Origin of the sequence: Longicatena sp. 210702-DFI.1.196, from assembly GCF_020563125.1 — a bacterium.
In the GTDB taxonomy this organism is placed as follows: Bacteria; Bacillota_I; Bacilli_A; order Erysipelotrichales; family Erysipelotrichaceae; genus Longicatena; species Longicatena caecimuris.
In genome coordinates, this window is record NZ_JAJCPX010000012.1 from 1 (window position 1) to 57,671 (window position 57,671).

At 37.9% G+C, this 57,671-nt stretch carries 44 protein-coding genes, 1 pseudogene and 3 riboswitches (1 of these 48 running past the window's edge); of the genes and pseudogenes, 38 read left to right on the top strand and 7 right to left on the bottom strand.

Annotation, left to right across the window (positions count from 1 at the left end; translation table 11 throughout):
• Positions 1 to 244: 244 nt before the first annotated feature.
• The 5 genes from LI241_RS06930 (at position 245) to LI241_RS06950 (ending at position 5,129) form a co-directional block, all read left to right on the top strand.
• Positions 245 to 1,090: a putative manganese transporter gene (locus LI241_RS06930; protein WP_008687548.1), complete on the top strand. Its 846-nt coding sequence runs from the start codon at positions 245 to 247 to the stop codon at positions 1,088 to 1,090.
• Positions 1,091 to 1,171: 81 nt separating this feature from the next.
• Positions 1,172 to 2,674, top strand: coding sequence for a tetratricopeptide repeat protein (locus LI241_RS06935; protein WP_227151115.1), 1,503 nt, complete (start codon positions 1,172 to 1,174; stop codon positions 2,672 to 2,674).
• Positions 2,675 to 2,697: 23 nt separating this feature from the next.
• Positions 2,698 to 3,249: an SOS response-associated peptidase gene (locus tag LI241_RS06940; RefSeq protein WP_008687552.1), complete on the top strand. Its 552-nt coding sequence runs from the start codon at positions 2,698 to 2,700 to the stop codon at positions 3,247 to 3,249.
• Positions 3,249 to 3,980, top strand: coding sequence for an ABC transporter permease (locus tag LI241_RS06945; RefSeq protein ID WP_008687557.1), 732 nt, complete (start codon positions 3,249 to 3,251; stop codon positions 3,978 to 3,980). The genes LI241_RS06940 and LI241_RS06945 overlap by 1 nt, the downstream gene beginning before the upstream one ends.
• A 291-nt stretch (positions 3,981 to 4,271) precedes the next feature.
• Positions 4,272 to 5,129, top strand: a complete 858-nt coding sequence (locus tag LI241_RS06950) for a GNAT family N-acetyltransferase (protein WP_008687559.1) — start codon at positions 4,272 to 4,274, stop codon at positions 5,127 to 5,129.
• A 140-nt stretch (positions 5,130 to 5,269) separates the two neighbouring features.
• On the opposite strand, the gene LI241_RS06955 is transcribed toward LI241_RS06950, so the two are convergent.
• Positions 5,270 to 5,890, bottom strand: coding sequence for an ECF transporter S component (locus LI241_RS06955; RefSeq protein ID WP_008687560.1), 621 nt, complete (start codon positions 5,888 to 5,890; stop codon positions 5,270 to 5,272).
• Between the two features lie 105 nt (positions 5,891 to 5,995).
• Positions 5,996 to 6,113: riboswitch (FMN riboswitch) on the bottom strand.
• Between the two features lie 217 nt (positions 6,114 to 6,330).
• Between LI241_RS06955 and LI241_RS06960 the strand changes: the two genes are divergently transcribed.
• The gene (locus LI241_RS06960) at positions 6,331 to 6,723 is read left to right on the top strand and encodes a hypothetical protein (RefSeq protein ID WP_008687565.1); all 393 of its coding nucleotides are present in this window, start codon (positions 6,331 to 6,333) and stop codon (positions 6,721 to 6,723) included.
• A 171-nt stretch (positions 6,724 to 6,894) separates the two neighbouring features.
• Here the strand turns inward: LI241_RS06960 and typA are convergent, their stop codons facing one another.
• Positions 6,895 to 8,733, bottom strand: coding sequence for a translational GTPase TypA (gene typA, locus LI241_RS06965; protein WP_008687568.1), 1,839 nt, complete (start codon positions 8,731 to 8,733; stop codon positions 6,895 to 6,897).
• 117 nt (positions 8,734 to 8,850) lie between these two features.
• On the opposite strand from typA, the gene LI241_RS06970 reads away from it, so the two are divergent.
• The 3 genes from LI241_RS06970 (at position 8,851) to LI241_RS06980 (ending at position 11,898) form a co-directional block, all read left to right on the top strand.
• A complete protein-coding gene (locus LI241_RS06970) occupies positions 8,851 to 10,164 on the top strand; it encodes a polysaccharide deacetylase family protein (protein WP_008687570.1) in 1,314 nt (437 codons plus the stop codon).
• 188 nt (positions 10,165 to 10,352) lie between these two features.
• The gene (locus tag LI241_RS06975) at positions 10,353 to 11,108 is read left to right on the top strand and encodes an esterase family protein (protein ID WP_008687572.1); all 756 of its coding nucleotides are present in this window, start codon (positions 10,353 to 10,355) and stop codon (positions 11,106 to 11,108) included.
• 460 nt (positions 11,109 to 11,568) lie between these two features.
• On the top strand, positions 11,569 to 11,898 hold the full coding sequence (locus tag LI241_RS06980; RefSeq protein ID WP_008687573.1) for a winged helix-turn-helix transcriptional regulator: 330 nt from the start codon (positions 11,569 to 11,571) through the stop codon (positions 11,896 to 11,898).
• Between the two features lie 187 nt (positions 11,899 to 12,085).
• Here LI241_RS06980 and LI241_RS06985 read toward each other — a convergent pair whose 3' ends face one another.
• Positions 12,086 to 12,427 carry a helix-turn-helix domain-containing protein gene (locus tag LI241_RS06985; protein WP_008687575.1) on the bottom strand — a complete coding sequence of 114 codons (342 nt, stop codon included), beginning with the start codon at positions 12,425 to 12,427 and terminating at the stop codon, positions 12,086 to 12,088.
• Positions 12,428 to 12,788: 361 nt separating this feature from the next.
• Here LI241_RS06985 and LI241_RS06990 point away from each other — a divergent pair, with 361 nt between their 5' ends.
• From LI241_RS06990 to LI241_RS07015, 6 genes are all read left to right on the top strand, one after another.
• On the top strand, positions 12,789 to 13,322 hold the full coding sequence (locus LI241_RS06990; protein ID WP_008687576.1) for a helix-turn-helix domain-containing protein: 534 nt from the start codon (positions 12,789 to 12,791) through the stop codon (positions 13,320 to 13,322).
• Between the two features lie 20 nt (positions 13,323 to 13,342).
• The gene (locus LI241_RS06995) at positions 13,343 to 14,920 is read left to right on the top strand and encodes an ABC transporter ATP-binding protein (RefSeq protein ID WP_026006733.1); all 1,578 of its coding nucleotides are present in this window, start codon (positions 13,343 to 13,345) and stop codon (positions 14,918 to 14,920) included.
• A gap of 3 nt (positions 14,921 to 14,923) precedes the next feature.
• Positions 14,924 to 15,778, top strand: coding sequence for an ABC transporter permease (locus LI241_RS07000; protein WP_008687578.1), 855 nt, complete (start codon positions 14,924 to 14,926; stop codon positions 15,776 to 15,778).
• A complete protein-coding gene (locus LI241_RS07005; protein ID WP_008687579.1) occupies positions 15,775 to 17,670 on the top strand; it encodes an extracellular solute-binding protein in 1,896 nt (631 codons plus the stop codon). The genes LI241_RS07000 and LI241_RS07005 overlap by 4 nt, the downstream gene beginning before the upstream one ends.
• Before the next feature lie 146 nt (positions 17,671 to 17,816).
• Positions 17,817 to 17,896: riboswitch (ZMP/ZTP riboswitch) on the top strand.
• Between the two features lie 52 nt (positions 17,897 to 17,948).
• Positions 17,949 to 19,121, top strand: a complete 1,173-nt coding sequence (locus LI241_RS07010; RefSeq protein ID WP_008687580.1) for a phosphoribosylaminoimidazolecarboxamide formyltransferase — start codon at positions 17,949 to 17,951, stop codon at positions 19,119 to 19,121.
• A 177-nt stretch (positions 19,122 to 19,298) separates the two neighbouring features.
• The gene (locus LI241_RS07015) at positions 19,299 to 22,469 is read left to right on the top strand and encodes a CHAP domain-containing protein (RefSeq protein WP_008687581.1); all 3,171 of its coding nucleotides are present in this window, start codon (positions 19,299 to 19,301) and stop codon (positions 22,467 to 22,469) included.
• A 31-nt stretch (positions 22,470 to 22,500) separates the two neighbouring features.
• On the opposite strand, the gene LI241_RS07020 is transcribed toward LI241_RS07015, so the two are convergent.
• Positions 22,501 to 23,379 (bottom strand): LysR family transcriptional regulator, encoded by an 879-nt coding sequence (locus LI241_RS07020; protein WP_008687582.1) that lies wholly within the window; start codon positions 23,377 to 23,379, stop codon positions 22,501 to 22,503.
• A gap of 97 nt (positions 23,380 to 23,476) precedes the next feature.
• Between LI241_RS07020 and LI241_RS07025 the strand changes: the two genes are divergently transcribed.
• Both LI241_RS07025 and LI241_RS07030 read left to right on the top strand, forming a co-directional pair.
• Positions 23,477 to 24,040 (top strand): chromate transporter, encoded by a 564-nt coding sequence (locus LI241_RS07025; protein WP_008687583.1) that lies wholly within the window; start codon positions 23,477 to 23,479, stop codon positions 24,038 to 24,040.
• Positions 24,037 to 24,588: a chromate transporter gene (locus LI241_RS07030; protein WP_008687584.1), complete on the top strand. Its 552-nt coding sequence runs from the start codon at positions 24,037 to 24,039 to the stop codon at positions 24,586 to 24,588. The genes LI241_RS07025 and LI241_RS07030 overlap by 4 nt, the downstream gene beginning before the upstream one ends.
• Before the next feature lie 220 nt (positions 24,589 to 24,808).
• On the opposite strand, the gene LI241_RS07035 is transcribed toward LI241_RS07030, so the two are convergent.
• The 3 genes and pseudogenes from LI241_RS07035 to LI241_RS07045 form a co-directional block, all read right to left on the bottom strand.
• Positions 24,809 to 26,098, bottom strand: a complete 1,290-nt coding sequence (locus tag LI241_RS07035; RefSeq protein WP_008687585.1) for an amidohydrolase family protein — start codon at positions 26,096 to 26,098, stop codon at positions 24,809 to 24,811.
• Complete coding sequence (locus LI241_RS07040; protein ID WP_008687587.1) at positions 26,099 to 26,545, bottom strand: membrane protein; 447 nt, start codon at positions 26,543 to 26,545, stop codon at positions 26,099 to 26,101.
• A 1-nt stretch (position 26,546) separates the two neighbouring features.
• Positions 26,547 to 27,425 (bottom strand): annotated as a pseudogene (locus LI241_RS07045) (DUF3100 domain-containing protein).
• An 85-nt stretch (positions 27,426 to 27,510) separates the two neighbouring features.
• On the opposite strand from LI241_RS07045, the gene LI241_RS07050 reads away from it, so the two are divergent.
• The 21 genes from LI241_RS07050 to LI241_RS07150 form a co-directional block, all read left to right on the top strand.
• A complete protein-coding gene (locus tag LI241_RS07050) occupies positions 27,511 to 28,083 on the top strand; it encodes a Crp/Fnr family transcriptional regulator (RefSeq protein WP_008687590.1) in 573 nt (190 codons plus the stop codon).
• A complete protein-coding gene (locus LI241_RS07055; RefSeq protein WP_213540096.1) occupies positions 28,056 to 28,226 on the top strand; it encodes a hypothetical protein in 171 nt (56 codons plus the stop codon). The genes LI241_RS07050 and LI241_RS07055 overlap by 28 nt, the downstream gene beginning before the upstream one ends.
• 67 nt (positions 28,227 to 28,293) lie before the next feature.
• On the top strand, positions 28,294 to 29,724 hold the full coding sequence (gene pepD / locus LI241_RS07060; protein ID WP_008687591.1) for a beta-Ala-His dipeptidase: 1,431 nt from the start codon (positions 28,294 to 28,296) through the stop codon (positions 29,722 to 29,724).
• Positions 29,725 to 30,134: 410 nt separating this feature from the next.
• Positions 30,135 to 31,532, top strand: a complete 1,398-nt coding sequence (murF, locus tag LI241_RS07065) for a UDP-N-acetylmuramoyl-tripeptide--D-alanyl-D-alanine ligase (protein WP_008687592.1) — start codon at positions 30,135 to 30,137, stop codon at positions 31,530 to 31,532.
• A complete protein-coding gene (locus LI241_RS07070) occupies positions 31,529 to 32,593 on the top strand; it encodes a D-alanine--D-alanine ligase family protein (RefSeq protein WP_008687593.1) in 1,065 nt (354 codons plus the stop codon). The genes murF and LI241_RS07070 overlap by 4 nt, the downstream gene beginning before the upstream one ends.
• An 18-nt stretch (positions 32,594 to 32,611) precedes the next feature.
• Positions 32,612 to 33,760 (top strand): alanine racemase, encoded by a 1,149-nt coding sequence (gene alr, locus LI241_RS07075; RefSeq protein WP_008687594.1) that lies wholly within the window; start codon positions 32,612 to 32,614, stop codon positions 33,758 to 33,760.
• A gap of 70 nt (positions 33,761 to 33,830) precedes the next feature.
• A complete protein-coding gene (locus tag LI241_RS07080) occupies positions 33,831 to 34,871 on the top strand; it encodes an acyltransferase (protein WP_008687596.1) in 1,041 nt (346 codons plus the stop codon).
• Positions 34,872 to 34,921: 50 nt separating this feature from the next.
• Positions 34,922 to 36,514, top strand: coding sequence for an NAD(P)/FAD-dependent oxidoreductase (locus tag LI241_RS07085; protein WP_008687598.1), 1,593 nt, complete (start codon positions 34,922 to 34,924; stop codon positions 36,512 to 36,514).
• A 126-nt stretch (positions 36,515 to 36,640) separates the two neighbouring features.
• Positions 36,641 to 37,933 (top strand): immunoglobulin-like domain-containing protein, encoded by a 1,293-nt coding sequence (locus LI241_RS07090; RefSeq protein ID WP_008687600.1) that lies wholly within the window; start codon positions 36,641 to 36,643, stop codon positions 37,931 to 37,933.
• Positions 37,934 to 38,265: 332 nt separating this feature from the next.
• The gene (locus LI241_RS07095) at positions 38,266 to 46,842 is read left to right on the top strand and encodes a Cna B-type domain-containing protein (protein ID WP_017144689.1); all 8,577 of its coding nucleotides are present in this window, start codon (positions 38,266 to 38,268) and stop codon (positions 46,840 to 46,842) included.
• A gap of 48 nt (positions 46,843 to 46,890) precedes the next feature.
• Positions 46,891 to 48,492, top strand: coding sequence for a SpaH/EbpB family LPXTG-anchored major pilin (locus LI241_RS07100; protein ID WP_008687603.1), 1,602 nt, complete (start codon positions 46,891 to 46,893; stop codon positions 48,490 to 48,492).
• A gap of 110 nt (positions 48,493 to 48,602) precedes the next feature.
• Positions 48,603 to 49,457, top strand: coding sequence for a class C sortase (locus LI241_RS07105; RefSeq protein ID WP_008687605.1), 855 nt, complete (start codon positions 48,603 to 48,605; stop codon positions 49,455 to 49,457).
• Positions 49,441 to 50,172: a pilin N-terminal domain-containing protein gene (locus LI241_RS07110; protein ID WP_008687608.1), complete on the top strand. Its 732-nt coding sequence runs from the start codon at positions 49,441 to 49,443 to the stop codon at positions 50,170 to 50,172. Before LI241_RS07105 ends, LI241_RS07110 begins: the two co-directional genes overlap by 17 nt.
• A 64-nt stretch (positions 50,173 to 50,236) precedes the next feature.
• Positions 50,237 to 50,408: riboswitch (Lysine riboswitch) on the top strand.
• A gap of 60 nt (positions 50,409 to 50,468) precedes the next feature.
• Positions 50,469 to 51,314, top strand: a complete 846-nt coding sequence (locus LI241_RS07115; protein WP_008687610.1) for a transporter substrate-binding domain-containing protein — start codon at positions 50,469 to 50,471, stop codon at positions 51,312 to 51,314.
• Positions 51,315 to 51,329: 15 nt separating this feature from the next.
• Entirely contained in the window at positions 51,330 to 52,097 is a 768-nt protein-coding gene (locus LI241_RS07120; RefSeq protein ID WP_008687612.1) for an amino acid ABC transporter permease, read from the top strand.
• Positions 52,094 to 52,840, top strand: coding sequence for an amino acid ABC transporter ATP-binding protein (locus tag LI241_RS07125; protein ID WP_008687616.1), 747 nt, complete (start codon positions 52,094 to 52,096; stop codon positions 52,838 to 52,840). Before LI241_RS07120 ends, LI241_RS07125 begins: the two co-directional genes overlap by 4 nt.
• Before the next feature lie 530 nt (positions 52,841 to 53,370).
• Positions 53,371 to 54,228, top strand: a complete 858-nt coding sequence (locus LI241_RS07130; RefSeq protein ID WP_008687618.1) for an inositol monophosphatase family protein — start codon at positions 53,371 to 53,373, stop codon at positions 54,226 to 54,228.
• Positions 54,229 to 54,306: 78 nt separating this feature from the next.
• On the top strand, positions 54,307 to 54,771 hold the full coding sequence (locus LI241_RS07135) for a hypothetical protein (protein ID WP_008687620.1): 465 nt from the start codon (positions 54,307 to 54,309) through the stop codon (positions 54,769 to 54,771).
• A 174-nt stretch (positions 54,772 to 54,945) separates the two neighbouring features.
• Positions 54,946 to 56,025, top strand: a complete 1,080-nt coding sequence (locus LI241_RS07140; protein WP_008687622.1) for a glycosyltransferase family 4 protein — start codon at positions 54,946 to 54,948, stop codon at positions 56,023 to 56,025.
• A gap of 122 nt (positions 56,026 to 56,147) precedes the next feature.
• Positions 56,148 to 57,215, top strand: coding sequence for a lysylphosphatidylglycerol synthase transmembrane domain-containing protein (locus tag LI241_RS07145; RefSeq protein WP_008687624.1), 1,068 nt, complete (start codon positions 56,148 to 56,150; stop codon positions 57,213 to 57,215).
• Positions 57,206 to 57,671: the start of a RecX family transcriptional regulator gene (locus tag LI241_RS07150; protein WP_008687625.1), read on the top strand. It continues 1,511 nt past the right edge of the window; only the first 466 of its 1,977 coding nucleotides appear in the window; it begins with the start codon at positions 57,206 to 57,208; its stop codon lies off the right edge, out of view. The genes LI241_RS07145 and LI241_RS07150 overlap by 10 nt, the downstream gene beginning before the upstream one ends.

A 57,671-nucleotide genomic window follows, 5' to 3' on the forward strand; every position in this document is an offset into this window, starting at 1 on the left:
GTTGCCAGGTAGGAAGACCTGTTCTGAGAAGGACAGGTTTTTTTCTATATAGAGAAAGAAATCCAAACACATTCCTTATGTGAGCGAAACCAATGGCATCAAATTTCATGTTTTTTCAACAAAGATGCAACTTGCCTGATTCGCTGATAGGATTTAATTTAAGTAATTCATAAAGAACTCATACTACTGGTATAAATAATCGAAAAGTGGTAAAATTGCTAAGTGATGCGAAAGGAGAATCAACATGCAGGATCTTTTAACTGATGTTTTACATGATACGTTGAGTATGCTACCTTTTTTATACGCAGCTTATGTATTTATGGAATATCTTGAACATAAAAGCAATGATAAGATGCAACGTTTATTAGCTGGAACCCGACGATTTGGTCCACTGGTTGGTTCTGTGCTAGGTATTGTACCACAATGCGGTTTTTCTGTTATTGCAGGTGGTTTATATATGAATGGTTCTATCACTCTTGGTACGTTGATAGCAGTTTTTGTATCAACTAGTGATGAAGCTATTCCTATTTTAATTGCGCAACCTAATCAATTAGATGTATTGTTGCAGGTGATTGCAGTAAAACTGGTGATTGGATGCATTTCAGGGTACTTAATAGATCTATTAGTGAAACAGCATCACTTGAAGGAAAATCATCCTTTACATGACATTCATGAGCACTGTGATGAAGAACAGAAAAAACATCCATCCATCTTTGCGATTGCATTCTTACATACACTGAAAATCTTTCTCTTTATTTTCTGTGTGAATTTTATCATATCCTTCATCATTCATGAGTTTGGTGAAGAAGCATTAGCACAATTTTTAGGTGCTGGAAGTTTCTTGCAACCTTTATTTGCGTCGCTTGTCGGATTCATTCCCAATTGTGCTGCCAGCGTTATTTTATCACAACTGTTTATTGACGGTGTTGTGAGCTTTGGTGCATTAACTGCGGGACTGATTACGAGTGCTGGATTGGGATTACTAGTGTTATTTAAGATGTATGATAATAAAAAGGATATTTGCCGTATACTTGGTATATTATTTATAATTGCTCTTGTCACTGGAAGTATTTTACAAATTCTTAGTTAAGTGGTTTCTGTGAGAAATCGCTTTTCTTTTCTTTATCTTCTATTTGAGATATAATAAAGATACGAAAACAAGTGGATGGTGATGAGTTTGGATTATAAACAAGAATTTGCGGATCTACTAGCTGAAAATCGACTAGAAGATGCTCGTATTCTGCTGGAGAAATATAAAATATATGCGTTAGATGATCCTTTTTATTATGGAAATATGGGATGGCTATTAAATCATATGGAACGTTATCAAGAGGCGGAAATCTATCTGCTGAAAGGTATTCATCAGTTTGGGGAAGATGGATGGATGCATTCACAGCTAGGCTTTTGTTATGATCGGCAAGGAAGAATCAAAGAAGGCATGGAGGAGTTATTGACAGCTTTAGAGCTTGGATTTGATGAAGCATGGATTCATGGCGAGATTGGATGGTGCTTCAAAGAAGCTCATGAATATGAGCAGACTGTGAATTGCTTTGAAGATGCATTATTGGACGATCCTAATAATACATGGCTTTTAGCTCAAGCTGCATCTTGTTATCTATCACTTGATAAAAAGGAGCAGGCATTGGAGTATTATTTAAAAAGCTATCAATTAGATCCAGATAGTGACGCTTGTTTTGATTTAGCAAATTTCTATCATCAAAAAGAAGATTATGAGAGTGAAATTCAATATTTGGAAAAAATCCATGAGAAAGAACATGAACCATGGAAGGAATTTCAGATTGCGAATGCGTACATATCTTTACATCGTGCAAAGGATGCTCTAGAACATTTAAAAAAAGCGGAAGCTGCCGGGAAAGATGATACGAGCTTACATGCCCTAATGGGAGATGCCTATCGTTTATTAGATGATATGGAGCATGCAAATGCACATTATGATCGTGCATTATCTTACTACGAAAAGGCCATTCATCGAGAGAAAGAGCATTATTGGATTTATCAGGAAATGATTTGGATAGCGCACAAGCAGCGGGATTGGAAAAAGAAATTAGCATTTTTAAAGCGGGCTGAAAAAGAAAAGAAGGATGATATGTGGTTAATGTATCATTTTGCCCGTTGTTATAGTGATTTAGGAGATTATGAACATGCTGAAAATGCTTGTGAGTTTTGTTTATCGCATGGAGAACAAGGCATGGATATGTTTGATTTATATGCATGGAATCTGGGGCGAGATGGTAAGGAACGCAAGGCAATCGAAGTATTATCGAAACGATTGAAGCGTTTTGGTGCAGATGGCTGGGCTTATGGCGAGTTGGGTTGGAATTATTTGCAACTGCAAGAATATGAAAAAGCCCTTGAATATTTTGTAAAGGCTAGAAAAAAAGAACCTAAGAATGCGATGCATCCTTCGATGTCCGGATGGTGTCATTACCAATTAGATGAGTTAGAAGATGCAATTTGTGACTTTACAACAGCGATGCAGTTGGGAAGAAAGGATGGTTGGATTTTCGCTAGCATGGCAGAAGTATTGGCGAAAGCGGATAGGAAGGAAGAGGCTATCCAATACTATGAACAGGCGTTAGCACAGGAATATGGTGAAGATTGGATACCAGAAGAAGTCGCAAAATTGAAAAAGGAAGAAGTTGCTGTAAGCTAATGGTTAGATAGGAGGTGATGATCATGTGTGGACGTTATTACTTTGCCTTTGAGGATAGTGTACCTTTTCAACGTTTGCAATATAAGGTAGAACAAAAGGCTTTATTTGAATATGCTCGGGAAGAAGTGTTTCCATCACAAAAAGCACTGGTATTAACACGTGGAGAAAATGATTATGATGTGGATGTTATGAAATGGGGCATGGAAGGGTATCAAGGAAAACGTTTGATCAATGCCCGTAAGGAAGGAATAGAGCAGAAAAAAACATTTGCGCCTTATTTAAAGAAACGCTGTTTGATACCTTGCAATGGGTTTTATGAGTGGGTAAAGACAGGAAATGGGAAGCAGAAGATTTATATTCGTAAACAAGACATGCCGTTATTCTACTTGGCAGGAATATATAACGAAAAAAAAGAATTCGTGATTGTAACAGGAGAAGCCTCAGATGCGATGGCGCAGATTCATAATAGAACACCTATTATTTTGCGTGAGGAACAAATCATTTCTTATTTACAAGAGGAACTAGCATTTCAGGTTGATAATGAAGACTTATTGTTTATCAAGGAGAAGAAGTAATGAAACGCCATCAAAGATATCGCACAATAGCTGCCGCAACAATTCTTTTACTTTTTTGGCAAGTCTTTGCCATGGTAAAGGATAATGATATGCTGGTTCCATATCCATGGCAAGTGGTACAACGTATGAGTACCCAAGTTTTTTCTGTTTCTTTCTATACAACGTTAGAGGTTACTTTGCTGCGTGGTTTTGCAGGACTGATTATAGCATTTCTTTTTGCGTTGTTTTGTGCATATTTAAGTTATCGTTCTCATATCTTCCGTGATTTATTTTATCCATTCCTTTTATTAACAAGAAGTGTTCCTAATATTTCTTATATCTTAATTGTCTTAATTATCTTTGCCCGCAGTATTGCAGTGATATTGATTTTATTTCTTATTCTGTTTCCGGTAATATACAGTAATCTATTTAGTGCCCTTTTGCATATGGATAAAGATTTAATGGAAGTCATGAAACTTTATCCGGAAAAGGAAAGTTATGAAATTCGACGTGTATACTTACCTTTATTGCGTCCTAGCATTGAGGCTAGTCTGTCAGCAGGGATGTCTTTAGCGTTTAAGGTCGGAGTCATGGCAGAGATTCTAGGGGGCATGCAGGAAGGAATTGGTCGAGAGTTAAATTTATGTCGTTTGAATTTCGATATGATTGGCATGTTTGCGTGGACAGGCTGGATGATTTTTTTGCTTGTACTGATGGATCGTATCTTACGTGTTTGCATCAAAGAGAGATGATACATAATACATAAACGATCTTACAGAATAGATCATGATGTTTGATGATAAAAAAGAAGTTTTTTCTTATTGCTTTAAGGTAGCAAGGTAAGGTCATTGAAGATTCATAAAAAGCATGTTATAATTATGATAATAAAGTGAGGTGATGTGCGATGAAGATAAACGATTTACTTATTTCTGAATCTGACATGCACATCCACCCTATGAAGCTTTTCTTAAACCAAGTGTAAAATAGCATGTTATTCAGAAATGGATACATGTTTTTTTATGGGTGGATGAGAAGGGAATTTCATGGAAATAAAAATTGTTTCAACAAAGGATGAACTATTTGCTGTATGTCATATGGCAGCTAGCAGTAACGCGCAAAATGAAGCATTATCTGAGGAGTTTCACCGAGGTAGTCTGAATATGGAAGATTGCCTAATTTTAAAAGAAGGGCAACGAATCTATGGCAGAATAATTCTGAATCGCTATTTGACATATCTGACACTGGAAAAAATACCTGTTGAAAGAGCGGTTGGCTTTCTTAAGGAAGCTTGTAATAGAATTCATGAGAAACATATCGTAATACATTTATATTCCGATAAAAGCAATCATGAACTTGTCAAAACTAGTCTTTTATTGTCAGATTTTGTAATTACCCAGGAAAAAGAGAGTTATATTTGTCAACCTTATGCTTATCCTATAAAAGCAGATCTTCGTGATGGCAGAGATGTTGAGGATACCTTATTTATTGAGATGATACAGGCATGTTATGAGCAGAATCAAGATCGTTCTATAAGGAAAGATGCTATACGATATGGGCGATATAAAGCAGCGGTCAAGCTATTTACAGAACTAATCGAGCAAGAACCTCTTACGTATCGGCAAATGTTGTTTGTGAATGGTACTCCTGCTGGAATCGTCTTTTTAAATACGTCTAGTGAAAAGTATCGTGGTATCGGATATTTGGCAGTGCACCCTGCTTTTCGAGCTCAGGGCTTAGGAAAAGTGTTGTTACAGGCGGCTTGCGCATTAGCAGCTAAAGAAAAGAGCGTTTCTACGATCATTGGGGATATTGATGTAAGAAACGCTTATATACGCGATATCGTACAAGCGTGTGCTTTTGAATTGAGTTGTCAGGAATTGGTATTTGAAAAGAACAGTTAGTATAAGATATAATGTATAAAGATTTTTGAAGAAGGAAAAGCAATAAATAAAAAAACGATGTTTATTTTGAAGTCAACCCCATAGTTTATAATTAACCAAATAAAGGGGATTCAAGTCACTTCAAAACATCGTTTTTTTGCTTAGGAACGTTTTAATAATGGAGCTACTTTTTTATAAGAAACAAAGACGATGGAACTCACTAAAACGCCTTTTATAATATTGAATGGAACGACACATAAAAGTACTAAGCCAAGCAATCCATGAATATTGGGGAAGATAGCAGCTCCCATTCCAATAATGATTTCCATCGTAATGGCAGGACTCATAAAATAGGCATAAGCAGGAACTAAGATAAAATAATTAACCAATGCCCCGACTAGTGTCATAATGATCGTTCCCATGATTAGGCCAATCAAAGCATTTTTCTTTGTTTTTTCATGTTGATAAAAAACGGTTGCCGGTACGACCAGGGCACAGCCAATTAGAAAATTAGCAAATTCACCAACTCCCATGGTAATCGTACCATTTAATAAAAGGTTTAAAACGACTTTTAATCCCTCAATGGCAACTGCTGCCCATGGACCCATGGCAAAACCGCCGATTAATACAACAACTTCACTAAAATCAATCTTATAAAATGGTGGAGCGATAGGCAATGGGATTTCAAACATCATCAAGACGCAGGCTAGAGCTCCTAGCATGCTGATTTTGGCGATTGTTTGCATACTCATCTGTTTTTTTGTTGAAACATAAGCTGACATGTTATTCCTCCTTTGGCTGATAGAGCCATCTTTGTCAGCCTTTTTCTGCTGTGAAAACAACAAAAAAAGGTTTTCAACAAAACCTTTAGGGAATATCAAAAAGACACTATACTTCTTTCATCCAGACTATACTGTCGCCACCGGAATTGCACACGGTTCCTGCCAGTTACGGCTTGCGGGGTTTACCGCCGATTGGGAATTTCACCCGACCCTGAAGTTTTTGTCGTTGTTATGATAGCATTGTTTTTGGGGATTGTCAATGCATATGCAATTGCGTTTATAGATGATGATATCTATCATACGTATTTGTGGTGTATTCGTAATTACAAGAAGCACAAGGTTCTTTCACAATTATGTGAAACTTTCAAATATAGAAGGAAAACTGGAGAATATAATGAAATAGTGATATAATACCCTACATGATGAAGGGAGTTTTCAACATGAAATGGTTTCAGAATTTTATGCGTGGAAGATATGGTGTTGACCAACTGTCATTCGCTATTCTTGTTTTATATTTCATTGTAACGATGATAGGAATGATCATGCAAAATAGCATGATTACGTACTTATCTACAATATTGATTATCTGGTGTTGGTTTCGCATACTTTCGCGTAAAACATATAAACGAAGTGCAGAGAATACTTTATATCTGCAGAAGACGTATCCGATTCGTATGTGGTTTCGTAAGAAAAAAAACCGTTTTCAGGATCGTAAGACACATAAGTATTATAAATGTCCTAGTTGTAAACAGGAATTACGGGTACCAAAAGGTAAGGGCGAAATTACAATTACTTGTCCAAAATGTCATACAAAATTTGATAAACGAACATAAGATGTGCAAAGGATAGCACATCTTTTTTTGAGGAAGCAAACGTATGCAAGAGCTGTTTTATCGCAAAGCTTTGATAAAAAGGATTAAGAAAAACCCCATCTGAGAAGGTATGCATCAACATTTATTGGGATAAGCAAATGCATCCTTATTTCCCGTTTGGGGTTTTTATTTTTATAAGTTTTCTTCAGCAGCCATACGATCACGATAGTATTGGCGGCGTTCATGCGGCTTTAAGCCTTTTTTACGTAGACGGATACAGTCTGGTGTGATTTCTACTAATTCATCATCATTGATCCATTCTAATGCTTCTTCTAATGTCATTTCTCTTGGCGGAGTCAAACGCATTGCTTCATCGTTGCCAGAGGAACGAATAGCGGTTAGTTTTTTATTTTTCAAAGGATTTACATCCATATCAACATTACGTGCGGATTCACCAATGATCATACCTTCATACACTTCCGTCTGTGGTGAAATAAAGAGGGTTCCGCGTTCTTGCAAATTCCATAAGGCATACGTCATGGCACCACCGGTATCGGTTGAAATCATAGCACCGTTTGCACGTTGGGTGATTTCACCTTTATATGGTGTGTAACCTTTGATACGGCGTACTAAAGTACCTTCTCCACGTGTATCGTTAATAAATTCACTGCGATAACCTAATAAGCCGCGTGTAGGTGCTTCATAAGTAATACGGACATAGCCATTTTCTTCAACCATATCCACCATTGTGCCTTTTCTTAGGTTCAATTTATTAATAATGGTTCCACTATATTCTTCCGGGGCAATAGCGACAACTTCTTCCACGGGTTCTACCGTTTTCCCATTTTCATCTTTATGCAGAATGACTTCTGGTTTTGATACAGCGACTTCATAGCCCTCACGGCGCATCTGTTCTAATAAGACAGAAATATGTAATTCTCCGCGCCCGCTGACTTTAAAGCAATCACCACTGTCTGTAGGCTCTACTTTTAAACCAACGTTTACTTCTAGTTCTTTTTCTAAACGTTCTTTTAAATTACGGGAAGTAACAAACTTACCGCTTTGTCCTGCGAATGGAGATTTATTGACAATAAAGTTCATACTTAAGGTTGGCTCTTCCACATGAATGCTTTCCAATGGCATCACATGATCTTTTTCACATAAGGTCTCACCGATGGAAATATCCGCAATACCGGCAATAACAACGATATCACCGCTATGCGCTTCTTCAACGGAAACACGGCTTAAGCCACGATATACGAAAATCTGACTTGTTGTATTGGTACGTTCATGTCCAAAGGAATCACATACCACATATTGTGTCTGTGGTTTTAATACACCTTGGTAAATACGTCCGATACCTAAACGTCCGATATATTCATCATAAGCTAAAGCAGATACTTGCATCTGTAATGGTTCATTATCCAGATCTGGATAAACATCACAATGTTTTAAAATCGTTTTGAATAATGGCTCAATAGAATCACTAGGGGTATCCAAATCATATTGAACAATACCTTGTTTCGCAATCCCATACAGGATTGGGAAGTCCAATTGTTCATCGCTGGCATTTAAGTCCAAGAACAGTTCGTATACTTCATCGACAACTTCTTGAGGACGAGCGTCTTTTTTATCAATCTTATTGATCAACAAAATCGGGCGCAAGCCCATCTCTAAGGATTTACTTAAGACAAATCGCGTTTGTGGCATAGGTCCTTCACTGGAATCAACCAGTAAGATAACAGTATCAACGGTCTTAATGATACGTTCTACTTCACTGGAAAAATCCGCATGGCCTGGCGTATCCACAATATTAATTTTTACACCGTCATGAATGACAGAGCAGTTTTTAGAATAAATCGTGATACCACGTTCTCTTTCCAAATCATTGCTATCCATGACGCAGTCGACAACTTCTTCATTACTGCGAAAGACATCACTTTGACGCAGGAAAGCATCAACTAATGTCGATTTACCGGCATCTACATGCGCGATAACCGCAATATTTATAATTTTTTCTTTTTCACTCATATATATATTCCACCTTTATGACCATGTATTATCATATACCGAAATGGGTGGAATTACAATTTTTTTCGCATTTTTATGCGGTTTTTTCCATATACTTTTATGAGCAGGTGAGAAAACATGAAACTTAGAAAAATTGTATGCCCTTTCCTATGCCTTTTGTTGTGGGGATGCTCGCAAAAAGAGATTGCGCAAAACAGCAATCCGCAACAGGAAGTGGGTAAGCGACAACAGCAGTTGGCAGTGGAAGATGCCTATGTGAAAAGTGTCCAATACCCTGAAACATCCTATCCAAAAATGAACAAAAGAATAAAAGAACTCATACATTCCTATGAATCATCCTTTATTAAACAAGCGGTAAAGATGAAAGAAACAAGGAAACCGGAATTCAATGTGAGCTATGAATCGTATGTAAAAGATAATCGTTATTTGTCAGTAAAATTATTATTTTATGAGGTATTGTATCAAAAAAACGAGACCGTTGAAACCATGGTTTATGATACAAAACAAAACACTTTTTTAACGATTGAAGATTTTTTAAGTGAAGATGCTTTGACACAGCTTTCAGCAGACGTCATACAGTATTTTCAAAAGCATGCACCAAAGGCTTGTGACCGTGATGCTTTTCGGACGCATAGTGCAGCCTTGATGGAGAATTATGCGCATTTTGTGCTAAAAAAGGATGCTATGGTTTTTTATTTTCCACCTCATACATTATTTGATACAACAGCAACATATGAGTGTCCTTATGAGAAATTAAAAGGAAAAACCGCATTAAGCAGTGAAACGATTCCTACGGTAGTACCATATGAAGATATATTAAATGAACCTGTGAAAAATATTGATCCCCAAAAACCGATGGTTGCTTTGACGTTTGATGATGGTCCTAGTAAACGCTATACTGCCGCCATATTAGATGCACTAAAACAATATCATGGCAGTGCGACTTTCTTTGTTTTAGGATCAAATGCTGCCAATGCTCCCAATTTGTTACAACGCATGGTGTTGGAAGGAAATGAGATCGGCAATCATACGTTTTCGCATAAACAGCTGACAACTTTATCCAAGGCGAATATCGAAGAGGAAATCGCAGCTACGCAAGAATCTATTTATGGAATAACGAGAACCTATCCGAATGTTATTCGTCCGCCATATGGTTCGAAAAATGATACCGTTATGCAGTGTGCGCAGGGCAAACGCATCGTCACATGGTCATTGGATACACGAGATTGGAAGGATCGCAATACGAAGGTCATTGTAGAGCGAGTAATGAAACAAGTGAAGGATGGAGATATTATATTGATGCATGACTTGTATGATACAAGTGCACAAGCGGCTATCATTTTAATTCCAAAACTGCAGGAGAAGGGATTTCAACTTGTTACGGTCAGCGAATTATATACGTATCATCCGGATAAGGTAAGAAGATCCTAACAACAGGCCAAATGCCTGTTTTCTCTTGTTTATTCTTAGGATAGGAAATGATATATAATTCCACGAATTGTTGTATTTTATGATATAATAATAAAAAGAATATGACGAAATGATATAAGTATCTATGCGTTTTTATCCATTTTAAGAAAACTGCTGCAAAATCATAATACGATGAGGAGGGATAATTTATGAAGGTAGCATACTATAAGGAATTTAGCCATGAATTGAATCGTGACATGGAGTTTAAGGTGTATGGACATGCGGGGAAGCCATGTATTGTCTTTCCGGCACAAAATGGCAGATTTTATGATTTTGAGAATTTCGGTATGATTGATGCAGCAAGCGCGTTTATTGAACAAGGGAGAATTCAATTCTTCTGTGTGGATAGTATTGATGAAGAAACTTGGTCAAATGAAGGTGGAAATCCAAGAGAGCGTATAGAGCTGCATGAACGCTGGTATCATTACATCGTGGATGAATTCGTTTTGCGTGTTCAAGAAATCAGTACCTTTGATAATGGTGGTAAAAGCTATGATAAGATGATGACATGTGGATGTAGCATGGGAGCTTTTCATGCTTTAAACACAATGTTAAGAAGACCGGATGTATTTGATAAGGTACTGGCAATGAGCGGTATTTATCATGCATCTTTCTTCTTCCATGAATATCATGATGAATTGACTTATCAAAATTCACCGAGTGATTATTTAGCTAATCTGAAGGAAGATCATCCATATATGGAATTATATCGCCAGTCTGAAGTCATCTTATGCTGTGGTCAGGGCGCCTGGGAGCAGGAGTGTGAAAATAGTCTACATCATATGGAACAGATTTATGCGGATAAGCAAATTGATGTATGGATTGATTTCTGGGGTTATGATGTTTCCCATGATTGGTATTGGTGGAAGAAGCAAATTGATTATTTCCTGCAATTTCTTGTATAGGAAAAGCATGTTTAAATTAAGAAAAAAAGCAGCTAGTGTATGCATTTCAAGAAAGAGAAAGCAAGCTGCTTTTTTGATGTTAAGCTTTAGGGATATTAACAAAAGAACCCAATGATATGCATGATGAAAAAAGACATAGAAAAAGCCGGTTAAGGGGGGACCGGCGATTTCTAAATCATTATGATTATTTAAGGGAATAGAAAATTGTATGAATTATCATTAGGGAGAATGATGAATACATACAAGCAAGGTGTTTCCCTTGCTCGTCTATAAGTATAAAAAAATACTATAGGTAAAAAATGTTTGAATTACGTGAAAATATGTGAAGTTCTAAAAGATGGGTTTTTGTAAGAATATGCTTAGTTAGTAATCGTTTTAAAAAGTTTTGTCATTTCAATAAAAAAACATTGTCAAAAATAGGAAAATAATGCTAGGATAAGCACCATAAGGAGCTGATCATATGAAGGTAATGACGTATAAGGATGCTTACACTTTAGGCATAGCTATTTTACAACGAGAAGATTTATGTGAACTTTTGCGGCAGCTAGACAGCTGTAAAAAAGAAATTGGGCGAATTGCATTGGACATGAAAGTGGAAAACCGTTTAATGATTCGTGATGGTTTGCAGGAATTAACAGCCCTTGGTTTAGTTTCTACCATTATTCATAAGAATGTAAAACCGATGCAAATTGAATATGCTTTGACAAATCGCGGTGCTAAGTTTTTGAGGGCGGTAAAAACGATTTGGGAAACCGGGGAAGAAATTCGGAAAGAATACGGAGCAATTTAAAAAAGATATCTATTTTATGAAAATGACAGTTTTTCTGTTACATGAAGCGTACGAAAAGAAGTCTTATGGCAAGAAACAACGAATCCATAAGATTTCTTCTTAACATTTCTTCATTATCCAGACAGAAACTGTCTTTTTATTATGGATAAAGTTTTACGTAAGGAAAAGCTATAAGTTCTTATATAAGTTATTCTTCCTCATGCAAAAGTGTTATCAGCTGCGCCATGCTTTTGGCAAAAACCCGTTTTTTACCATTGGGCAGTTTACGAAAATGTTGCAGCAAAGATAATTCGATGTCATCGTGAATGAGCAGCTCTTCATTACCTTTGGCATGTATTTGCAGCAGTTCATTTAAATCGAGTTCCAAAATTTCACAAATCGCTGATAAGGTTTCCAGATTTGGGAAACTGATATTCTTGCAATAACTGGAGATTGTCCGCTGATCTACATTCAAAAGATTTGCTAATTCTTTTTGTTTCATATCCTTTTGAACCATCCTTGCTTGCAAGATACCACCTATCTTTAACATACCGACACCTCTTTCATATTTATATATAGTATAAAATAGAATTGAATAAGCTTATTAAGATACCATTATAAATGGTAAAAAAACAGAATCCATTATATATGTGGAAGAATAATGTATATTCTTTAAAAAATGATGCTATCTTCTTATGAAAAGGTTGAGATAAGAAAAATAATATATTTAAATTCTATAGTTTTAAAGGTGTCTCTATAGCGAAATAGGGTGCTATGGAATTTCTTGTTTAATATATCAAACTTTTTGTTTAAAATATATTGCAATCTTAACAAAAACATGTATAATACACTTGTTTGAAATATAATACAAAAAGTTTAGTGTTACTAAACTGACAAAAAGGAGGAATGGCATGGATATCGGAGCAAAAATTAAGGCTTTGCGCATCCAAAATGATCTGACCTTAGAAGAACTGGCTTCACGCAGTGAATTAACAAAAGGTTTTTTATCACAAGTAGAGCGTAATCTGACGTCCCCTTCGGTCTCAACGCTGGAAGATATCTTAGAAGCATTGGGAACAGATCTTGCCTCATTCTTTAAGGAAAGCAAGCAAACGAAGGTCGTTTTTAGCAAACAAGATCATTTCATTGATGAGCATGAAGAATATTGTATTCATTGGATCGTACCAAATGCGCAGAAAAATGAAATGGAACCTATTCTGCTGGAACTCCATGCGGATAAAACCAGTATGGTTTTTGATCCTCATGATGGCGAAGAATTTGGTTATGTACTGGAAGGACGTATTCTTCTGGTTAATGGGGAGAAGGAGTATCCGGTTAAAAAAGGAGAAACCTTCTATATTCATGGGAAGTATCGTCATTATCTTCGTAATGTAGGGAAACATGACGCTAAAGTGCTGTGGATTACAACACCGCCGTTATTTTAAAGGAGATATGCAATATGGAAATGGAAAAGAAAAAACTGATTCAGTTTAAGAATATCGTCAAAGATTTTGACGGACAGCTTGTTTTAAAGGGAATTAACTTAGATATTTATGAAAATGAGTTTGTGACGCTGCTTGGACCAAGTGGTTGTGGAAAAACGACATTGCTACGTATTTTAGGCGGTTTTTTAGAGGCTAGTGAAGGCCATGTGATTTTCGATGGAGAGGATATTGCCCAATTGCCTCCTTATAAACGTGAGCTCAATACTGTGTTTCAAAAATATGCGTTATTTCCACACATGAATGTATATGACAATATCGCTTTTGGTTTAAAAATCAAGAAGATGAGCAAGGATGTCATTGAACAAAAAGTTTTAAAGATGTTGAAATTAATTAATCTGGAGGGCTTTGAGAAGAAAGATGTTACTTTATTATCAGGAGGACAACAACAGCGTATTGCCATTGCGCGGGCATTAGTAAATGAACCAAAAGTATTGTTATTGGATGAGCCATTAGGTGCTTTGGATCTGAAACTGCGTAAAGAGATGCAATATGAATTAAAGAAAATTCAGCAAGAAGTCGGCATTACTTTTATTTATGTCACTCATGATCAGGAAGAGGCTTTGACCATGTCAGACAAGATTGTTGTCATGAAGGATGGGGAGATTCAGCAGGTTGGTACACCTACGGATATTTACAATGAACCAGAAAATCGCTACGTGGCAAACTTTATTGGTGAAAGTAATATTATTCCTGGCGTGATGCTGGAAGATTACAAGGTGCAATTTGATGATATCGTATTTGATTGTGTCGATTTTGGTTTCAAAGAAAGAGAACAGGTGGATGTCGTCATCCGTCCGGAAGATTTGGATATCGTTAAAGAAGAAGATGGGAAAATGACAGGTATTGTAAAATCGGTATTATTTAAAGGTGTTCATTATGAAATTATGGTGGAAACCGTTCCGGGAACGAGTGTCAGTGTTAATATGCAGGTAACAAAGGAGCACGATATCACATCTAGTGATGCCAGTGAAAAAATATCTGCGAATGATTTCTATGTGGATATCGAAGATGTCAAAGATCTCAACGATGCGGAAATTATTGCGCGTGCAGATGCGCAGGCTTGGGAGACCCAAGAAGATGAATATATTTCTATTTCAAAGATTGAATATGATATCAAAGAAGAAATTGGCACTTACCCGGTAACGTTTGCTACTAGCAATGGAACCAGTGTCTCAATTGATGTTTTTGTTGTGCAGCAGCAATATGTGGAAAATCCTAAAGCGAATGAAGCCATTGCGGCATTTAATTTCTTTAAGACTGTGGATGAAATTAAGGAAAGTGCAGCTTTAGATACGGATTTAAAAACATGGGCAAATGCACAGAGTTGGAAGTTGTCTGATGAAAGTGATGTAGAGATTTCAAATGTGGAATATGACTTTGATCCTGATCATATCACAGCTGGTACGTATCAGGTTACCTTTAGTACACAGGGTCGTGAGTTTAAGATTCATACGACGGATATTGCCGAAGAAGGTGCAGAAGTGGGTCTAACATTCTTCCCGGAAGATATTCATGTCATGAGTAAGATGGGATTTTAACACATGAAGACATTTAAGCGTTTAACGATCCCATACATTGTATGGATGGTCGCTATGATCGTCATTCCGATGTTGTTGATTGTCTTATATGCGTTTACTAAACAGGGGAATGATGTTGTATCTTTACAATTCACATTTGATAATTTTAAGAAGTTTTTTACAGACCCGGACTTCTTAAAGACATTGTGGCTATCCTTACGAATTTCGTTAATTACCACAGTGTTATGTGTATGTATTGGTTATCCAGTTGCGTATGCGATTGCTCAGGCATCGCCTAAAAAACGGAACTTATTGATTTTGTTAGTGACGCTTCCAATGTGGATCAATATGTTGGTGCGTACGTATGCATGGATCGGTATCTTGGCTGATAATGGATTAATCAATCATATCCTAGCATTTTTTGGGCTAGAACCAACAAAATTATTATATACTGATTTCGCCGTTGTCTTAGGTATGGTATATAACTTTATCCCTTTTATGATTTTGCAAATCGAAAGCTCTTTAGCTAAAATGGATAAATCATTATTAGAAGCAGCAAATGATTTGGGGGCAAATCGTTTCCAGCGCTTTAAAAATATTACGTTTCCTTTATCGCTCCCTGGTGTAGTTTCTGGTATCACGCTTGTTTTCTTGCCATCTGTTTCCAGCTTTGTCATTCCCAAGCTGATGGGTGGAGGCGGTTATATGATGATTGGTAATGTCATAGAAAATCAATTCATCACGGTTGGCGAATGGAATTTCGGTAGCGCCATCAGTATGATCATGGCCGTTATCATCATGATCAGTATGTATATCACCCGTCGTCTTGATAAAGGGGATGATACCGTCAGAGCTAGAAAAGGAGGGAATGTACAGTGAACAATAAAAAGTTTTCCCGCCGCTTGATACTCGGACTCATTTTGGTATTTTTCTATTTTCCGATTTTATATATGCTGGTATTTTCCTTTAATGGCAGTCGTTCGCTTACCAGCTTTGATGGCTTTTCTTTGCAATGGTATGAGAAAATGTTCTCTGACCGCAATATGATGGAGGCTATTTACTATACATTGATCACTGCTGTGATTGCGACATTCATCTCTACGATCGTCGGTACGATTACGGCAATTGGTTTATCAAAATCCAAACGCATCGTTCGTGAGGTTGTACAGCAGATTAATGATCTTCCGATTATGAATCCAGAAATTGTTACGGCGGTAGGCTTAATGCTATTTTATGTTTCCATGCATATGGAAAAAGGCTTTTTGACGATGTTATTGGCACATATCGCTTTTTGTACACCTTATGTCATTTTATCCGTCATGCCAAAGCTGAGAAGTCTTGATCCTAATCTGGCAGAGGCTGCCATGGATCTTGGTGCAACACCAGCCAAAGCCATGTGGAAGGTCATTGTCCCTCAAATCATGCCGGGGATTGTTTCCGGTGCTTTAATAGCCTTTACCATGTCCTTTGATGACTTCATCATTTCCTACTTTGTCACAGGCAATGGGGTAAAGAATATATCAACCCTTGTATGGACGATGAGCAAACGTATCAATCCTAGCATCAATTCTTTATCTACCCTAATTGTTATAATGATTACCATTACATTGCTGTTTGTAAATTTAGTACCAATGGTGAAAGAAAAACGTCAAAAACAGGGAAGACCAATTTCTAATAAAGTTTTTGGTATCATCGCTGTATGCTTTACATTAGTCATTGGTTCGGTGTTAGTTGCTTTAAAAGGCGGTGTTGGTTCTTCTTCACCAGAAGATGCCATTGCTAAGTATGGCAGCGATACCTTAAAGGTATATAATTGGGGGGAATATTTAGATCCTGAAGTCAATGCGGCATTTGAAAAGAAATTTGGTGTAAAAATCGTTTATGATACCTTTGATTCAAATGAATTAATGTATACGAAGCTGCAAAGCGGTGAATCTTATGATGTATTAGTACCAAGTGATTACATGATTGAACGTCTGATTCAGGAGAAACAGCTGCAGCCTTTAGATAAATCTATGATTCCTAATCTGAGTAATCTAGCAAAAGGTGTCAAAGGCTTGCAATATGATCCAGATAATACTTACAGTGCGCCATATTTCTGGGGAACGGTTGGTATTGTCTATAATAAGCAGAAAGTTCATAAGACTGATTTGGAAAAAGAAGGCTTCAATATTTTCCATAATACGAAATATAAAGGTCATATCTATATGTATGACTCAGAACGTGATTCCTTTATGATGGCATTAAAAGCCTTAGGCTATTCCATGAATACAAGTGATAAAAAAGAGTTGAAAGATGCTTATGATTGGTTGGTCAAAGCAGTCGATATCATGGATCCGGAAATTGTGACGGATGAAGTTATTGATGCAATGATCAATGGCAATAAAGATATGGCATTAGTGTATAGTGGAGATGCTGCATATATCTTAAGTGAAAATGAAGATATGGACTATTATATGCCAAAGGAAGGAACGAACTTGTGGAGTGATGCCATGGTCATTCCTAAGAATGCTAAAAATCCAAAACTGGCAAATGATTATATCAATTTCCTTTTAGATTATGAAGCAAGTATGAAAAACACACTGTTTGTCGGTTATGCATCCAGCAATGAAGAGGTTTTAGATGAGGCAAGCAGTGAAGGTGGAGAATTTGATGGCAATCATGCATATCTGCCTCGTGTGGGTTATGCGAAAGATGAAATCTTTGAATATAATGCCGATGTGAAGAAAATTATTTCTGATTATTGGACAAAGGTAAAGATTGCAAAATAAAAGAGTTGTGAAATAGGCTTGCTTTATGCGCTATCCGATAGCCGTAATGCTTTAAAACATTATTGTTTATATAGGTGGCACAGGATACACAGATTGTTTGAATAAGCTAAAAAGATTGACGAATTTCTTATTGCATGATAAAGTTTTCATAGTTATATGACTGACGGAAGTGGAATGGACCACAGGGAGTATAATGTTAGATAAGCCGACCGTCTGGGCGTTTGTTGACGTCTGGAAGTGTCGGCTTTTTTCAATTCTTAACGGAAGGGAGTATTATAATGAAAGAAATGGAATTAAAGTATGGTTGTAATCCCAATCAGAAACCTGCTCGTATCTTCATGAAGGAAGGGGAACTTCCTATCACAATATTAAATGGAAATCCTGGATACATCAATTTGTTAGATGCTTTTAACAGCTGGCAATTGGTAAAGGAGTTAAAAGAAGCTACAGGATTGCCAAGTGCGGCTAGCTTTAAACATGTATCACCAGCCGGAGCTGCTGTCTATGTGGCGTTAAACGATGTTGAAAAGCAGATGTATTTTGTGGATGATGTGGAGTTAACACCAATGGCAAGTGCATACATTCGTGCCAGAGGCAGTGACCGTATGTCAAGCTATGGGGATTTTGCGGCTTTAAGTGATGAATGTGACGCTGCTTGTGCAAAGTATTTATCAAAAGAAGTCAGTGATGGTGTTATAGCACCTTCCTTTTCCAAAGAAGCATTAGCAATCTTAAAGAAAAAGAAAAAAGGGAAGTATGTTGTGATTCAGATGGATCCATCTTATGTGCCAGAAGTTATTGAACAAAAGGATGTTTTTGGTATTACTTTTGAACAAGGGCGAAACAATATTAAAATTAGTGATGCTTTATTTACAGAAATTCCTACCCAAAACAAAACGTTGAGCGCTGAGCAAAAACGTGATTTATTAGTAGCTTTGATTACATTAAAATATACACAATCTAATTCCGTATGTTATGTAAAAAATGGTCAGGCTGTGGGAATAGGAGCCGGTCAGCAATCCCGTGTGCATTGTACCCGCTTAGCAGGTAATAAGGCAGATAATTGGTATCTTCGTCAGCATGAAAAAGTATTGACCTTGCCATTTAAAGATGGCATTCGCAGAGCTGATCGTGATAATGCGATTGATGTTTATATTTCTGATGATTATGAAGATTTATTGAATGATGGCATGTGGCAAGAGATGTTTATGGCGAAACCAGAACCCTTTACAAAAGAAGAGAAAAAAGCATGGTTAGCAACCTTACAAAATGTTGCGTTAGGTTCTGATGCGTTCTTCCCATTTGGTGATAACATTGAGCGTGCGCATAAGAGTGGTGTCTCTTGTATCGCACAGGCGGGTGGCTCTATTCGTGATGATCATGTGATTATGACTTGCGATAAATATAATATCGCCATGTGTATGACACATGTGCGTCTGTTCCATCATTAAGTCATTAACCTCAAATAGGCATATGAGCTTATTTGAGGTTTTTTCTTTATATAAATGACACTGATTATGCAATTTTTGTATAAATGCTTGAGGTTGTAATCAAATAGGCTTATATTAAAGGCATACTAATGAGATAGGAATGAGTCCATTTCTTATTTTATTCATGGAGGGAAACAGATGAAAACAAGCAAAAAGACAATTAGAAAAGTATCATTTGCATTACTATCACTTTTTTTATCAATGAGCTTTATTTTTCAAGATAGCAATGTATTATCGAAACTACAGGCTGCTGCCATTTTTTATCCAAGGACATCGGCACCAAGTAAAAGTGATTACCATTATTATTCTGATAATCCTTTTTATCAATCTGGTTATGGTATGCCAAACTGTACAGCTTATGCTTGGGGTAGAGCATATGAAATTTTAGGATATAAACCAAATTTATCAAGAAGTCACGCTTATAATTGGTTTAACGATAATGTAAATAAGGGCGCGTTTAGCTATGGAAACACACCTAAAATTGGTTCAATCATTTGTTGGAATGGTGGTTATGGGCATGTAGCGGTAGTAGAAGCAGTAAATGGAAATACGATGACGATTTCTGAATCAGCCTATGGTGGATTTAACTTTAGAACAAAAACGGATAGTATTACTGAAATTCAGAAAAAAGATCCAGGTTTTCAAGGGTATATCTATTTAGGAAATTTTACTAATGAAAGTATTCCAAATGCTCCAACTCTTAATTTAAGCAATTCTGGCTATCATTACACGATGTCTTGGAATGATGTTGGAGCCAGTGAATATATCGTAAGAATTTATTGTGCAGATGAAGAAATGAAGGTTATAAATGTCGGAAGAAATTTCTCTTATACAATACCTTTATTAGGAAAGAATTATTGGGCAGGAGTTTCCGCTAAAAATAGTGCTGGTGAATCACCATTATCTAATTTGGTGGAGATGATACCTAACGCCTATAATTTGCTAGGTAAAGCGCAAAATCTTGGAGAGCATTTTTATGCGCAAATAGGCTTTTCTAATAACACATATTTGGTGAATGTAAATAACAATGCACAATTAGGAAACATTAATTCTTCTAATCAAGCTATTTATGAGTTTACCAGAACAGCGAATGAGGCATATACCATAAAAGATATGAAAACAGGATTATATTTAGATGTGTATCAGGCTGCTTCAAAAAGTGCTACGAATATGCAGTTCTATTCATACAATCCTGGACCTGCGCAGCGCTTCTTCATACGGAAATTTAATGATGGCTACTCATTACAACCAGAATGTGCTCCTTATATGGCAATGAATGCTTCAGGAGGAAACTTTGAATCTGGAACAAATATTCAGATATATCCAATAGATCTAACATCAGCACATAAGCTTTATATCAAAAAAGGTGAAATAAAAATTCCTGCTGTTGTAAAAGATTATAATGGTAGGTATGATGGCAAGCCACATAGTATAAGTATTGCAAATGTACCAAGTGGTTCTCAGGTGTATTATCGAACAAGTACAAGTAGCGCTTGGTCCTTAAAAAAACCAACGCGAACAAGTGCGGGAACGACCACAATATATTATAAAATAACAAATCCCCTTTATTTTCAAACGCTGAGCGGGGACGCAAAAATTACTATTCAAAAAAATATTCAGAAAGGTTATGCAAAAAGTTATAATGGAACGTATGATGGGAAATCTCATACAATAAGTTTCAATAATGTTGCCAGTGGCTCTAAGATATATTATCGTACGAGTACGAAAGCGAAATGGTCAACAAAGAAAGTAACCCGTACAAGTGCAGGAACGACGACAATTTATTATAAGATTGTAAATAGCAATTGCACAAATACGAAAACGGGAACTGTGAAAATTGTAATTAAAAAGGCATCACAAAAAGGCTATGCAAAAAGTTATTCAGGAACATATAATGGAAAGTCTCACACGATACGTATGAGTAATGTAGCAGCAGGTTCTAAAGTATATTATCGTACCAATAACAGGGCAAAATGGTCTACGAAAAAACCTACTCGCACAAGTGTTGGAACAACGGCGGTGTATTACAAAATAGTGAATAGTAATTGCACAAGGACAAAAACAGGTAGTGCTAAGATTACAATTAAAAAAGCAATACAAAAGGGTAAAGCAAAGGGGTATAGCGGTTCTTATAATGGAAAAGCCCATACGATAAGTTTTCATGATGTAACAGCGGGTACAAAGATATATTATCGTACAAGCACAAGAGCTAGCTGGTCAATGAAGAAACCAACGCGCACATCTATTGGAAAAACGACGGTATATTATAAACTAAGTAATGCAAATTGTACGAAAACGGTTTATGGTACATCTTCTATCACGGTAAAAACAGGTATGCAAAAACCTAGCGTAAAAAGTTATACAGGATATTATGATGGAAAAAATCATTCCATTTCGCTTAGCAATATAGCGAAAAACTCAGTGGTTTATTATCGTACTAGTACGAAAGGGAATTGGACAAAAACGAAACCATATCGTAAATCAATCGGTATTACAACCGTATATTATAAAATCACAAACAAGAATTACGCGACAGTATCTGGCAGCGCGAAAATCGCGATTGAACAAAAAGTGACAGGAATTAAATTAAATACCTCGTTAGTAACCCTTTATACCCCAAACACATATCAATTAAAAGCTTCCATAACACCAGCCAATGCAACAAATAAAAAAGTAACATGGACAACTAGCAACACTAATATTGCAAGCATCAGCTCTTCTGGAATAGTAACGGCCAAAGCAGCTGGTAGTGCAACAATCACCGCAAGAGCAAGTAATGGAAAAACAACCAAATGTACGATTCATGTTAATCAAAATAATGTCTATATAGCAGATGGCACATATGCTTTCACATCACCAGATGCGCGATATGCGTTAACAGCACCAGGTTCGCAAGCTTTTACTAAATTAAATATCCAACCCAATGGGGATTATAATGCGCAATATTGGAATCTACAAAATATTGGCGGTAATGCTTTTATCTTACGAAGTCAACTTGATAATAACAAGGTAGTTGATATCTATCATATCCACTCAGATTATATTACAGCAGCAAGTCAATATGAGACACCTCCAACATATTATGGGCATGTCGAAGGACATGCATATCTGAATCCCTATACAGATCCTATGGCGGATGAGTGGCAAGCGATGAAACTGTATGATGGAACGTATGTCATCAAATTAAAGCAATATCCAGACTTTAAGTTAACGCGTGGAGGAGATTATGATGCAAGTGGTAATTCCGTTTATTTGTATCATTGGAACGCATGGCAACAGACCTATTGGAAATTAATAAAAGTATTCTAAAACATAAATAAAGGAAGGGGCAATCCTTCCTTTATTTATGGGGGATGGTATTTGCCAATTTAATCAGCGTATGCATTGCATCATTGACATGTTTATGTTTCAGATATACGATGTGATTTCTATTCATCAGCTGAAGCTCAGCTAACTGTACTTCTTCAAGCGTATGGTTCTTTAATTTCTTTGTAACCATTTTTTCCGGAAGAAACGTGATACCAAAACCTTTCGTTGCGGCTTTCAATAAAGCGGTAGAATTGGTTGATGTCCATGCGGGATGTAAAGGAATATCATATAGCAAGAAACAGCTTTCTACAACATCGCGTATGGCACTGCCTTCTTCTCGCAGTAATAATGGAAATTTAGCGATATCCGATAGAGAAGTAATCGATTGCTTCTGCAATACTTCGGGATGAGCGACCGCTTTTATGTGATAGGTTGAAAAGGGCAGACAGATAAATGCATCTTGATCAATCATCCCCTCAACAAAAGCTATATCCAATTGCTGTTGGACTAGTTTATCTAAAATAGCCGAACTTGACGCGATTTCTACCTGCATCGACAAAGAGGGATAAGCTTTTTTTAAATCCTTCAAGATAGTGGTAAGAAAGTCATTTGCTATGGTGATGCTAGAACCAATGCGCAGGGTGTATTGGGAATGAATCTTTGCAACATGTTGCAGGACATCGTCATAGTGGGTTAATAAGGCATTTACTTTTTTTAAGAAGAGTTGCCCTTCCGGGGTCAAGATGGCTTTTTTGGGAAAGCGTTCAAAAAGGGGTGTCTGCAGCTCTTCTTCCAATTCACGAATGGCCTTTGAAACAGCTGGTTGTGTCATATACAAGGATTGAGCAGCTTTTGTGAAACTTTGCTGTTCTGCGGCTTTTTGAAAGATGCGAAAACGTCGAATATCCATAGTTACCTCCATAACCTATAGGTTATCTATCTTATAAAATAATATAATTTTATTTATGCTGCGTCAAATGGTAAACTATTATCGAAGAGGTGTTTTTATGAATAAGATGAAAAAGCTGACTTGGCTGTTTGGTATCAATATGTTTATCAGTGCCTTTACTTTTGGCGGCGGCTATGTCGTTATACCAATGATCCGGAAATATTATGTAGAGAATAAAGCGTTTTTCGATGAAGACGAATTAATGAAGATTGCAGCTATAGCACAGTCTTCTCCTGGTGCGATAGCTATTAATATGAGTGCTTTAAGTGGTTATCGAGTTGCTGGTAAAAGTGGCTTATTTGTTAGCTGTATTGCGGCAATTTTACCACCTTTATGCATTTTATCTATTGTTTCAGCAATTTATAGTGTGATTCGGGATAATACAATGGTCAATGCTGTATTAAAAGGGATGGAAGCAGGTGTTGCGGCATTGATTGTTGATTTGATTGTTGATATGTATGCAATGATCGTGAAAGAAAAGCAATTGTTTTTCATCTTAATGACTCCGGCGGTCTTTGTGTTAAATTATTTCTTTCAAATGAATGTGGCTGTTTTGATTATTTTGTGTGCCTTGATTTGTGTACTGAAAGTCCATATGGAGAGAAGGAGCGTGAGCATATGAGTTTATTACGATTATTTTTTGCTTTCTTTCAGATTGGCTTATTCAGTATAGGCGGTGGATATGCCATTATTCCTATGATCAGTGAACAGGTAGTTCAAAGTCAACATTGGTTGAGCGCACAAGAGTTTACGGATATCATTACAATTTCCCAAATGACACCGGGACCTTTAGCGGTGAATACTTCCACATTTGTTGGTATGCGTGTAGCAGGTATACCTGGTGCATTATGTGCAACGATTGGCTGTATCTGCATGGGGGTATGCATTGCCTATGGTATTTATCATATCTTTCAACGCTTTTCTTCCTCACGTGTTTTTATGGAAGTATTAAAAGGATTAAAAGCCGGTTCTTTGGGTCTGATTATGGCGGCAGCGGCAATCATTGTGTCGTTAGCTTTTTTCAAAGAGGGAAGGATTGCTATGGAGGCCATCCAAATACCAGCCGCCTTTATCTTTTTGATTATTTTATTCATTAGCCGCAAATGGAAGATGAATCCCATTGCTTTAATGATGCTTTCTGGTGTTGTCGGAATACTTTTTTATCAATAGATAGATGTGAAAGAATCCTTTGTAAGTGTTAGTAACTGCATATATCAAAGATAGATCGAATGAGAAAACGCATTTGCATAGCGTTTTTTTTAATTATAAATAAGTGCGGTGTATCAAAATAAGGTATACCTATTAAAAAAGAAGCATGAATGATAGATAAAATGTTCTTGCTTCTGTTTCCTATATTGATGTTTACGAAAATATTGAATAGATTTAATATTTATGACTTTCTTTGAAAGGCAACGGCTTTTTGGAAAATAGCTTTTTCATCGAGTGTTAATATCTTATGATCTTTCATCAGCCATTTTCCATTGACCATACTATGCAGCACATCATGCCCTTCCACACATTCTACTAAAGTGTTTGTAAGGTTGCCGCTGGGATAAAGATGAGGCTGATGGATATTAAGAAATATCAGATCGGCTAAATAGCCGGGTTTGATACAACCCAAATTTTTTTCTTGCATAAGGGCTGTCCCATTTGTAATGGCCATATGCAAGAGTTCTTTGGCGCTTAAAATATGACGATCATGGTTTGCGATGCCATGTGTCACATGAATCATACAACGAAGCTGACGCATTTCATTCCACAGGCTTAAGCCTCCATGAGCACTTCCATCACTGCCTAAGGCAAGTAAAAGACCCTGCTTTTTTAAGGTGGGATAGGGTGCCAAAGCTTTGGCACTATTACTGAAAGGGCATAGTACAACATGTGTATGATGCTTCTGCATCAGGGATATTTCTTCTTCATCTACGATGAGAGAATGGGCGCCTACAAAGCGCTCATCTAGAATCTTTAATTGATCAAGATAGGTATATGGACGCATACCGTATTTTGCAATAACAGCGTGTACCTCTTGTTCATATTCATTCATATGAACTTGCAATAAAGCATTACGGGCTTTGGCATGAGCATGTATTTCTTTAATCAAACGCTCACTAACAGATAATAACGTGCGTAGGGAATAGCTGACTTTCAAATTGCCTTTTTGATGCCACGTATCATAAAAAGCATCATTTTTAGCCAAAGCGCTCTCTACATCATCCTGTATTTGGATGGGAAGACTTGCATCGTCCATCGTACTACAGGTTAACTGTGCCCGCAAACCACTTTGTGCATAGATCTTAGCTGCGGCATCCATATGGTAGCTGCCGGCATCTAAAAACGAGGTCGTACCATTACGTATCATTTCAAGAGCAGCCAATTCAGCATTTAACTGCATGATTTCATCTGTCAGCGTACTTTCAAAAGGTAACATGATATCTTTCCATATCATTCCGGATGCATCTAAGACACATCCCTTTAACAATTGTTGCCCGGTATGCATATGAGCATCACATAAACCAGGCATTACAAGCAAGCCTTTTCCGGATAAACATTCTTCTTTTGGATAAGGAGTTAAGCAGCCATGATTTGCTATTTCATGAATACATGTGTCTTGAATACGGATATCTTGATGTTCTTTAACCTCCATCGTTTCATCCAGATAAGCAATATCTTGTAACAGCATTTAGATAGCTCCTGTGATGGACAGCATTATCTGGGCAACTACGGCTGAACCTAAAAAAGTTCCTGTCATGACCAAGAGGCCGATGATGATCATTTTCCATCCCTGGGCAGCGAATTCTTTTAACTGATCGCTAATAGAGATACCGGCAAATGCCCCTACCATTGTTAAAGGTGCCGTAAAGTTGATCTGATTAACGGATGTAATGACAAATTCCCGACAGAAAGAAAGGGGGGATGCTGCTAATAACCCTAATAGGGAACAGTAGGCTACGATGGGTAAGCGTATAGGTAATACTTTACTAATGACAACACCACATAAAGATAAAACGAATAGGATGCCAATACCTGGTAATGACTCTATGAGTCCAACTTGAAATCCGACAAAATTAGCTAAGGCAATGCCACAGCTAGCTACGATAAATAAAAAAATCCATTCTTGTATGCGCATGTTATTCGCCTCTCTTTCTGCTAATGCGTGGTGCTAAGATGTCATATAATTTTTTTGTTAAGGGAATACCAATAAAGATGGCAACATAAATTCCTGTGATTCCGCTGATGGTTTCACTGGCACTGGCTAATGCAGAAAGCTGATCTGCCATCGTCGGATAAATCGTGGATAAAGATGCGGTAGCACTTGCCATCATGATACCGGCCCCTACACCGGAAGCCATCCCTAAGGCATAGGGATGAAATTACGAAGTGGCAGCGCTCATAGAAGCCAGAAAACCAAAATAAATCGTTCCAATCATGCCACCAACGATATAGATGGATAAGCTTCCTCTGGTTTCTGGTGAATCCGGACCAAACATATCGGTAATCAATGCCAGATTACTTTCTCGATTAATTGAGTGTGTGGCTCCAATAGCTTCTCTTTTTAGACCTAACAATAGGGCAATTGGCAATGCTAAGAAGATGGTTCCTAAATTACCGATTTCTTGTAATAATAAGGCAGGTCCGGCGGAAATGACGGTTTCTAGACTGGCTCCGGCATTAACGCCTAACTTGACGATAAAAGGACATATCGCAACAATAACCAATTTACTGGCAGCTTTGACCTCTTTTCGCTTAATGAACTTTGTAACACATGGTCCTGCACATACCCCCATAAGAATTGCATAAAAGATGGGGAATAGGATAAAAGTTCCTTTCCAAATCGGTAATTTGATTACGCCAATACCATCTGCAATCACGATAAATACAAAAGCCAGCAGATATAATTTATATTCCTGCCGCAAGCGTTCTTGTAAAGAACGATATGAATACTTTTCTTTTTTCATATAAACCTTCTTCCTCTTTCTCTTTTGTTCCTTGTAATGGTAACAGATCATAATTAGGTAAAAAAAGGACAAATGGGCTATTTTCAAGGAAAATTTTTACTATTTTCATGATACAATCAATGATGAAGGTGATACTGTGACATTGGAAGAAGTATATCATATCGTGCCCCAATTAAAAGACTATCTTACGTATATGCCTGAAGAATATAAAAAGCGTCTTATCATCAAGGTACATCCAAGTGGATATATCATTCATCAAAAAGATAGTCCGCTTGACTATTTTGGAATTGTCGCCAGTGGTGAACATCGGGTCATTAATGAATTTGAGAATGGCAATATATTTATGATTGAAAAAAATGAACCGATAGATTTCATTGGGGAAGTAACGATTTTAGCAGGCATGCCGAAAACCAGCGTGACGATTGAGACAATTACAGAAAGTATCATTTTATACTTAAGCAGGCAAGATTTTGAAGATTGGATTGCTAAGGATATACACTTTTTGCGTCTGGTTGCGGCAAAAGTTGCCTTAAAACTATATCGTTCGAGTTATAATCGTGGGGCAAAGCTGTTTTATCCTCCCCAATTCTTATTACTGGATTATCTGATCAATTATGTGGAATCTGCCTTTTTAAAGATCCGCAGGCAATGCATATCGTCGTTAAAAAAACACGCAATGTATTGTATGAAGAAATTGGCATCAGTGTAAAAACATTAAATCGTACGATTGCCAGATTGAAAGAGGAAGGTCTGTTTGCTATACAGAAGGGGAAAATCACAATGTCGCCGAAACAGTTGAAGTGCGCTAAGGAGCGAATTGGGTATTATCGGCAGATGAATGTGAAACAATAAGGCGTATCTCATGGTAATTCAAAGAGAATGTGGTACAATAACACTATGTTTATGGAGGATGTATAAAATGGAAACTATTTTGAATCATGCATTTGCTCATCAAAAGTATTTTGAAGAGATGACGCGTATCCCTCATGGTTCTTTTCATGAGGAGGCATATAGTGCTTATTTAGAAGAATTCGCAAAAGCACATCAGTTTACGTATGAACGTGATGAAATGAATAATGTCATTATATGTAAGCCGGCAAGCAAGGGCTATGAAGAGCATGAACCGATCATTTTACAAGCTCATATGGATATGGTTTGTGAGAAACATCGCGATGTGGATTTTGACTTTGCAAAGGATGCTTTAAAGTTAAAACTGGAAGACGGTTATTTAATGGCGGAAGGAACGACGCTAGGCGCGGATGATGGTGTCGGTGTGGCATATATGCTGGCTTTATTGGATGATCAAGAGGCCAAACATCCAATGCTGGAATGCATTTTTACCGTACAGGAGGAAGTAGGATTATTTGGTGCATTGGCATTAAAGAAAGAACAATTGCATGCAAATCGCATGATCAATTTAGATGATGGTGGGGAAACCGCAACCTGTATTTCATCGGCAGGAGGTATGAATGTAATCTTCACACGTCCAAATCTGCAAGTGCCTATGCAAGAAAAGGCATATCGTTTAGATGTAAAGGGGTTAAAAGGTGGCCATAGTGGCGGTGAAATTGATAAAGAACGTGGAAATGCCAATCGTTTATTAGCACGCATATTATATGCAGTAAATGCAAAATTTGATATGCAGTTGCATATGATGGATGGCGGTGACAAGGATAATGCAATTCCACGTGAAGCATCAGCTGTTTTCTTTAGTGATGCACCTTTTATAAAATTGGAAAAAACAGTCCAGGAAATGACTGCGTTAATAAAAAAGGAATTGGAATTTAGTGATGCGAATATGGAAGTCGCATTTTATGAAACATCAGCAAAAACAGCCATGTCCATTGAAGATAGTGAAAATTTATTAAAACTAATGCTTAGTGTGCCAGATGGTTTACATCATCACAGTATGAGCATTGAAGGATTAAGTACTGCCAGTAGTAATCTTGCAGTCATTCATTGCGATGAAGAAGTCATGTTAAATGTTTCCTTACGAGGGGCTTTGGAATCTTATGTGGATGATTTAGCAATCACTATGGATATTTTAGCAGAGGCTTTTGGTTTTGAAACAAAACATGAGGCACGCTATCCAGCTTGGAGCTATGATGAAAAAAGCGAATTGCGAGAAGTTATGAAACGTGTATGCAAGGATATTTATGGAAAAGAATTAACGCTGTTAGCCGTACATGGAGGTTTAGAATGCGGTGTGTTTAAAGCCTTAAATCCAAACATGGAAATCGTAACGATGGGACCGCTGATGGAAGATATTCATACACCACAAGAACGCTTAGATATGGATAGCTTTGATAGAACTTACATCTTTTTAAAGATTTTCCTGGAAAACTTATAAGCGCATCCGAAAATATGATCAGATCACATATGGTCTGATTTTTTTTATGGTATGAATGAGTGAATGCTATGCAAGGTAAGCTTGCTTACATGGGAAGATGCCGATATGTTTTTTTCATATGTTCGATGGTTAACCTTGTTATAAAGCTTTGTAAATGCAAATGTAGCTATGTGTTTAGCTTTCTACAGATGTTTTTGCTTTTTAGGTAGAACTTTCCTATGGTTAGGGATTCTTTCGGCATGAAAGCGCTGTAAAAAAATGGATGTGGGAATTCTTACGATAATATAAGGAAATTATGAAAATTCTTTGGTTCAAGTTGGAGGGGTTATGCTATAATAAAATGCGGAACATATCACACGAAAACAAGATATGTGTAGATATTAAGATGTTAATGAAAGGACGTAAGGTTCATGATTATACGATCAATTGATGCAATTATCCGTATGTTGGATGCGGACTATATAGAAAATGGGGCTATTGAAGAAAAGATTCAGGGTGTCTGTATTGATTCTCGCAAGGTCGTGGAAGGAAACTTATACATCCCAATCCATGGTGTGAAGAATAACGGACATGCATATGTTGCACAAGCGATTGCGAATGGGGCAAAAGCTGTTTTATGGGAACGAAAAGAGCCGAATCCTCCCAAAGAGGTCGTTGTTATTTTAGTTGAAGATACAACAAAAGCTTTGCAAGACTTAGCAAAGGCATATCGGCATCAACTAAATATGAAAGTGGTAGGAATTACCGGCAGTAATGGAAAGACGAGTACCAAAGATATCTTAGCATCATTGCTTCAAGAACACTACATCACGCAAAAAACATTGGGCAATTATAATAATGAGATAGGTGTTCCCTTAACCTTATTAAGTTTGAGTGAAAATGTTGAGGCAGCTGTTATTGAAATGGGAATGGAAAATTTAGGGGAATTATCTTTTCTGACGCATATGGTAGAACCGGATATTGCGATTATTTCAAATGTAGGTACTGCGCATTTAGAAAATCTGAAAACGATGGAAAATATCGCTAAAGCGAAATTAGAAATTGTTGAAGGATTAAAAGAGCATGGCTTGTTTATCTACAATGGTGATCAGGAAATCTTGCAAAATGCGGTCACCCAGGCACAGATTCCTGGACATATTCGTATCCGCACCTTTGGAGTGAAGCCACAGAATGACTATGTGATTTCGCATATCACGCAAAAACGTGAAGGTGTCAGTTTCTGTTTAAATGATGATGTGTGTCCATATCATGTAGATATGATTGGTAAGCATCAAGCGATGAATGCAACAGCTGCCTGGATTGCAGCGAAAGCGTTAGGTTTAAGTGTAGAAGAAATCCGAGAAGGTTATCAAAATATTGAAAAAACAGGATTGCGCAATGAGCTTGTTGATTTTGGTAAGTGTTTGATCTTAAATGATTCTTATAAATCAAATCCACAAAGTGCATTGGCAGCTTTAGATACCATGGAAGAATTTGATGTTCCTTATAAGATTGCGGTATTAGGTGATATGCTGGAACTAGGTGACACCAGTGATATGATTCATTATACATTAGGTAAAGATTTAGCGAAGTACCATTTAAATGAAGTCTTAACGATTGGTGATATGGCGCGTTATATCACACAAGGAGCATTTAATAACTTAACAGGTGTACATATTGAACACTTTACGGATAAAGAAGCATTAATCTGTTATCTTCGTCCATATGAGCATAAAGACTGCATGCTGTTAGTAAAAGGAAGTCGTGGCATGAAGCTGGATGAAGTAGTGGATGCATTAGTAAAAAAGGAAGAAGAGGTAGTAAAATGAGTACATTGAAATTAGCTGTAATTTTTGGCGGAAAATCAAGCGAATACCCGGTATCTCTGCACTCTGCAGCAAGCTTGATTCGTTCCTTACATAAAGATAAATATGAACTGATCTTCATCGGAATCAGCAAGGATGGCGAATGGTTTGCATATGATGGTGATGTAGATGCCATTGAGCATGATACGTGGATGGATGGTAATATCACGCCATGTGTCTTATCCTGCTCCACTGCCCAAAAGGGGTTTCTTAAACTAAAGGAAGATGGCAGCTATGAAACACTTCCAGTGGATTGTATTTTCCCTGTTCTACATGGCAAGAATGGGGAGGATGGAACCATTCAAGGATTGTTTGAATTAAGTGGCATTCCTTATGTCGGCTGTGATCATATGAGCAGTGCTATTTGCATGGATAAAGAAATGGCGCATATCGTCATGGAAAATGCCGGTATTCCTTGTGCCCCTTATCTGTGTGTATACGAGGATGAACATTTGGATTATCGACATATTTATGAAGAAGCAAAAGCTAAGTTAGGTTTACCGATCTTTATTAAACCGGCCAATGCCGGCAGTAGTTTCGGTATTCATAAAATTGCTTCCTTTGATGACTTTGAAGAAAGCATGAAGGATGCGTTTTATCATGATGGCCGTGGCAAGGTGATTTTGGAAACGACGATTGAAGGTTTTGAAATCGGCTGTGCGGTGATGGGAAATAAAGAGTTGTTTGCGGGCAGTGTGGATGAAATTGAAACAGCCGCTCCATTCTTTGATTATGAAGGGAAATATCAAATGGTAGACTCTCATATCTACTGTCCTGCCAGAATCAGTAAAGAGCTGTTTGAAGAGGCAAGAAGCTTGGCTTTGAAAGCTTATCGTGCTATGAATTGTAAAGGTATGACACGGGTTGATATGTTTGTTACTCCTCAACAAAGCATTGTGATGAATGAAGTAAATACGATTCCCGGCTTTACGGATACTTCACGTTATCCGACGATGATGAAAGAAGCCGGTATTGAATTCGGCGATTTATTAGACAAATTGATTGCATTTGCATTAACAAGATAAATAAAAGAGGTGAGAACCATGCTGATGAGCGATACCAGAGCATGGCTGGAAATTGATCTGTCCAAGATCAGCCATAATGTAAAAGAAATACAAAAATTATTGCCCTCTACCAGCAAGATCATGGCAATCGTAAAAGCGAATGCGTATGGTCATGGAGATGTGGCATGTGCCAAAGAATTGAGCCGCTGTGGCATTGATTTTTTCGGTGTCAGCAGTGTGGATGAAGGCATTTCCTTACGTGAAGGCGGTATCCGTGAGCCAATTTTAATCTTAGGTTATACACCACCTGTTCATTTTCATCAAGTCATTCAACATGATTTGATCCAAACCTTTTTATCCTTAGACTATGCCAAAAAAGCAAATGCATGGTGTAAAGAGCATGGGGTTATCATGCATGGACATGTCAAGGTGGATACAGGAATGTCACGTTTGGGCATCATAACACAACAACAGGACTACCGTATCGAGGAAGTGAAAGAAGTTTATCATCTGCCACATATAGCAGTCGATGGCATTTTCTCCCACTTTAGTGTAAGTGATGGTCTGGATGAGGATAATAAGGCTTATACAAGAAAGCAAATCATGTTATTTGATCAGGTGTTGAAGGATTTGGAAGATGCCGGAATTGATGTTGGCATACGCCATTTACAAAATAGTTATGGTATCTTGAACTATCCGGATTTAAAGTATGATTATGTACGCCCGGGCTTATTGTTCTTAGGTGCGACAAGTGATGATGCCATTGATACGATCACGCATCCTGATTTTCAGCCTATCATGCAATTAAAAGCAAACATTTCAATGGTAAAAACGATTCAGCCAGGTGTCTGTGTAAGTTATGGCCGCCATTTTACCAGTGAGCGCATCAGTTGTATCGCCACAGTTTCTATAGGCTATGCGGATGGCTATCCACGCAGTGTTTCCAATAAAGGGGCATGTGCATTGTTGCATGGGAAACGGGTACCGATCATTGGCAATATTTGTATGGATCAAATGATGTTAGATGTTACAGATATAGAACATGTCAAAGAAGGCGATGTTGTTACTTTATTTGGTTGTGACGGTGATGAAAAGTTACCGATTGATGAATTAACTAGATTAGCTCAAACAATCAATAATGAAACATTTTGTTGGATGAGTGCGCGATTGCCAAGAATTTATAAATAGCCAGAAGTGGCTATTTTTCATGAAATTATCTGCTGAATTAAGTAATAGGGATCATAAAGGAGGGGAAATGATGCAGAAGAAAACATATTGTGCATTAGATATTGCAAAGTTTATGAGTGCTTTTTTAGTTATTTGTATACATACAGGGCCATTATTGGATATAAATGAGACAGCAAATTTTGTATTGGTTCAGATTATCGCCAGAATTGCCGTACCTTTGTTTTTCATAATTTCCGGTTATTTATTTTTTGCGAAACTGGATAATGAAAGAGAATGGAATGATTATGCAAATGTTACGGCCTTAAAACATTATGTATTTCGTTTAGGTAAACTTTATCTGATTTGGTCAATCTTCTATTTGCCATTTAATTATTTGTTAGTTAGGGGCGATGGATTACATGCGATGACTTTCTTGCGCTATCTGCGTGACTTCTTCTTTACCGGAAGTTATTACCATCTCTGGTTTTTACCAGCTTTGATGGTAGCGGTATGTGCTGTTTATGTTCTGCGTCGTTATGTTTCCTTGACGACAACGATAATCATCAGTGCCCTTTTGTATCTCATAGGGATGCTTGGTAATGTTTATCCACAGATGATTGAAGAGTTACCTTATATAGGTCGTGCATACCATTATTACATCCAGCTTTTTGTGACAACGCGAAATGGGATTTTCTTTGGTATGTTGTTTATTTCTTTAGGTGCTTATTTTGCGCAAGGGCGCATGGTCGTAAGCCGCAGTACCTTAGGACCCTTTATCGGCTTTGTATTGTCCCTGTGTGCTTTATTCGGAGAATGCTTTTTCTTAAGAGAACAAGGATATATGCATGATTTGGCAAGTATGTATTTGATGTTGGTACCAACGGTTGCATTCTTATTTATTACTTTATTATCCATAGATCTTAAGGTCAAAGAGCTTTATAAGACCTTGCGTGTGTTATCGCTATTGATCTATGTATCTCATCTTATGTTTGTTGTTGTGGTCACAGCTTTATTTCCAACGATGAATGCTTTATTACAATATGGAATTGTTGCGTTGTCTTCCTTATTGTTTGCGCTCATTATTTATACACTAGCAAAACATTTCCCTATTTTCAAACACTTATATGCTTAGAAAGGAAAGCTGATTGGCTTTCTTTTCCCTTTTAAAGGAGAAAAATACTTATGATACGTATTCAACAAATTCATTTAACGTTAGAAGAAGATATGACGTTACTTCCGGAAAAAATTATTAAAAAATTGCGCATAGCACCAGAGGAATTACTATCTTGGCGCATTCATAAAGAAACCTTTGATGCAAGATGGCGCCATATGCAGTTTACGTATACGCTGGATTGTACCCTCAAACATGAAGAAAATGTCTTAAAACATCCTCATAAGGATATCACCAAGACCCCGGATGAACGCTATCGCATGCCGAAAAAAGGTGTTGTCGGACTTGTCCATCGCCCGATTGTTGTTGGCTTTGGACCAGCCGGTATGTTCGCAGCTTTGTTATTAGCCCAGATGGGGTATCAACCTTTAATCTTAGAACGTGGAGAATGTGTGGAAAAACGTGTAAAAAGCGTTGAACACTTCTGGAAGGAAGGAATTTTAAATACCGAAAGTAATGTGCAGTTTGGAGAAGGTGGTGCCGGAACGTTTAGCGATGGCAAATTAACTACCAGAGTAAAGGATGTACGCATTCGCAAGATTTTGGAAGAGTTTGTACGCTTTGGAGCTCCTGAAGATATTTTATATACAGCGCATCCCCATATCGGTACGGATTTATTACGTGATATCGTGAAACGCATGCGTGAAGAAATCCTTCGTTTAGGGGCAGAAATCCGCTTTTCTACGCGTTTAGATGATATCTTGATTGAAAAAGGAGAAGTCTGTGGTGTTGTGGCAAATGGTGAAGTGATACCGTGTGAACAACTAATCTTAGCAATCGGTCACAGCGCTCGTGATACGATGCGTATGTTGATGAAACGAGGTGTCGCAGTAGAGCCAAAGGCATTTGCTGTAGGAGCCAGAATCGAACATCCACAACGCTTGATCAATGAAGCGCAATACAAAGCATATGCGAATCATCCTCGTTTAAAAGCGGCAGAATATCGTTTGACCTATCCGGCATCCAATGGGCGCGGGGTATATACTTTCTGCATGTGTCCGGGTGGATATGTCGTGCCAAGTGCCTCTATGGAAGGTGGCGTTGTGGTAAATGGCATGAGTGAGCATGCCCGTGATGGAGAAAATGCCAATAGTGCCTTGCTGGTACAAATACGTCCTGAGGATTATGGGAATGACCCGGAAAAAGCGATTCAATTTCAGGAAACATTAGAGAAAAAAGCATTTCAGGCAGGCGGATGTTCTTATAAGGCTCCAGCACAATTGGTTAAGGATTTTTTGGCACATCAAACTTCAAAAGGGTTTGGCAGTGTAGTACCAACCTATGCGTTAGGGGTAACACCGGCAAATCTGCATACTATCTTGCCAAGCTATGTGTGTGAGGCGATGGAAGAAGCAATACAAGGATTAGATAAAAAATTGAAAGGCTTTGCCTATCAAGATGCTGTACTGATTGGTGTGGAAACACGCAGCAGTTCTCCAATTCGCATGATAAGAAATAAAGAAGATTGTACCTCTATACAAATCAAAGGTATCTATCCTTGTGGTGAGGGAGCCGGTTATGCAGGAGGCATTGTATCGGCGGCGATTGATGGTTTGCGTTGCAGTGAGCAATTAATTGGAATGTATCATTATCACCAAGAATAATAAATAATGCGATTAACTTGTACCATTCTTAATAAATGTTATGGGCATGGATACATACGATCATAAACTACTTAACAATCATAAAAAATGATGCTTATGCATACGCTTTACCATGAGGTGATGCATATGAGCAGACGTTGCCGCTATACGATTTATGGAATTTTGGCATGCTTAGGTATTTGTGTAATAGGTGTACTCGTTAAAATACTCTTTTTCAGTGGCTTATTCGTACCATTGTTAAAAGTGGATGGAGACAAAGAAATGAAGGTACAGGTACATGAATCATTTCGCGATCCCGGAGTGATAGCGAGCTATCGATTTCATGATTATAGTGATGAAGTGAAACGCACCTCGAATCTGAATACAGATAAATTAGGAACGTATACAATCGTCTATCATCTTGATAGTTATGATAAAAAAGTAAGTCGAACGGTACATGTTGTTGATACGAAAGCACCTACTATTACACTAAAACAAGGAAAGATGATTCGAGTGTTTGAGAATGGTACGTATCAAGAACCAGGCTTTCATGCACAGGATAATTATGATGGTGATCTAACCAAAAAAGTAACGGTTAAACATCATGTTAATATGAAAAAAACAGGTACCTATGACATTGTTTATCAAGTCAAAGACGCTAGTAACAATATTGCCAGTGTCACACGTAAAGTGCAGGTTTGTAAAGATCCTACAACGACCAAGCTGTATTATAATCATGATGATTACGACAATACTGCAGAAGAATGGTGGTTTAATAAAAGTAAGGAACATAAACGGACTACTGGCGCAAAACCGCAAAGCTTATTAGATAAATATGATGCTTATTATCAGGGGAAAGATGAAAAGGTTATTTATCTGACGTTTGATGAAGGGGGAAATGATATTACCTATATCAAACAAATTGCTGATGTCTTAAATAAAAACGACGTGAAAGCGACCTTTTTCTTGACGCGTAACTATATCAAGAACGAAGCCGATTTTATGCGCGATCTTGTGAAGCATGGTCATGTAATCGGCAATCATACTTGGCACCATTATGATATGACGACACTTGCCAACGCTAAAGATGTAGATGCTTTTGTTAAGGAAATTACAGAGACAGAAAAAACGTATATGGAAGTATGCGGAGTACCAATGAAGAAAGTCTTTCGTTTTCCGAAAGGCGGAGGCAGCGAACGTGCAATGAAAATGGTAAAGGATTTAGGTTATCGTACGTATTTTTGGAGTCACGCTTATTATGATTATGCCAGTGATGTAAGTGGAGAAGAAGCATTAAAGACAATGATGGATCATTATCATAATGGTGCTATCTATCTTTTGCATCCTAGCAATAAAGGAAACTATGAAGCCATGGATACCTTTATAAAGAATATGAAGAAGGAAGGCTATCGTTTTGCGACGGTGGATGAAATAAAATAATATATCATATTTTTTCTTATTAAGTTAGTAATCAATTTGTTTGATTCCTAGCTTTTTTTATTTGATCAGGTTATTTAGGAAAACATAGGGAAAGCAATCTATTATCAATCACATTGTATGAAAGAGTAAATATACTTAATGAATCATACATAAAATAACCATTTTTATTGACGATGAGAAATAAGCGTGCTAAACTTTTAAGTAGAAATAGGTATGATGTATTTGTGATTATTTAAAAGTTACCTGAAATCATTCATACAGATGAGAAAAATACTTTAACATCATATAGACATTTGAAAGGGTTGAGTAAAGTCATGCCACAGGGGAAAAGGATGCATAAAAAAATCATTATGCTTTGTTTATGTGCAGCTCTTTTTATTATGCAAAGTGGATTGTTATCAGCAGATGATTTTAATGCTGTTGATGAACAGCCAATAGAGACATTACCAGAAGAAAAGATAGAGACTTCAGCAAGTAAGGTAGCTTCAGAGGATACCCCAACATCAGATAGGAATGAAGAACAATCACTTTTAAAGCAGGATAAACCAGATGAAAACAATAAAGAAACGACTGTAGAAGAGAATGTGCAAAAAGATGTTAAACTATCACAAGATGAAACAGCACTTTCTACATACTATCAGGATAATAAAATTTGTATTTATAATTACAAACAGCTTCAATTAATTGGTAGTGGTAAGCCCGTATATGAAGGGGATGTAAAGGGTGCGATTGGTAATGGCGAGATGATTTTTATAGATGATCAGCCAATCACGTATTCATTGAACCAGGATTATTATCTTATGCAGGATATTGAGTTTGAAAAGTCATCCTTGTGGTATTATCCACAGGATTTTACGGGAACGATAACTTCATATAAAGAACGTAAAGAACATGTATTGTATGATGAAACAACAGATACCATTTATATATACAATCGCTATCAGTTATCTTTGATGCAATCAGCAAATGCTGAGCAGGAATATGTAACAACCGGGGACTGGAATGCGGAAACACTTGGTATTGGACAAGTTTATACATTAAAGGATGGTACACATTTAACCTATGGCAAAGCACATACGTATGTGCTTGCTTCCTCTTTTTCTATCGAAGAGGTAACCTTAAAAGCAGCTGCCCTTGCTTTCACCAATACGGATCAATATCCATCGGTATATGATGGAAGAGAGTATTTTGGACAGGTTGTTAAGACTATTGATAATAAAGATTATATCCTAATTGGGAATCAAAAACAGCTAAGAGCAATCGGTACGGATACAAAAGTCACAGAACCAATTTGGGAAGTATATGAAGAACGTACATCAATTCTCACTTCATGGCAGGTCAAAGAAGACAATGCGGATCATCCAATTCGTCTGTATTATCCAGGAGATGCAGATTTGATTAAGTTTGATGAGACGTTTGACTGGTCTAATAGAGAATTATATGCCGTAAAGAATGGAGAACATAAATTAGGCGATCGTCAAAAATTAGATGGAATCACGATTACGGATGCAACAAAATGTTACAACTACTATGGTAGTAAACTAGATGTCAAGCAAAAATTAACCTATGATGCAACCAGTACAGAACCTATCAATATTGGAAAAGCTGGAGCAACCTATAGCAATACGGCGAATTATATTATTTTCCGTGATATTTATTTAACAGAGGATGGGACAGCTTCAGGAGCGACGGTTGCCTGGGAGCCAATTGAAAATTTCACTGGTACGATGATTGGACAAAAGGGCATGGTTGAAGGCAGTAATGCAATCATTCATAATGTAGAGATCAATCAGACAGATGCTATTAATCAAAAAAGTGAAGGGATATTTACAAAAACTTATCATGAAGAATATGGAATAGGCTTCTTTAGAAGCTTAGCATCAGGTCGAGATAGTAACTTACAGTTTTCTGATGAACCTATTCTTGTATCACATATTACTTTAGATACTGTTCAAGTGAAGACGACAACAAAGAGCATTGATAAGAATGTTTCATTAATTGCTGGTGTTTTAAAGGTATTAGGTCTAGGGGAGAGCTTAAAAGATGATCCAAAATCCTTTGCGACTGGGGCATTAGCTGGTGTTGTAAAAGGAAACGTTCAAATAGACAATTGTCAGGTAACCAATCTTAAGGGAATTACAAATGCAAATAATTATACTGGAGGATTGATAGGATATGTATCAGGCATCACCAAATATGAAGCTATTACAGGGTTGATTGGAGGTACTTTAAAAACATTAAGCGAATTATTAAATGCTTTACCTGTTTTAGGCTTAGGTGATTTAGTTACATTCTTATTAGATGGTGGCTTATTAGATGTGGGAAGCTTAATTCCTATTGGCTATGTGAATGCGGTTATAACAAATTGTTCCGTAAGTTTTGCAAGTGGGGCATCAATTATCGGTAACGATTATACCGGCGGTTTTATCGGGGATATCAGAGGTTCTATCATCCACAATGCGAAAGTTATCACAAATGGTGATAGTGAAATCCAAGGAACAAATTATGTTGGTGGTTTCGCAGGAAGAGCAGCAAATCAAGTCATTGCTGGAGCCCTTTCTTCTTTAGGTATCGATTTGCTAGGTAACTTTCCTGTCAATACCGTCTTCTTAAATTCCCAAATACAAGGTAGCGGTAAACTTAATGTGACGGCAACTTCGACAGAGGATAATGCAGGTTATGCCGGTGGTTTTGTAGGAAGTATGAGCAATAGCTATGCAATTGATTGCAGTGTGAAAAATCTTGGTAAGGTTTCAGGTAAGGACTATGTTGGCGGTTTTAGCGGTAAAGCGGATATGGGAGATGTCGCAGATATCAATGAAAGTGATGATGATAAGCAAGGATTGTTAAAACTGGTTCAAGGATTGTTATCAAGTATCCTAAGTGGGGATAAAAATATTCAAATACTGAATCTAGTAGGTATGCGTCCTTCCGTCATGACGGGAATAGAAGTTAGCGGACAGCAGATTGCGATTATCGCCAGTGGCAAGCATGCCGGAGGACTCACAGGCTATGCTGGGGCAGTACAAATCTCAAATACGGAAGAATTAAAGGATGATACAAAGACAACAACCAAGGAAGTACAGCGGGTTTTAACAAAAAATAATATTTCTTATACGTATGACAAGAAGGGAAATAAAGTTAGCGCATCAACTTCTCTTACTGTATCAGCAATAGAGCATGCCGGTGGTGGCATTGGGAAAGCAACCATGACAAGCTTAAGTGATGTCTTAGGCAGTACGGTAAAAGCTGCGGATTATATGCGGTTTGAAGTAAAAGATATAACGATACAAGGTGGTACAACTGGTTTAAAGGTGAAAGCTACTGGTGCCAATAGTAATGCCGGAGGCGTGATTGGTTATGGATTAGGCGGAGAAGTACGAAATGTGAACTTAACGAATCTAGCATCCATCAGTGCCGGTAAAAACGCCGGAGGTTTTGCCGGGTATTTTGGAAGTGGAACCTTAGCGAGTGTTGGAGGTGTAGATGTCTTAGGATTAGGCTTGATTCAAGCAGATGGCATTCTTAGCTTGGCTGACATGGTGGAAACTATGGTATACGATAGTTCCATTTCCGGTACAACAACAGGGTTTCGTGTAGTGACGAGTGAAACGGACAGTCATAGCGGCGGTTTTATCGGTAACTGTATCAGTGGAAAGGTAAAACGTGCCAGTGTCACTGCTTTACAATCGGTATCTGCACCAATGGATGCCGGAAATGCCGGAGGTTTTATCGGCTATGCGAAAGCCGGAGATGCTTTAGCTACCGTAGGAAATTCAACTAATCTAGCGGGAATTAACCTCACCAATCTATTAGGAGTCATGAGTGCCTTAACACCGGAATTTCAAGATATTACACTTACTTATGTAGCGAATGGTGCTGATCCACAGGTTTCTGCGCAAATCGCTGGTGGTGTCATTGGCGATGGACAGGCAGTTGATATGAATTACCGTGTGAACCATCCGGATGCCGGTGATACATCAGCAGAGGCAAAAACAACGGTAAGTGGTTTAGCATATGTAAAAGGAACAGCTTATGCCGGAGGTTTTGCTGGTCGCTTATTGCCAGGTGATGTTGCACAAACCGGTTCTATCAAGGTATTAAATCTGTTAGATGCTACCCAGTTGCTAAGTGTCATGGATGTCGCATACCCTAAACTTTCTGATATTTCTATTACAGGAGAACAGCTAATTGTTCGTGCAACAGGAAAACAAGGTGATGTTGCATTAGGTGATGCGGGTGGTTTTCTTGGCCATGGCAAGGCGGTGACAATAGCGCATGCCAATATAACAGATGTAAAAGAAGTTATCGGTGCTTATCATGCCGGTGGTTATGTGGGCATCTTACGTTCCGGAAGTGTAGCAGAGGCAAGTGATGCTATAGGAGAATTGTTAAACTCTATTTTAGGTAAATTATTAAATGTAAAAGAATTAACCAGTGTTTTACAAGCTGCCAGCAGTACCATTACGGATGCAAAAGTATCCGGACATGCAAATGATGAGGGCAATGCTGGATTGTATGTACATACTGAAGTGTTTGAAGGAAATGATATATCGCAGGCACAAGGTTATGCCGGTGGTTATGTCGGAGAGATGCAGAGTGGATATATTGATAATCAAGCGAATGCCGTTGATGGACAAAAAGGAACAGCAGTAGAGCATCTTTGGAAAGTAGAAGGGTTACGCTATGCCGGTGGCTTTGGTGGCCTTGTGCAGGCAGGCAGTGTTGCGGAAGTCGGACAAGACAGCAGCCTTTTAAATAAGCTGACACAATTCAATGATACACTTAGTGTTATTCAAGCTTTTGTGCCGGTTATCCAACATGCATCCATACGCTCAATTGCGAGTGGAATGCGTGTGCATGTAAGTGGCAGTGATACAAAAGATAATACAAATGATGTAAATACCGGAAGTGCCGGTGGTTATATCGGTTATGCCAGTGGTGTTCAAATTAGTAACTGTGATGTACAAAAGCTGCAAAATACAAAGGTTGTAGAACCAAAGGATTTGCAGACAAGAGAAGCTAATTCTTATTTTGATGGTACAAGTGACTATGCAATAAAAGGTTATCGCTATGCCGGTGGCTATTTTGGTAAGGTTGTAATCGGCAGCACGGCAGCCATTGGCGGAGTTAAGGTTTTAGATAAGGTTTTAAAGTTGGCAAATGCAGCTTCTGCCTTAAATGTTGTTGTATCCATCGTAGAGCATAGTGATGTTTACGGCGTTGCTTCCGGATTTAATGTTATCGCAAGTGATACGACTGGAAAGATCGGAAAAGCAGGCGGTTTTGCAGGAGATATGCAGGGAACACAGGTTCAAGATGCCAATGTTTATCGTTTTGCTCATATCATAGCCAGAGAAAGTGCCGGTGGCTATGCAGGTACTATACAACCAGGTGATGTGGCAAATGTTGTCACAGGAACAAGTGTATTAGGTGGGCTGATTCAAGCGGATAATCTAGTAAGCGTCCTGCGAACGTTTGTCCCAACAATTAAAAACAGTGAAACAACTTGTATCCCATGTGGCGGTGTCGTAAGAGCAGATGCGCAAAGCAGTGATGGTGTGCTAAGAGGTCTGGCAGGCGGCTATGTCGGTCATAATTTCGGTGGTCAGATTTGGGGCAATGATGGTAGTGATTGGAAGAGCAGTGCCTATACTGGACCACAGCGCAAAGCAAGTATAAAGCGCATTCGTTCGGTATATGGTGTGGAATATGCCGGTGGTTACACAGGTTTGATGCAATGTGCCAATGTGGTAGATACCGGCAGTCTGCATCTCTTATTTGATTTGATTACACTTGATAATCCATTGACTGTAATGCAGTCAGTATATCCTAGCGAAAAGCAAACAGCGGTTTCAGGACCTTTGCGAAATTTGGATATGGCAGAATGGAATGCCTGGGTAAAGGCAGTCGGTGTATATGGGGCATATGGACAACAGTTAAAAGAATTAGGAGAAGTTAATACTGCTGAAGAGTTCACTAACATCATACAAAAATATGCCTATGGTTATGCAGTAAGTGCCGGCCGTAACCAGGATGCTGCAACCTCAATACAAGGAAGTGCAGCTGGTGGCTATGTAGGACGCATGGAAGGCGGTACAATTACAGATGCGATAGCGCAGGACTTAAAAATAAGTAATGCATATCGCAGTGCCGGTGGTTTTGCAGGCGAAATGATAACGGGAACAGTTGCCAAAACCGGTGATATTGATTTAGCTAATGTAAAATTAGCAGGTACGATACCAGCGATAGAATCTTTTGTGCCTGTCATTCACACATCAAGTGTTGAAGGATATCGTGGCGGTGCCAGTATTGCTGCTACTGGTGTCAATCAAACACAAACAACCGGGTATGCCGGTGGTTATGTCGGCTACATGGTTGGCGGACAAATTTGGGGGAATGCGACAACAGCTTGTAATATCGAAAAACTGCGTCGTGTAGATGGGACAAGTTATGTAGGAGGCTATGCGGGTAAAGTAGATCCAGGCAGTGTCACACGTGTGGATACCGCAACCAAGCAAGGACTATTAAATCAGGTACTAAATTTATTGATAGCATCCCCAGCAGATCTTGTTCAAGTATTGAATGCAACGATATCAACCATCCGCTATGCCAAAGTATCCAGCTGGGATGATTGGGGCATTGTCGTAAATGGTGCTTATCAAGAGGGTGTAAATACAGCGTATGCAAAAGCAGCCGGAGGCTTTGCCGGAAGTTTATCAGGCGCGGTATTAGGAGAAGAAAAGACGGCAGATTCCGGTGTCCATGTAGATCGTTTACGTTCTGTTATTGGAGGAGATCATGTTGGAGGTTGTTTTGGAATAGGTGATGTCGATGCAGCAGCACAAGTATCTGGAGATGAAACAACCAATATCCTACATCTTATTAAAACCGGTGGTATTGATGTATTGGATACTTTCCGCACCTATGTATACCATAGTGAGGTTAAAGGAAGTCCACAGGCTGGCTTACATGTTAGCGCACATACGGAATCATCCCAAGGAAGCAATGCATCTTTAGTTTATTATGGCAATGCCGGCGGCTTTGGCGGCAGCTTATTGGATGGCTCTATCAAGAATAGTACCGTGACCAATCTAGCAAAAGTTGAAGGCTTAAATAACACCGGCGGTTTTGTTGGCTATTGTGGCAAGAGCGGTGTCGTTGATGCTGATAAGCTAGATGTTTTAGAAGGTAGCTTTGGAGAACTACTTGGTGGCTCTTTAGGTGTACTGGATGTTTTTGGCTCTAATATCCATGATAGTAAGGTATCCGGTATTGCGGGTGGTTACCTTGTAAACAGTGGGCAAGGAACACAGCCAATTGCCGGTGGCTTTATCGGTTATGGTAATCTTGCCCGCATCGTGAATTGTATTGCCGGAGGTGAAACACAGGAACAAGGAGTCAATCAGGTAGCCAGTCAAGGTATTGCCGGTGGCTTTATTGGCAAAACCGATTTTGCTTATCTGGCCGATGTACAATTCAAGTCAGAACTTGTCAACGCCTTGTTAACGGTTGTTTTAAATCCATTAGTAAAAGCGTTATATATAGACGATTTAGAAAATCTGGGTTTACTTGATATCAATCTTGGCATTCTTAAGGTAAAAGCTTTAAAAGATGGCGATGTAGTCAATCTGAACCTGTTAGGTTTAAAAATTTCGGTTAGTTTGTCAAAAAAATCATCAGAAAATCCAGCTGAAACCGATTTTGCGATTATTACCTTAGGAGATTCTACAATAAAGTTACCATGTAATGAGAATGGATTAATAGATTCTGAGCAGAATGAACAAAACGTCCGCGTCACTTTAATCAAAGCAAATCGAACAAAAGTAGAAAACAGTAAAGTTAACGGTACAAAGTTTGGTTATGATGTATTTGGCGGTGGAGCGGATAATGACAAGGATGTGCAGAAAGAAGAAGGTAGCAGTGGTGGCTTTGTTGGTTTTAACAAAGAAGGACTCTTCTTCGATAACACGATGGAATTGTGTGATACTATCAAGGGTACTGCAAATTCGATTGGACCTTTTACAGGAAAGAGTAGTCTTGCTTCAAGCTATGACTTCAATACGATTGAAAAGGTAGAAGGTGAGAATAATCTCTATCACATTTATCGAAAAGTAAACAGTATATATAACGAAATAACAAAAGAAACGTCCATCTTAACTGATATAACAACAAAGGTTGATGATTGGAATGCATACAGCATTAAACATATCGTCAATGTAAAAGAATTTGAAACGCTGAAAGATGCGCAGCTTGTATCATCTACTTCACAGCAAGCAATTCCATTAAATGCTTATGTATCACCAGCAAAAGCAGTGCTGATGGATGATATATCATCCGGGACTAATGCTTCTGATACAACCAAACCAGAACCATCACAGGAACAAGATCCATGCGATGAATTCTTGAAACTCACAATCAATAAAGTTTGGAAAGATAGTGATAATCGCGATCAGCTGCGACCAGACAAGATCAACATTACACTGCAACGATCATGGATAGAAAATAAGGAAGAGAAAAGTGAAATTGTAACGGGATATGAGAGTTATGTCATCAATGGTGATACAACAAAAGCAACTTGGCAGCATGTACTTACAGATCTGCCAGCTTACAAGACAGCAGAGGATGGAAGTCTTTGTTATTACACCTATACCGTAAGTGAAACAGCAATACCAGACTATATTACCAAAATAGATAGTTCACAGGATCATACAACCTTTACGATTACCAATAGTCATTTTGCAATACTGCCAGATACCGGTGGCATGGGAATCTTTATGTTTATTCTGGTGGGAGGCTGTATATTGATCGTTATGCTTTATAGTGATGTGATAAGGCATCAGAAAAGAAGAAAGGAGCGGCTAGCTATGAAGAAACAGCAGCGACAAAGTAATTCACCACCTGCTTGATACAAAGCAGAAAAATATTCATAACAGAAAAGGAAAGAGGGAAAACAAATGAAAAGAATATTTGCAAGTTTTATGGCAGTGGCAGTTGCCTTTGTCATGGTGTTAGGGTTTGGTAAGCCAATCACGGCTGCGGATGGACAAGGAAGTTTAACAATCAACGGTACGAAAGATGGTAAAACGGTGGAATTGTATCAATTGTTTAGTGCTACAAAAAGTGGTGATAATGTCGCATATACATTGAATACGGATTTCGAAGAGTATTTCCTTACGTTACCTGGATTTACTGGTAAGGCAGATGATGCTTTGTCAACTGCTGCATATGATTATGTAAGTGGATTAAATGAGGATACAGCTAAAGTAGATTTTGCCAAAAATGTTCTAAATTGGTTAGTCACCACAGAAAAAGGAAAAACAATAAATCCGACAAAATCTGAGACAGCTAATGCAGATAGTTTAACGATAGCAGATATATCATACGGATATTATTTGGTTTATCCAAAGGGTGCAGCAGACACAGTAAATGGGACTAATGAATTAGTAAAGAGTCCAGCTATGTTAGTTAGTATTCATAAAACTGAAACAACAATTAATATGAAAAGTACATATCCGACAGTGGATAAGGTAATCGTAGATGGAAACACTAATATAGCAAAAGATGCAAATATCGGTGACACGGTAACTTTTAAATTGACATCCGTTGTTCCTGATATGACCGGTTATAGTAGTTATACTTTTAACTTTAAGGATACATTATCAGAGGGTTTAACATTTGGCGAGATTAGCAGTGTGAAAATAGGGGAAAAGATTTTAACGGAAGATAATACAGATACACCGAAAGAGGATACATATACTTTAACTAAAAATGGGCAAAGCATTACAATAACCTTTAATAACTTTATTTCTAACAAGGATTCAGTAGGAGTATCAATAGAGGTTACGTATACAGCTATTTTAAATGAAAAAGCAGTTTCCGGAATGAATCCGAATTCCAATAGCGCAACTGTAGAGTATAGCAATGACCCATCGAATCCAGCAACAGGAACTGAAGACTCTGAGCCTAGTGTAGTTGATGTACATACTTTTGATTTTACGATTTATAAGTATTATTTAACAGATACAAATGATGCTGAATCAAAAACACCTTTAGCTGGGGCACAATTTGAATTGTATAAAGCAGATGGTACTTCTAAAATTAATTTAATTGCCTTTACTGGAGGAAATTACCGACAGGCTACTTCAGAGGAGGCAAATAAAGAAGGTTTTACTTCAGCTGTTATAACCTCTGATGATGATGGTAAAGTAAAAATAAGTGGACTTGATGCTGGAACTTATAAGTTAAAAGAAATCAAAGCTCCTGATGGTTACAATAAACTTGTAGGAGATGTAACGATCAAGATTGCGCCAACTTATAATACTAGTACACAAAAATTAGAGAAAGTGGATGTTACATATACAATAGGAGATCAATCAAAAACAATAACAATAACAAATAAAGATGCTTCTCCAGAAATTCCAATTGAGAACAAATCAGGCAGTGTATTACCGGATACAGGTGGGAATGGTACGATTATGTTCACTATCGTTGGTGTTGGTATTTTAGCAGTGATGATTAGCTGTTCTGCCATTAGTAGAAAACGCAGAAGAGCATAAGTAAAAAGGAAGAACAGGACTTTATTTAAGAAAATCACCTGTTTTTTCCGCAATGGGCATGAGAAAGCTTGTGCCTATTGCGGAAGAAAGATAAGATTGAGGATGAGGTTATGAAAAGACGAATCTTTATGTGTTTGCGAATATGTGGCTATCTGATAGGGTTAGGTATCTTATTTTATCCGGCTATTAGCAATTATTTGAATCAGCGACATGCGACAACGATTGCTACAGATTATGAACAGGAAGTATCACATATTACGCAACAGCAAGAAGATGAAATGATGCAAAAGGCATTGGCATATAATCGAACATTAATTGGAAACAGTGAGATACTTGATCCCTTCAGTGAAGAAGCGAAACAGTTGAAGCATACTACTTATAATAAACTGCTAGATATAGATGGAAATGGCATGCTTGGTTATATTGAGATACCGAAGATTCATATTTTATCGCCAATTTATCACGGAATAAGCGAACGTGTATTACAATCTGGTATCGGACATTTACCAGAAACTTCTTTGCCGGTGGGCGGGGAAACAAGTCATACGGTATTATCTGGACATCGGGGATTGCCTAGCGCAAAACTTTTTACCGATCTGGATAAAATGGAAAAAGGGGACGTATTTTACATCAAAGTTTTGCATCATACCCTTGCTTATCAGGTGGATCAGATACTAACTGTGAAACCAACACAAACCCAGGCGTTATCCATAGTAGAAGGAAAAGATTATGTAACTTTATTGACGTGTACGCCTTATGCGATAAATACACATCGCCTATTAGTGAGAGGAACAAGGATTCCTTATGAGGAAGCTGTTAAAATAGCTGATGAAATGGAATTAAAGGCTGAATTGCCATTCTATATTAAAGCATTAGGTGTTGCATGTATTGTATTAATTGGGGTATATATAAGTGTAAAGTGGTATGTACGAAAGAAAGGAAACGCATATGAAGAAAGGAAATAAACGATATAAAATCAGTATTGGTATTTTCTTCTGCAGTCTGCTTTTTATAATGCCTTTTGGTATTGCATACGCAAAGGAATATGGAAATGTCATTATCAAAGCAATCATACAAAAGGATGGTGATGATAGGCACGCATTACAAAATGTATCGTTTGCGATATACAAAGTTGCCGATTGGAAAGATTCAGAATGGACTCAAAGTGGTGATTTTCTGCATGTATCACTGAATTTAGATGATATGGATTCTTTGCATCAAAAACAAAATGCTCAAATGTTAGCCGATTATGTACATGAGCATGGTTTAAAAGGTATACAGAGTACAACTAATAGTCAAGGTGAAGCGGTTTTTACTAAGCAAGAAGCGGGGATGTATTTATTAGTACAAGAAAAGCAGGCAACTCTACAAGACAGTATTTATAGCAGTGCCCCATCGTTGTTTAGTGTTCCATTGCAGATGGATGGGAAAGAACAATGGGAAGTTGTGATAGAACCAAAATTTGAAAACAAAACTTTACCAATACAAGACGATGATTCTTCTGCCTCTCATCAAAAAGACCCCTCTTTCGCAACGGGGAATGATGCATCATCTTCTGCAAATAAAGATGTGCAGACGAAAGATATTACCAGGAGAATAGAGATCTTGAGCCTCTTCTTAGGCAGTGGAGGGCTATTGCTGCTCTATGGAAAGTATAGAAAAGCAAGTCAAAATTTATGAAGAAATTGTAAATAATTGACGGTTGACAAAAAAGATGAATTGCGATAAAGTAGGAAAGACAAAAAAATCATATAGAGGCAGCGATGCGTCAGAGTAGGAGTAGGAGCCGGCAGGCAGTGAAAACTTTGAAAGGTAATCATCGCCGAAGGTGATTTTCCGGCGGGGAAGTTATCTGGGGTTATCTGGAAATACCGATAACACTCCTTCATGTAAGATGAAGAGGAGCTATTGACACTCGAACTATGGAGTCGTGCAATAGCGCGACTTTTTTGTGTATTAAGAAAAGAGGTAAAAAAATGAAACTTAAGAAATTAGCAACAGCCGCATTGGCAATGACATTTGTGCTTTCCGGATGTGGAGGAAGCGAAGATGATGGAAAAAATGTATCTAGCGTAACTGGTAAAGAAAAGTTTGTAGTTGGTATGGAATGTAACTATGCGCCATTTAATTGGCAGAGCAATGAGCAGACAGATACCAGTGTAGCAATCGGTGGAGCCGGTTATTGTGATGGCTATGATGTACGTGTGGCACGTTATGTGGCAGAACAGTTGGATCGTGAAATCGAAGTTAAAAAAGTTAGCTGGGAAGGATTACAGCCAGCATTGAATTCAGGTGAGATTGATGCGGTGATTGCTGGGATGACAGCCGATGATAAACGCCGCGCAGGTATGGATTTTACTACGCCATATTATGAAAGTGAAATGGTTATGATCGTTCGTAAGAGTGATAAAAAGGTTGCAAAATACAATGATATTCAACAATTTAAGGGCAAAACCGTTATTGGTCAGAAGAGTACGAATTATGATACGGTCATTGATCAAATCAAAGGGGTAAAGCATGCAACACCAAAAGCGACTTATCCTGAAATGATCGTGGCTTTACAGAAAAAAGAAGTGGATGGTATTACAGCGGAACTTCCTGTAGCTGAAGGGGCAGTTGCGGCTAATAAGGATCTTACCATTGTACATTTCAAAAAAGGGAAGGGCTTTGACATTGATACAAGTGTTTCTATTGCTATGAAGAAAGGGACTAGTGATTCCCAGCTCTTTAAAGACGTTCAAAAAGCAGTTGATAATCTTTCTAAGAAAACGCGAGATGAATGGATGAAAGAAGCACGAAAAGCTCAGCCTAAGGCAGAATAAGGAGGAGTTTCTTACATGGTAATTGCTGCTGTTCCTGAAGGAATGCTGCCAAAAGCCTGGTGGATATTCCAAAACAATATACCATTATTATGGTATGGTATTAAGATTACGTTAATGTTGGCAGTATTGGGCACTTTCTTCGGTTTATTGATTGGTCTAGTGCTTGGTGGTGTCAGAGCCGTAAAAATAGAGCCGCGTGATCGTATGCCAATACGTATAGTAAAACGTATCTTGCATAGCATTGTGGCAGTATATGTATGGTTTTTTAGGGGTACGCCAATGATGGTACAGGCAATGTTTCTGTATTATGCATTGCGCCCTTATCTGGGATGGAGTGCTAATGTTGCTGGAGTCGTCATCATATCTGTAAACACGGGTGCTTACATGTCCGAAATCATACGAGCAGGGATTCAATCTATCGATAAGGGGCAAATTGAGGCTGCTCGAAGTCTTGGTATGACAAATACACAGACCATGACAGCCATCGTTTTACCACAAGCCATTCGCAACTCCTTCCCTTCTTTAGGCAATGAATTAATTGTTAATATCAAAGATAGTTCTATGCTGAATGTCATTGGCGTAATGGAATTGTTTTTCCAATCTAGTTCTGTAGCGGGAAGTATGATGCTGTTTACGGAAACCTTTCTATCTACCTGTGTTATTTATTTGCTATTGACGAGTGCTGCTACGCTATTGTTGACATGGATTGAAAAACGTCTGCATATGCCTAAGACTTCCTTTCCGACTAGTCAAAGCGTACCTAAGGCAGGTGATTTGGCATGAGTGATACTTTGTTAGAAATTCGTCATTTAAAAAAACATTTTGGTTCTTTGGAAGTGTTAAAGGATATTGATTTTCACTGTGATAGCAATGAGGTTATTACTATTATTGGTTCTAGCGGAAGTGGAAAATCAACGTTATTACGCTGTATCAATTTATTAGAAACACCGGATGCCGGTGAAATACTTTATCATGGTAAGGATATCTTAAAGGGTGAGTTGAATTTGAATGTTCATCGATCACATGTTGGTATGGTGTTTCAGTCATTTAATTTATTCAATAATAAAACGGTATTAGAAAACTGTATGCTAGGCCAGCTCAAGGTCTTGAAACGCAGTAAAGAAGAGGCGAAGGCAAAAGCGTTGGATAATCTGCGTAAGGTTGGTATGGAGATGTTTGCCAATGCCAGCAGTATGCAGCTATCTGGCGGTCAGAAGCAGCGTGTGGCAATTGCTCGCGCTTTGTGTATGGATCCTGAAATCCTATTGTTTGATGAGCCAACCAGTGCATTAGATCCGGAAATGGTAGGTGATGTTCTGTATGTCATGAAACAATTGGCTAAAGATGGTTTAACCATGATCGTCGTAACACACGAAATGGCATTTGCTCATGATATCAGTTCACGTGTCGTATTTATGGATCAAGGTGTTATTTGTGAGCAGGGAACACCGAGTGAGCTTTTTGAGCATCCACAAAATGAACGTACGAAAGCATTTTTAAAACGCTATCGATTACAAAAGCAATAAACAAAAAAAGATAATCCAAAGGGAGCACTTAGTTCCTTTTGTCATCATGAATCTGTAGGGAAAAAGCACAACCGTGTAATCTCCCTACTTTTTCTATGACAACTTCAGTTTCGAGATGTTTGTAAATAATACGCGATGTTCCATTGCATTTTCACCTTGTATTCGTTACTATTAAATAGATGATACATGGAGAAAATACGAGGTTAGGAATATGCACAACAAGGAACTTTATTTAGAGATGATGTGCAGTTTTTTTAGGAAGGCTGTGAATAGGAGTGAATATACAAGCTTGACGATGCAATACTAGGGTTGTTTTCATGAAGACACATATCATCATGCGTGGATACTCGCTTTTTTATGCAGTGTATTTGTACCAACAGCGCTTCTTTCTTCATTTGTTTGTAATTGGAAGAAGCGGATAAATTCAAGATGTGGGCATTGATGTTTTAAGTGCGATGTTCGGTTTGCAAATGCGCAAAAGGTATTTAGCTAAGAAACAGCATAAATAGCAGATAGGGAGATGAGTAAGGATGGATGTGCATACGATAGCACCAATTTTATTTCAAACAGTAAAAGCAGCCGGTGTTGTGGCAAGAAATTTACAGGCCAATATTCAAAACGAAGGGAAAACCATTGAACGTGAAGAACGAGAAAGTGATGCACATTTTGCAATGAGAGAAGCGAAAACTAAGGTGGATGAGTTAGTACAGGAGATGCTGTTACAAAGTGTGTATCCTTATCTTGGTCATATGGTAACTTTAGATGTGGAAGAGGATACACCCTCGTTGCGCTTATATCCAAAGCAGGATCATGCATATACCCTCATTATTGATCCAATTGATGGTACGCTGCCCTACATTCAGCAGGCGGATACCTATTCGATATGTGTGACTTTGCTGCAAGAACATGAGCCACTTATTGTAATTGTTTATTTTCCAGCACGTGATGTTTGCTATTCTTATGTTGAGGATGCTGGAACAATGTATTATGAACAGGCATCCTTAAAAACTTATGAACAGGGTGAAAAATTGACCTTTCCTTCGCAACCGCCAATGCCCAAATTACTGTTTAAGAATGCGCGGGTTCCTCAAGCGTTGGTAGAAAAAATGCAAGATGCGGGATATGAAGTGATCGATGATCAAGTGCATGGATGGAACTGTCCTGCTGCAATACTGGCTTGTATGCGTTATGAAGCTATGGCGTATTGTTGCGCAAAGCGCAATTTGCGAGATGTCATGCTAGCGATGATCATGGCTAAGATGCAGCATGGATATGCTTATGATTTTAAAGGAAATCCCATCCTTTGGAATACACATGGTCGACAAGCGGAAATCGTTGTCAGCGGCTACGATTTAACGGAATTCTTCAAGATATTAGAGAGAAATTAAATTTAAAATATACAAAATGGAGAAAATTTACGCTTTTCTCTTTTTTTTATCGTATGACAGTATGGTAGGAGGTATGGCATGGAAAAGATACATATACAAAAACAAATTACACAGCAAATTAAGAAAGAAATGCTGTTTTTGCAACGATATGCAGAAGAATTGCGGCTGCATAGTGTCTTATATGAGGAAGATGGCAGGCATCTGCAAATTGAAGATGAGCTTGTGGATTATTTGCATTATACAAGAAGTGTCTTAGATTTACGAAATGACTGTAAACAGAGGAAAGAGCCAGTCTTAAAAGCAATGGAGCAACGAAATTTGCGACATCTGCAGAAACAAAGTCGTGATCATCATGCATATCAATTGCTTCAAACGATTTTACAATTACCCAAGCAAGAGAAAGATCTATTGTTAGATATGTATGTCCGCGGCTTAGATCGCAGAATCATCATGCTGCATCAAGGAGATATCGTAGAAAGCACATTATATCGTCGCTTGCAACGAGCGTATCAGCATGTATATGAACTTTTGCGCTATATGTAAGATAGTTATTTTTTCAAAGGTGACACTATGCAACTCTTAGGATTTCTTAAGGCTTTCTTACAAAGTTGTTAGCAGTCAATCTATTCCATATATGGAAAATATGATATAATACTTCTGTCAAAGCAGAAAAAGGTTAACTTTTTTTGTTTCTTGCGATAACAGGAGGGAATCAGATTGGATAAACGAATTGTCATTAATATGCTTTCCAATGCCGATAAAGTGGAAGGCCAGGGAGTAGGAAGTGCTTATCTGGAACAGGTGAAACTAGTCAGCGAAGGCGCAAGTGATCTGTTCGATGTTCGCATCAACAGTGTGAAAAAAGCAGATATCGTTCATTCTCATACGATAGAACCGCAGAATTATCTGCGTATGAAAAATAATAAAAATGCTAATGTATGTTATGTACATTTTTTACCTGATACCTTAGATGGCAGTATTCAATTGCCTAAGGCATTATTTCATGTATTCAAAAAATATGTTATAAGCTTCTATAAGACAGCCGATTATCTGATTGTTGTAAATCCGACGTTTATGAAAGAATTGGAAACTTATGATATACCTAAAGAAAAGATGGTATATATTCCCAATTATGTGTCCAAGGAAGACTTTTATGAAAAAAGTGAAGAAGAACGTTTCGCTATACGTAAGAAATATGGCATTACGGAAGATGCTTTTGTCGTTATTGGCGTTGGTCAGGTACAGACTCGTAAAGGGGTGCTGGACTTTATTGAGGTTGCTAAAAAATTACCGCATATTCAATTCGTTTGGTGTGGTGGGTTCTCTTTTGGAAAGATTACCGATGGCTATGAAGAACTGAAAAAAGTCGTTGAAAATCCACCTGCAAATGTGAAATTTTTAGGCATCATTCCACGCAGTGAAATGAATGATATTTATAACATGAGCAATCTGTTATTCATGCCATCTTATAATGAATTGTTTCCTATGTCCATCTTGGAAGCAGTGAATTTAAAACGCCCATTAGTCTTACGTAATTTGGAATTATATGAGGATATTTTATTTCATAAATATCAATGTGGGGAATCCAATGAAGACTTTGTGATGTTGATTGACCGATTACAAAAGGATACGGCGTTTTATCAACAAAGCAGTGAGGATTCCGCTTATATCAGTCAGTATTATTCAAAAGAAAATGTCTTGCAGATCTGGAAGGACTTTTATACAAGGGTTTATCAAGAGCAAGAAAGTGGGGAACTGCTGAGAAGACGCAAAGAAGAAAAGAAAGCGAAAAAATAAGCAGTAATAACTGTCTGTTTTGCGCTTAAGGCATATCTTATATCTTTGTTGTTCATTATTTAAAAGATAGCGATATGCTGTTGATCGCATTTGTTGAGCGGTCTTAAAAGCGAGGGATTAAGATGAAAAATTCTGTAAAGAGTTATGTCCTGAATTTCCTGCTGATCATTGGGTTGACCGTTGTTGCCTTATGGTTTGCATTAAAGGATCATTATCAGGAGGTCATGACGCTGATCGGCGGTATGCACTGGTACTGGCTTGTGATCATTTTGCTGTGGGGAATTGCCTATGCCTGTGTGGTAGGCTGGATCTTAGCAGTATTTGCTAAAAGAAGTAAAAAAGATTATACCGTTTTACAAGGTATCGCAAATGGTTTTGTAGGTATCTTTTTCAGTGGTATCACACCTAGTGCAACCGGCGGACAATTTGCGCAAGCGTATATATTTAAGAAACAGGGGATTAAATTCAGTGATGGTGCCAGTATCTTATGGGCTGATTTTATTGTCTATCAAACAACGATGATGCTGTATGTTACCATTTTGTTTCTGGCACGTTTTTCTCATTTTATGGCAATCATCGGTCCATTGTTTTTTGGTATCTTATTGGGTTATCTTGTGAATGTATGTGTGATTGGTGTCTTGTGGACAATGGCGTTGTTTCCTCGATTATATGTGCGATTGTCACAAGGCTGTGTAAAGATTTTGGCAAAATTGCATATTGTAAAAAATAAAGAGAAGACATTAAGCAGCTGGACGGCACAGATGGAATCTTTCACTACAGAAATCAAAAAGATGCAGCATGAGAAAAAGATGATCTTACAGGCGGTTGTATTGAATATAGTACGAATGACGATACAATTTACATTGCCTTACTTTATCATGAAAGCAATGGGGGTTTCTGTAGGGGCAGATCGTTTTATTGATTGTCTAGCACTTTCCAGTTTTGTCTTAATGGCCAATGCCTTTATCCCCATACCCGGGGCGAGTGGAGGAACAGAATTGGTCTTTACGGCTTTATTTCAATCCGTAGTAAAACATGCAGCATTAGCAAGCGGCGTTATGATCCTATGGCGTTTTTCAACCTACCATGTTGTCATGCTGGTGGGGGCTGTCGTCTTCTTGTTCTTAAAACGGAAATATGATAGTGAAAAATGGATGAAAGAGGAAAAGGAGGCGGATGTATGCGAATAGGTTTATTCACCGATACATATACACCAGATATTAATGGAGTTGTATCCAGCATCGTTACTTTACAAAAAGAACTAGAAAAAAACGGTCATGATGTTTTTGTTATTACCAATCATAAAGCAGCTCGCATGAAAAAAGAAGGCAATGTACTGCGCCTGCCTGGATTAGAATTAAAATGGCTGTATGGGTATAAGTTGTCTACTCCATATCATTTTGCAGCACGTGATGAAGTGCGTAAAATGAATTTAGATGTAATACATGTGCATACGGAATTCGGTGTAGGCATGTTTGCTCGCATCGTGGCAAAATATTTGAATATTCCAGTCGTAACGACATATCACACCATGTATGAGGATTATACGCATTATATCAATCGTTTTGATATCGATGAAGTAGATAAGGTATCAAAAAAAGTGATATCAACCTTTTCAAGAGCGATATCAGATAGTGCACAGGCAG

What these genes read in the sequence shown, in the direction of transcription:
- LI241_RS06930 (WP_008687548.1), top strand. Translation starts at nt 245, where the DNA reads ATGCAGGATCTTTTAACTGATGTTTTACATGATACGTTGAGTATGCTA.
- LI241_RS06935 (WP_227151115.1), top strand. Translation starts at nt 1,172, where the DNA reads ATGAGTTTGGATTATAAACAAGAATTTGCGGATCTACTAGCTGAAAAT.
- LI241_RS06940 (WP_008687552.1), top strand. Translation starts at nt 2,698, where the DNA reads ATGTGTGGACGTTATTACTTTGCCTTTGAGGATAGTGTACCTTTTCAA.
- LI241_RS06945 (WP_008687557.1), top strand. Translation starts at nt 3,249, where the DNA reads ATGAAACGCCATCAAAGATATCGCACAATAGCTGCCGCAACAATTCTT.
- LI241_RS06950 (WP_008687559.1), top strand. Translation starts at nt 4,272, where the DNA reads ATGGAAATAAAAATTGTTTCAACAAAGGATGAACTATTTGCTGTATGT.
- LI241_RS06955 (WP_008687560.1), bottom strand. Translation starts at nt 5,890, where the DNA reads ATGTCAGCTTATGTTTCAACAAAAAAACAGATGAGTATGCAAACAATC.
- LI241_RS06960 (WP_008687565.1), top strand. Translation starts at nt 6,331, where the DNA reads ATGAAATGGTTTCAGAATTTTATGCGTGGAAGATATGGTGTTGACCAA.
- typA (WP_008687568.1), bottom strand. Translation starts at nt 8,733, where the DNA reads ATGAGTGAAAAAGAAAAAATTATAAATATTGCGGTTATCGCGCATGTA.
- LI241_RS06970 (WP_008687570.1), top strand. Translation starts at nt 8,851, where the DNA reads ATGAAACTTAGAAAAATTGTATGCCCTTTCCTATGCCTTTTGTTGTGG.
- LI241_RS06975 (WP_008687572.1), top strand. Translation starts at nt 10,353, where the DNA reads ATGAAGGTAGCATACTATAAGGAATTTAGCCATGAATTGAATCGTGAC.
- LI241_RS06980 (WP_008687573.1), top strand. Translation starts at nt 11,569, where the DNA reads ATGAAGGTAATGACGTATAAGGATGCTTACACTTTAGGCATAGCTATT.
- LI241_RS06985 (WP_008687575.1), bottom strand. Translation starts at nt 12,427, where the DNA reads ATGTTAAAGATAGGTGGTATCTTGCAAGCAAGGATGGTTCAAAAGGAT.
- LI241_RS06990 (WP_008687576.1), top strand. Translation starts at nt 12,789, where the DNA reads ATGGATATCGGAGCAAAAATTAAGGCTTTGCGCATCCAAAATGATCTG.
- LI241_RS06995 (WP_026006733.1), top strand. Translation starts at nt 13,343, where the DNA reads ATGGAAAAGAAAAAACTGATTCAGTTTAAGAATATCGTCAAAGATTTT.
- LI241_RS07000 (WP_008687578.1), top strand. Translation starts at nt 14,924, where the DNA reads ATGAAGACATTTAAGCGTTTAACGATCCCATACATTGTATGGATGGTC.
- LI241_RS07010 (WP_008687580.1), top strand. Translation starts at nt 17,949, where the DNA reads ATGAAAGAAATGGAATTAAAGTATGGTTGTAATCCCAATCAGAAACCT.
- LI241_RS07015 (WP_008687581.1), top strand. Translation starts at nt 19,299, where the DNA reads ATGAAAACAAGCAAAAAGACAATTAGAAAAGTATCATTTGCATTACTA.
- LI241_RS07020 (WP_008687582.1), bottom strand. Translation starts at nt 23,379, where the DNA reads ATGGATATTCGACGTTTTCGCATCTTTCAAAAAGCCGCAGAACAGCAA.
- LI241_RS07025 (WP_008687583.1), top strand. Translation starts at nt 23,477, where the DNA reads ATGAATAAGATGAAAAAGCTGACTTGGCTGTTTGGTATCAATATGTTT.
- LI241_RS07030 (WP_008687584.1), top strand. Translation starts at nt 24,037, where the DNA reads ATGAGTTTATTACGATTATTTTTTGCTTTCTTTCAGATTGGCTTATTC.
- LI241_RS07035 (WP_008687585.1), bottom strand. Translation starts at nt 26,098, where the DNA reads ATGCTGTTACAAGATATTGCTTATCTGGATGAAACGATGGAGGTTAAA.
- LI241_RS07040 (WP_008687587.1), bottom strand. Translation starts at nt 26,545, where the DNA reads ATGCGCATACAAGAATGGATTTTTTTATTTATCGTAGCTAGCTGTGGC.
- pepD (WP_008687591.1), top strand. Translation starts at nt 28,294, where the DNA reads ATGGAAACTATTTTGAATCATGCATTTGCTCATCAAAAGTATTTTGAA.
- murF (WP_008687592.1), top strand. Translation starts at nt 30,135, where the DNA reads ATGATTATACGATCAATTGATGCAATTATCCGTATGTTGGATGCGGAC.
- LI241_RS07070 (WP_008687593.1), top strand. Translation starts at nt 31,529, where the DNA reads ATGAGTACATTGAAATTAGCTGTAATTTTTGGCGGAAAATCAAGCGAA.
- alr (WP_008687594.1), top strand. Translation starts at nt 32,612, where the DNA reads ATGCTGATGAGCGATACCAGAGCATGGCTGGAAATTGATCTGTCCAAG.
- LI241_RS07080 (WP_008687596.1), top strand. Translation starts at nt 33,831, where the DNA reads ATGCAGAAGAAAACATATTGTGCATTAGATATTGCAAAGTTTATGAGT.
- LI241_RS07085 (WP_008687598.1), top strand. Translation starts at nt 34,922, where the DNA reads ATGATACGTATTCAACAAATTCATTTAACGTTAGAAGAAGATATGACG.
- LI241_RS07090 (WP_008687600.1), top strand. Translation starts at nt 36,641, where the DNA reads ATGAGCAGACGTTGCCGCTATACGATTTATGGAATTTTGGCATGCTTA.
- LI241_RS07095 (WP_017144689.1), top strand. Translation starts at nt 38,266, where the DNA reads ATGCATAAAAAAATCATTATGCTTTGTTTATGTGCAGCTCTTTTTATT.
- LI241_RS07100 (WP_008687603.1), top strand. Translation starts at nt 46,891, where the DNA reads ATGAAAAGAATATTTGCAAGTTTTATGGCAGTGGCAGTTGCCTTTGTC.
- LI241_RS07105 (WP_008687605.1), top strand. Translation starts at nt 48,603, where the DNA reads ATGAAAAGACGAATCTTTATGTGTTTGCGAATATGTGGCTATCTGATA.
- LI241_RS07110 (WP_008687608.1), top strand. Translation starts at nt 49,441, where the DNA reads ATGAAGAAAGGAAATAAACGATATAAAATCAGTATTGGTATTTTCTTC.
- LI241_RS07115 (WP_008687610.1), top strand. Translation starts at nt 50,469, where the DNA reads ATGAAACTTAAGAAATTAGCAACAGCCGCATTGGCAATGACATTTGTG.
- LI241_RS07120 (WP_008687612.1), top strand. Translation starts at nt 51,330, where the DNA reads ATGGTAATTGCTGCTGTTCCTGAAGGAATGCTGCCAAAAGCCTGGTGG.
- LI241_RS07125 (WP_008687616.1), top strand. Translation starts at nt 52,094, where the DNA reads ATGAGTGATACTTTGTTAGAAATTCGTCATTTAAAAAAACATTTTGGT.
- LI241_RS07130 (WP_008687618.1), top strand. Translation starts at nt 53,371, where the DNA reads ATGGATGTGCATACGATAGCACCAATTTTATTTCAAACAGTAAAAGCA.
- LI241_RS07135 (WP_008687620.1), top strand. Translation starts at nt 54,307, where the DNA reads ATGGAAAAGATACATATACAAAAACAAATTACACAGCAAATTAAGAAA.
- LI241_RS07145 (WP_008687624.1), top strand. Translation starts at nt 56,148, where the DNA reads ATGAAAAATTCTGTAAAGAGTTATGTCCTGAATTTCCTGCTGATCATT.